Below are 51,747 nucleotides of genomic sequence, written 5' to 3'. Positions count from 1 at the left end.
CACGTACAAATGTCCGTTCTTCGAGGTCGAGGACTGGCAGCCCCTGCCGAAGACCATTCAGGAACCGCGGCCCTCGCTGTGGATCGGTGGCTGGGGTCCCAAGCAGATCCGCCGCTCGGTGCAGTTCTCCGACGCGTGGGTTCCCGGCGTCGTCGCCGACCTCGGCATCGTCGAGGACCGCAAGAACCAGCAGCGCGAGCACGTCGAGGAGACCGACCAGGACTGGGAGTCGATGGATCACCCGCTCATGCGCGAGGCAGTCATCGCCGAAACCGAGGAAGAAGTCATGGAGCGCAAAGAGTACCTCCACACCACCTACGTCGACGAATATGGTGGGGAGTTCTCCCACCCGCTGATGAACGCCGACAGCGTCGAGGACTTCGAAGAACTCGCCGACGACCGCTTCATCTACGGCACCCCTGAACAGATCGTCGAACAGATCGAAGCCATGCAGGACCGCTTCGAGCTCAACCAGCTCGCCCTGCGCTTCCACCACTCCGGCATGCCCAAAGACCTCGTCGAAGACCAGATCCGCCTCTTCGGCGAAGAGGTCATCCCCGAGTTCAACTGAACGCTGGTGGCTCGACCACGGTGGCCACCGCACCGTGCCACCACTTCCAGCGGTTCGTTCCGATCGTTCACTTATTATCTAAATATGTCAGTATTTGATTTAGATTACTATAGTGGTATTAAACCAGATACATGAATCGAGATCTCAGGAAGCGGCCTACACAACTCCGAAAAACCAGTTTTGGGGCAATATAACCGATAATACGCTAATTTTGATTCGTACTACGCTCTGTGAACAGGACTCGAAACCCAGTAGCGATCACAAAGCGGTTCGTGGATTAATACCGTATTAAATGGGCTAAAACGCCCGTATTCCGTTTTGGGCGGTGGCGGTGGTAGGAATAGTCGAACGAAGATATGTAAAATCTCATTCTATACGGTAATATTGTTATTTTCACGATGCGGCCTGTCAAATCGTGGTGAGGGTCGTCGGATTTTTTGCTTGCCCACGGGTTGTCCCTGACGTGAGCGACGAACGCGACCCCGAAGCGGCCCTGAACGAGTGGAAAGACGCGATGCAGGCCGAACACGAGGACGCCATCGCCAATCCGGACCCCGACGAGGACCACCGGATCGAGGGCGTAGTGCAGGTCAACCACCGAGTCTACTTCGAGTACGACCCCGAGGCCGGCCAGCTCGAACGCGACCGCGTCGAACAGGTCGACGAACTGTCGGACCCCGAGTTGCGGTCGTGCGCGTGCGGCGTCCGTGGCATGACACCCGAAGAGGCCCGCGACCACGTGCGAGCGGCCCGCGAGCGATCGAGCGAGTGACCGCGGCAGTCGCCCCGCAGTGTACGTACTGTCAGTTACCCAGCCATTCAGGCGAGTCGTACTCCCGGTAGATGACGTGACCGCAGGCTTTGCAGTGGGAAGCGTCCGGATCGTGACCGGTGAGCCCGCATTGAGGACAGGTGACCGGTACTTCGTCGTCGCTGGTCCATGCCCACACGATCTTCCCGGCCTGCCAGGGAATGACGACGATCGCCCCGTCGTGACGATCGCAATCGCTCGAGGTCGATGCGTCGGTAGAAACGGGTGCGTTCGGTCGCCGTCAGGCGACTGGACGAACCGGAATTACGTGCGGACGACGTTCGTCGCGCGCGGGCCCTTGGGGGCGTCTTCGATGTCGAATTCGATCTCGGTCCCTTCCGTCAGATCCTCGCCGCCAACGTCCTCCATGTGGAAGAATACGTCGTCGTCAGCATCCTCAGTCTCGATGAAACCGTAACCGCCTGTGTCGTTGAAGAAATCAACTGAACCGTTTGCCATTACAGATAAACGGACGCTTCACCAGTAGTTAAGCATTCCGCATTTGTAGTTTGAAGGCTGGAACCAGTGGACGAATACTCAAATACGATAGTTTTAGATATAGTTATTTAACTCTACGCCATCACCAGTGGACGAGTGACCGAACCAGCGGATCGAACGGCGATCCTGTCGGTATCGACAGTTTCGTGCCGGACCGTTGGCGAGCGGCGCAGTCCCTCGCGGCACCGTCCGACGGGACTATACGTCCTCCACGCGTTCGTTCACTGTGGATTCTAACGACGTTCGGGATCAATGGGAAGACCGATCGGGCGAGTACTCCCCGGAGTACTACGCCTACTACGGCCCCGACGAGACGAGCGAGTCGGTTCGGGAGCTTCTGGATCGACACGTCCCGCGCGACGCGTCGGTCCTCGAACTCGGCTGTAGCTCCGGACGTCACCTCGCGCACCTCCTGGACGCTGGATTCGACGACCTGACCGGGATCGAACTCAACGACGACGCCTTCGAGGTGATGGCCGAGCAGTACCCGGACCTGTGGGAGGCCGGCGACTTCTACGCCGAGGCGATCGAAGACGTCGTCGGCGACTTCGCGGACGATCAGTTCGACGTCGTCTACTCCGTCCAGACGCTCCAGCACATCCATCCCGACGCGGAGTGGGTCTTCGAGGAGATCGCGCGAGTCACCGACGAACTGCTCGTCACCGTCGAGATCGAGGAGGATGCGGAGGACGCCGAGCGCATCGAAAACGAGGACGACCCCGACGTGAACTACGTCCGCGACGAGTTCCCGCTCTACTACCGGGACTGGGAAGCCGTGTTCACCGAACTCGGATTCGAACAGGTCGACCGGCGCGACGGAAAGCGGGACGTTCTCCGGGGGTTTCGCGCCCGCTGAAGGGTAGGCGTCGAGCGAACGAGTTTCTCAGTCGTCGGTCGCCGTGTCCGCGGCGTCCGCGCTGGATGCGTCGGAGGCGTCCATGTCGACCGAGCCGTCGACGTCGCCGCGGGGGAAGTGGTCGATGGTGTCGGCGCGGAAGGCCGACTCGTCGAACTCGTAGTCGCCGTCGAGGAAGTCGATCAGCGTCCGCGTGTCCCGCATCGCGTTCTTTAGACACGTCGAGGCGCCGGGCGACGGCGTGATGTTGAAGATGATATCGTCGCCGACGATCTTGGCCTCGCCCATGTCGAGGGACTTGTTCTTCGTGTCGACGATCTGCGGGCGGACGCCGCCGTAGCCCTTCGCGCGCTCGATGTCCTCGAGTTCGACGCTCGGGACGACCTTCTGGACGTGCGGGAGGAACTGCTTCCGACCGATATCGGGCACGTCGTAAACGAGGTTCCGGAGGACGTACGGCAGCAGGACCTTGTCCGAGAGGATGTTGGCGTAGCTCAGGAACGCCGCCGCGTTCAGGCCGAACACGTCGAGGAAGTCGCCGACCGTCGAGATGCGGCCGCGTTCGAGCGTCGGGACGAGCTTCGCCGTCGGCCCGAACCGCGTGATAGACTGGTCGTGGACGTCCGCGTCGCCGTGGACCGCCGCGAACGGCAGCTTCTTCATCTGGAGGGTGTAGACCTTCCCGTTCAGCAGGTCGTCGGCGAGGAAGAAGCTCCCCGCGACCGGAAGCAAGACCTTGTCCTGGCCGTAGCCCAGTTCCTTCGCCATCTGGAGGCTGTGCGACCCCGCGGCCACGACGGTGGCGTCGCAGTCGAAGCGACCGTCGGTCGTCTCGATGGTGTGGCCGTCGAGCGTCGGCGTAACGTCGACGACCTCCGTCCCGGTGTAGACGTCGACGGTCGCCTCCTCGGCCGCCTGCTCGACGAACGACTTGGCCGTCTGCCCGTAGTCGACGACGTAGCCGTCCGGCGTCTGGAGCGCGAGCATGTCGACGTGGGGGTCGCGGCCCTCCACCACCTTGGGCTCGACCTCCGCGATCTCCTCGCGGTCGATCGGGCGAAGCTTGGGGAAGAGGTCGCCGAACCCTTCCTCGTCGTAGCGGCGTTCGAGCTGCTCGACTTCCTCGTCCCCGACGCCGAGGACCATCTTGCTCCGCTTGGAGTGCATCTCCCGGTCCCCGTCGTAGTGTTCGAGATATCCCGCGAGCAGTTCGGCGCCTTCTTTCACCTCCTCGGCCTTCTCGAGCGTGTAGTTCGTCTCGATGTCCCCGAAGTGCAGGGTCTGGGAGTTGTTCGTCCGATGAGAGTTGATGGCCGCGATCTCCGACTCCTTCTCGATCAGCGCGATCGACTCGATGTCGGTGAACTTCGCGGTCGTGTACAGGAGCGATGCGCCACTGATCCCGCCGCCGACGATAACCAGATCGTATTTGCCAGACATTGTTATGCGTTGGAGGTCGCTATGTTGCGGCGTGCGCTCCAGACTCATAACTCATATTCTTCGTCCTCGATTTCGACGGGCAGCGAACCACTCATCGACGATCTGGCAGCACGAGTGACGCGGAGACCGAGAACCGACGCGTAGAGTTGTCGAGAGGGGGATCGAGGCGGACCAGTAACGGCAGGTGTGGTACCGAAATCGTGGCCTCGGAACTCATAGGGTTCCTCACGGCCGGGTCGTCAGGCCGGCTCGGGACAGCGAGTCGTCATCGGCCGGGTGGAGATACGCCGTCCCCCCGCAAGTCGGTTTCCACCTCGGGACGCGGGCGTCGGCTGGAAGCGACATGCTCGCGGCCGAACGCATTCGAGTAACCTCGCGCTTCCGTTAGTAAGGTCGGCGTGTTTGGCCCCGATCTGGAATAACCCGCAGTTGTTTCGCCTACCGAGCGGCTAACTATACCGGTTCCGTCCGAAGGGCGGACGCATGGAATCACAAGGTCAACAGCAAGAAGCGATGCAAGCGGCGGAGGAAACAGGTACGGATCCCGCGGTGATCCTCGCGGCGGGGTCGGTCGCCCTGTCGTGGTTTTTCTTCTACGCACGGGGCGACAAAGAGCAGGGGATATTCGTGGGACTGTGGCCGCCGACGATCCTCGCGTTCGCCAGCTACTTCGAGCAGACGAAGATGAGCGACATGGTCGAGCGCGCGACCGGCCGCGACACGCTCGTCGGCCGCGTCGAGCGAATGGTCCAGAGCCGGTCGGAGTGACGACGGCCGTCGCCTGACGCTCCCGCAACCGTTCAGTAGCGCGTCGGGTCCCGGGGGAGTTGCTTTCTGGGGACCCGGCACCGCGATTTGCGAACTTCTCGGCGTACGCGCTGGCCGTGAGCGACAGGTCAGCGATGGCAGCACCCGAACCGGGGTCGCGTCACGTTCGTCCGGTTCGACGGCCTCACCGGGAAACATTTATCGGATCGCGAGTAAGTCCAGCGCATGCGAGAGGTGGACGGGGGTGAGGGTGGGGGACAGTTGGTTCGGACTGCGCTCGCGCTCTCGATGGTCGACGGGGAACCGGTAGCGATCACCGACGTCCGTGGAAACCGCTCGACGCCGGGACTCAAGCCGCAGCACCTCGCGGCAGTCGAGACGGCAGCGGCCGTCTGCGATGCCGACGTCGAGGGTGCCGAACAGGGGTCGGAAACCGTCCGGTTCGACCCGGGGACTCCATCGGGCGGCCACTACGAGGCGTCGATCGGAACTGCAGGGAGTCTCACGCTCCTGTTCGACACCTTCCTGCCGCTGGCGACGCGCATCGACGAACCGCTCTCGATCACCGCGACCGGCGGGACCGACGTGAAGTGGTCGCCACCGATGGCGTACTACCGACAGGTAAAACTCCCGTTACTTCGCCGGTTCGGCATCGGCGCCGCCGTCGAGCGGAGCCGGACGGGGTTCTATCCGGCGGGCGGCGGTCGCGCGACGCTCCACCTCTGGCCGTCGCGGGTCTCGGCGATCGAACTGGTAGACCCCGGTCGGGCGACGACAGCTCACGTCTACTCGAAGGCCGCTGCCGATCTGGTGGACGCCGAAGTGGCCGAACGGCAGGCGGACGCCGCCACTGATTCGCTCGCCGGACTCGGCCTGGAGGTCGTCCATCACCGCGGGACGTACGCCACGACGGAGAGCCCCGGCTCGGTCGTGACGATCCGCGTCGACGCCGACGGCACCGTCGCCGGGTTCGACGCGTACGGCGCGCCCGGGAAAGCCGCCGAAGACGTCGCGTACGAGGCCGTCGACGCCGCTCGTCGCTGGCGCGAGTCGGGCGCCGCCGTCGACGCGCACCTCGCCGACCAGTTGCTCGTTTTCCTCGCGGAGGCGGGCGGGCGAGTCGCGATCCCGGAGGTCACCGACCACGTCTCGTCGAGCCGCGACCTGCTCGCGACGTTCGGACGTGAGGTGTCGATCGACGACGCTGGCCGGACGACGGCGCTCGTCGCCGACCAGTAACCGAGGGGCCCACCCACTCGGTCACGGGGAATCGTTCGCTGTGCGGTCAGTCTCGGAACATCTCTCCGGTATCTGACCTATCGCTGGCGGAGAATGCAAACGCTTTTGCTGGAGAATCGATTGGCCGGAGACGATCGAATGTCCGAAGATTCGACAGTCGCCGTGACGGACCGCGTCGACGAAGTGGGGGCTCCGCTCCGCCGGGTCTTCCGGGAGTACGGGCTGCCGCGGATCCACTGGTTCGCCGTCGCCGTCGCGATGAATCTCGTCGCTCGCCTCTCCAGTCTCGTTCCGCCGCTCGTGCTCGGGACGGCCATCGACGCCGTCTTCGTCGGGTCGAGCGACTACTCGCTGCCGCTGCTCCCGGGCGCGTGGCTCCCGGACGGGCAGGAAGCGCAGTTCTGGTTCTCCGTGGGGCTCATCGTCGCCGCGTTCGTGCTCACGGCCGCCTGTACGTGGGCACAGGGGATCGCGAGCGACGTCTTCGCTCATCGCTCGCTGCACGCCGTCCGGATCGACACGTTCCGGCGGATGCAGGAACTCGACATGGCCTTCTTCGACGAGCAGCAGACCGGCGAGGCGATGTCCATCCTCAACCAGGACGCGACCAACCTGGAGCGATTCCTGGACCAGGCGCTGAAAAACGGCGCGCGGCTGATCATCATGGTGTTGGCGATCGGCGCGCTGCTCATCTCGATAAACTGGCAACTCGCGCTGGTGACGCTCGTCGGCGTGCCGCTGATGGCGCTGTTTACGGTCTGGTTCAGCCGGACGGTCGCGCCCCGCTACGACGCCGTCCGCTCCAGCGTCGGCGACCTGAACACCCGGCTGGAGAACTCCATCGGCGGGATGCAACTCGTCAAGACCTCCAACACCGAGGACTTCGAGACCGAGCGGGTCGAGGAGGCGTCGTGGAACTTCTACACGACGAACATGGACGTGCTGAAGATCGCCTTCGTCTATCGACCGGGGATGCGGCTGCTCGCCGGCCTCTCGTTCGTGACGACGTTCGTCATCGGCGGGCTGTGGCTGTTCTCCGGGCCGCCGCTTTTCTTCTCGGGTGAGCTGACAGTCGGGAACTTCGTCGTCTTCATCTTCATGACCCAGCGCTTTATCGACCCGCTGGCGCAGATCTCCAACATCATCGACTGGACGGAGAACGCCCGCGCCAGCGGCAAGCGCATCTTCGGCCTGATGGACACGCCCGTCCGCATTCAGGACGATCCCGACGCGGTCGAACTCGACGCGGTCGACGGGAGCGTCGAGTACGACGACGTGACTTTCGGCTACGACGAGGAGACCATCATTGAGGACGTGAGCTTCGAGGCCGACGCGGGGGACACGGTTGCCTACGTCGGTCCGACCGGCGCCGGGAAGTCGACGGCGGTCAAACTCTTGATGCGCCTCTACGACGTCGACGAGGGGGCGATCCGCGTCGACGGCCACGATATCCGCGACGTGACCGTCGGCAGCCTTCGGGAGTCCATCGGCTACGTCAGCCAGGAGACGTACCTCTTCGACGGCACTGTCGCAGAGAACATCCGCTACGGGGAGTTCGACGCGAGCCGCGAGGAGATAATCGAGGCCGCCAAAGCGGCCGAGGCCCACGAGTTCATCACCGACCTCGCCGACGGCTACGACACGCAGGTCGGCGAGCGCGGCGCCCGCCTCTCGGGCGGCCAGCGCCAGCGCATCTCCATCGCCCGCACCGTCCTTCAGGACCCCGACATCCTCATCCTCGACGAGGCCACCTCGGCCGTCGACACGGAGACCGAGGTACTGATCCAGCGTTCGCTCGACCGGCTGGCGGCCGACCGCACCACGTTCGTCATCGCCCACCGCCTCTCGACGATGACCGACGCCGAGCGGATTCTGGTGATGGAAGAAGGGCGGATCGTCGAGCGCGGCACGCATCAGGAACTGCTGGAGGAAGACGGCCTCTACGCGAATCTCTGGGCCGTTCAGGCCGGCGAAATCGACGACTTGCCGGACGAGTTCGTCGACCGGGCCCGTGGGGACGTGTGAACCACCCCATCTCGAACGGGACCCTGTAAGGGGTTTTTGACGTCGTTATCGGCTCACCCAGCTCGACACAGACACGGACGGATCTGTTGTCCTGCGTGGACAGACGAGCGTCCCGGTCCGGGTCGACGCCGCGGGGACGTACGAGAACCCGATCTCGGGCGGCGGCGACGAGCAGTTCGCTTCCACCGTCGCCGAGACGAGACCGACATCGCTCGGATTCCGCAGTCGGACCGTGACCGCGACGCTCCCGTTCTCGAGCGGATCCGTCCCCTCGACCGACACCTGCGGCGTCTCCCCGGTCGGGGTGCCGACCATCTGCCAGCCCGCGTACGCGAACAGGAGGACCGTGAACGCGACGCTGACGACCATCACGCCCTTCTCAGCCCACGAAGGTCCCTGTTGGTCACCGGAACCGCCGTTCTGCCCGGGTCCGTTCTCGGAGCCGCCGTTTTGCCCGTTTCCGTTTCCAGATCCGCCGTTTTGTCCGCTCCCGTTTCCAGAGTTTCCATCGCTGTCGTTGCCGCCTCTGTCTCCGCTTCCTCCGCTGCTGTCGGTCCCCTTCTGGTCGGCAGGTTCCGGGTCCCCACTCATCAGATGATCACCTCGGCTGCGGCGGCGCCGAGCGACGCGGGAAACGCCAGCACCACCGTCTCCTGGTAGACGAGCGCGAGGGTCGCGTCGACGAAGTGGCCGAACCCGAGCAAGAGGAGAAACGAGACGACGGTGCCGACGAGATACGCGATGAAGGCGGTCCCGGCCTGAACGTGCCTCGATCCGGAGGTTCGCGCATTCTGGCCCTTGAACTCGAGTTCGAACAGGACGAGGTAGATCAGCACGAGCGTCAGGGCGATCAGCAGCGGGTACCGCGGCCAGTCCATGTGCGCCGCGATGAGTTCCATCTCCTGGGTCGGTGCGATGGTCGTGGCGACGAAGACGGCACCGACCGCGAAGATGGGGACGTTTTCGGGGAACTCGCCCTCCCTGGAGCCGCCGTCTTCCCCGCCGAAGAGGCGGTTCGCCAGCGCCGCGCCGAACCCGAGCGGGACGACCTCGACGAGGCCGAGCCGCATCGCGACGTTCGGCGACGAGGAGAAGTCGAGGATGCCGACGAGGAGGAGTATCGCGTACGACGCGACGAAGCTCTGCAGGAGTATCTCTGCGAAGTCGAAGCCGACTGACCACCAGGGTTCCGACTCGCCCGACCGGTCTTTGTCGCCCCGGCGGAATCCGATGACGCGGGCGAGCGCGACGACGACGGCGAGGCCGGCGAGCGCGAACCCGACCAGGTACGGGAGCGGGAGTGTCCACCCCAGCCACCACGTCTCCATCGTGTAGTGGAACGTGAGACCGAGGACGAGGAGGGCGCCGGTGACGCCGCGGATCTGGTTCCGAAGCTCCCCCATCAGCTGATCGGCCATGCGGGCAGTACGCCGTCGAAACTGAAAAGAAAGGTCCGAGTATCGTCCGTAGTGACCCGTTACCTCGCGGTGTTACTGGCCGACAGGGCCGATCCCGCTATCGATCCGGGACCACCGACAGTCGGGGTCGGCTGCGGCGCCGCGGACGGACAAGCTGTCGGTGACCGGTCAGTAGACGGCCGAGCGGATGGACTCGTCGAGGTCGTCGAACTCGTCGAGGTACTCACGGCGCTCCTCGCGCAGGTTGGCGATCTGGCCGTCGGCATCGTCGAGGGCGTCCGCGACGTCGAACCGGGATGCGTCGAGGTCGGGGACGGAGCCGGGAACGGTCAGTCCCGTCGTCGGGTCGTCGGCCCACTCGATCCGGCCGCGGCTGACTTCGCGGAGCAGCGTGACGGTGTCGTCAACGCCGACGTCGCGGTCGCCGACGCTCCCGGTGTTGAGGAGGTACGCCTCGACGTCGAGGTCGCTGATGAGGTCGCGGAAGCGGTTGCCCTCCTCGCCCTCGGAGCCGATGATGAAGGGGTTCGTGCCGACGACGCGGATGGCCTCGCCCGCCTTGTCGGGGTCGCCCGCGCTCGTCTGGACGGATTCGCCGAGCATGAACGTGACCGCGGCCTCCTCGGGGGAGAGCTTCGCGATGGGCGGCATCGCGGGATTGCGCGTGATGAAGAACACCTGATCGATCGAGTCGAGGTCGATGTCCTCGTCGGCGGAGGGAAGTTCGTCGCGCTGGACGATGCCCCGGGCGTTGGCCGTGTGAGCGTCGCTATCGAAGTCGACGGTGCCGTCGTCGGCCACGTCGACGTTTTCGAGGACTGCCGACTCCTGGGTCGCCGCCTCGTAGAGGTCTGGCTGTTCCCCGGGGTCGAGGCCGATAGTCTTGATGTAGAGGCCCTCGCCCTCGCTGCCGGCGACCGTGCCGTCCTGCCGGAGCGCGCAGACGTCGTCCTGGAGCATCGTCGCGTCCTCCGGGTCTTCGAGGCCGAGGCCGTGTGCGGTCAGCGTGGACTTGCCGGTGCCGGAGAGGCCGAGGAAGACCTGGCCGACCGTCTCCAGATCGGTTTCGTCGGTCTCGCCGTCCCCGGTTTCATCGTCCGATTCGAGGCGGACGCGCTTGGTACCCGCGTGGAGGCCGAGCCCGCCCTGGCGCTTGGCGTCGAGCATGAACAGTCGCAGGAACGACTTCTTGGCCTCCCCGCTGTAGTCGGTGCCGAGGACGGCCGTGAAGCCCTCCTCGGGGAGCACGCGGATGGCCACCTCGTCGGCGTCGGGGACCTGGACCGTCGTGAAGTCCGGCTCGGCGTCCTCGGGCGCGGGTTCGAGGAGCTTGGCCCACGACAGGGCGATGCGGCTGAACTCCTTCGGGACGTAGTACCGACAGATGTAGCTGTTGTCGGGATGGCGGCCGAGCTGCCGGTCGAGACAGACCATCTCGCGGCTTTCGGCGGCGTCGAGCGCCGTCTCGACGTGTTCGTAGTCGGCTGCGCCGAAGTCGGCGTCGAGCGCGTTCTCCGTCAGGTCGGCGTTGCGCGACTGGTGTTCGCTCACGTACGACGGGGATCCGTACTCCGTCGTCGTCTCGCGATCGCTGGCGAACTCCCGCAGCGTCGACAGCGCGGGGTCGTAGACGACGTTGTCCGCCGCGCGCGGATCTGCGAGCGCCTCGGCCGGGGACTCGACCGCTGTCCCGTATTGTGACATCGTACCCATTCGTTCACATCCGACCGTGATAAAGGTAGTTTGATAACCGATCGTTTGATAATCGCTGCCATAGAATTAATTTTTAAAACGCGAGTAAATCCTTCGCCGGATCGCAAGTTTGGCCGGTGGGATCGATCAGTCGTCGGATTCGACCCGTTCCCGGGCGGCGGCGACGACGAGCGGGAGCGTGATCGTCGCGTCGGCGTAGACCGAGGCGTTCCGGGCCGCTTTCTCCAGTTTGCCCCACGAGCGCGCCTCGTCCAGCGTCGCGCCGGAGAGCCCGCCGGTCTGGGGCGTGTCCATCGTCAGCTGGACGGCGTAGTCGTAGGCGTCGGGCGCCACGAGCATCGTCTGGAGCGTGTAGTTCTTCGGAACGCCGCCGCCGACGACCATCGCGCCCGCCTCCTCGGCCTCGAACGCCTGGTCGGTGATCGTCGTCATGTCCGCCAGCGCGTCCAGCGTGAACTCGCTCGTCTGGGAGTACATCCACGCCTGCAGACCCAGCACGGAATCCTGCACCGCCGGACAGTAGATCGGCACGTCGTTCTCGTAGGCTGCTGCAGCTACGCCCGGCCCCTCGTCGATATCCTCCGAGTCGTTGACTTCGGCGTTGGCGCGGCCGAGTTCCTCGGTGAACCGCTGGATGCTGACGGCCCCTTCCTCCTCGCACTCGGCTTCCAGCGTCGGGAACACCTCGTCGCGGAGGTGACCCTCGAACAGCGCGAAGTGCTCCTGGGGGAGGTAGACGTTGTAGATGCGGTCGACGCCCTCGTCGCGGAGCCGCTCGTCGTGTTCGCGCTCGGTCTTGCCCTCTTCGTGGACCTGCCCGTGGTGGTGTTTCCCCCCGATGGCCTCGATGGCGTCGTGAGTGAGGTTCGCGCCGGTCGTCACCAGCGCGTCGATGTGACCGTCACGAATGAGGTCCGCGACGATGCGGCGCATCCCGGTCGGGACCATCGCGCCCGCGAGACCGAAGAAGTTCGTCACGTCGTCGTCGAGCATCTCGGCGTAGATGTCGACCGCCTCGTGAAGTGCACTCGCGCCGATGCCGGCGTTCCCGTACTCGTCGGCGAGTTCGCCGACGGTCATGCCCGCCCGCGCCTCCGCGTGGCCGATGGGGTCGTGCTCAAACGTCTCGCGTGGGGTCTCGTCGCTCATTGTCCGCCCGTCGGCCGCCCGCGCGCTTCAAGTCCGCGGTTCTTCGCCGGTGGCAGCGTGGAGTGGTTCGTGAACGACAGCGACCGCAGGGAACACGAGGTGGTGAAAGCTATCGACGCGCTCGCTAGCTGGAGAAGCAGCCGCAGGACACAGCAAGCGACGAAAGCCCTCGGCGCGCTCGCGGTCGCTGACCGGGATATCCGCGCTCTCCGCACCACCCGCGCGGATAGTGCCCACTCAGACGACTAGATGAACGCGAGCCCGCCTCGCCCTTTCAGTCCACCAGGACTACCCCCGCCTCGCACAGCACCGCAGACAGCCACACCCTCCCCAGCCGATTCCGTCGTTCACTCCGCTCACTCGGTCATCCCTCGCACGGCTACGTCGAGCGGCCCGCCACGAGGCGGGCACGCTCGACAGCGCGCGCCACGGCGGTTGGTCCGCTGAGCCCACTGCACTGATCGATGGCACGCTCGCAGAAACGGAACGAGGGATCCGATTTCGGAAACCCCGGTTACTCCACGACGAGCGGGGATTCGCAACACGACGACCGATACTCGTCGGCGCGGCGGACGAGTTTGCACTCGCGGTAGCGGTGGGCGACCAGCGCGTCACAGGACTGGCAGCGGAGGACGTACTTCGGGTCGGAGAACGTCTCGCAGTGGACCTCGGTGTCGAGTTCCTCGGCGCGAGCCTTGAACTCGGGGCCGTGGTCGGTGGTCCCGCAGCGCTGGTACTGTTCGAGGTGGATCAGTTCGTGCCGAAGCGTCGACTCCCACTCGGCCCGCTCGAACGCCTCGAATGCGTCCCACGTCAACGACAGCGTGGCGGGGAACGGCCGGCCATCGGCGTGGCGACCGCCCACTGCTTCGACGGTCTCCCAGTCGATGGGCGTGCCGACCTCGGCCGCTGGGATCTTCGGGCGTTTGACTGCGGCGGCGCGGCGCTTGGCGCGGGTCGAGACTTCCCACTCAACGAGGTCGAAGCGCACGTCGACGAACCACTCGCGGCGGACGTACTTGCAGTACTCCCGGGACCACCCGACGAGGTCGTCGTGCGTCTCGATGTCGTCGTACGCCGGCGCCGTCACGATGGCAGTTCGAAGAACGCGCGATGTCTTGAATCGCTCGCTCGCGGAGGTCGGGGCTGCCGATAGCCCGCCCTCAGTTCGTCGTTGTGATCTCGACCACGTCGCGGTGGTCGAGTTTCGTATCGGCGCCGACCTGCCGGCCCGAACGGATGTCCATCGCGTGCAGGAACCCCTCGCCGATGTCGGTGTGCAGGAAGTACGCGAACTCCTCGGCCGTGGACCCGCCCGGCAGGACGAAACAGTCCTGCAGGAAGGTGCCGTCCTCCTGCGGTTTCTCGGCACCGGGGAAGACGGCGATGGCGTCGAGCACGTCGAACAGTGCGGTTTCGAGCGCCTGCTGGACGCCAGTGCCCTCGTACTCCGTGACGAACTCGCGGATCTGTTCGAGCCCCGCTTCCTGCTCTCCGCTCACGTCGTCGACGATCTCGAACTCGGGGTCGCCGGGCCGGTAGTCGACGACGCCCTGCTCGTCGGCCGATTTGAGCGCTTTCTCGGCGTGGGCGGAGACCGGGACGAACGTGAGGTGGTCGTACTCGTCTTCCTCGGTGATCTCGGCGAAGTTCTCCTGAGCGACCGGCTTGTCCATCTTGTTCGCCGCGACGACCATCGGCTTCGTTCGCAGTCGGATCTCGCGGGCGAGCGCCTCCTTGTCCGCCTCGTCCCACTCGTCGGGGTCGAGTTCGAGGCCCAGCGAGAGGAGCACCTGCTTGATCTCGTCCTCGTTGGTCCCGAACGCGCTCATCTGCTCGGCGAGGTCGACCTCGATGTCCCGTTCCTGCCCGTGGTAGCCCGAGCGGTAGCGCTCGATGCCCTTCTCCAGGATGTCGAGGTACCACATGTCCAGTTCCTCCTCGAGGAAGTCGATGTCCTCGCGGGGGTCGTGGTCCTCGGTCGCCTCGCCCTCGATGTCGGTCTCGCCGGAGAAGTCGACGACGTGGACGAGCACGTCGGTCTCGTTGAGGTCCGAGAGGAACTGGTTGCCGAGGCCGCGACCCTCGTGGGCGCCCGGGACCAGCCCCGCGACGTCGACGAGTTTCGTCGGGACGAAGCGGACGCCGTCCTCGCAGTAGCCCGTGTTGGGAGTGCAGGAGTGGTCGAACTCCGGGGCGGCGCAGTCGACGCGGACGTAGGCCTCGCCGACGCTCGGATCGATCGTCGTGAACGGGTAGGCCCCCTCGGGCACGTCGTTCATCGTCGCGGCGTTGAACAGCGTCGACTTGCCCACCGAGGGCTTGCCGACGAGTCCGATGCGGTAACTCATTGCCCTCCGTACCCGATCGGTCGGCTAAAGGGTTTCCGATCGGATACGTCCGATCGTCCGTAATCGGGCGCCTCCGAACCCGTGAGACGCCTTCACAATCGATACGTCGGTTGCGAGACAGTGTCACGGCGAACACTCGGTCAGGGATCGAACCGCTCGTGATCCGCCGCCGCGGTTTCACCGGAGCGGGAACCGCGCGAGCCCGGCGGCAGCACTGATCCGGGACGAAGGTATAAATACCGAAACGCTGGAATCGAACACCACATGGCGAAGCAACCGGTGCTGGTCCGGAGCGCCGACGACGAAGTCCGCGTCGACGCGTCGTTTCCCAACGGGCGATACACGTTCTCGCTCCGTTCGGGAGCGGCGGACCTGTTGGGCCACCTCGGCTATCGCCCCGACGACGCCGTCCCCTGGGATCTCTTCGAGGTGCTCGCCATCGTCGGCGACGTCTGGCTGCCGAACACGAACGGCGACATCGCCGACGACCTGGCTGTTCCAGACACGCCGACGTGGATGGACGACGAGGAGGCGGCGACGGTTTCGGAGTACCTCGCGGGCCGCCGCGTGAGTGGCGAAGACCGCGAGCGGTTGGCAGCCGTGCTCGATTCGTCGGCGCTCGGCGACCACTTCTCGGTCGCCGACTTCGATTCGAAATCCGAGTGGGTCGAGCAGACAGCCTCGCTGGTATCGGACGCCGGAAAACCGGACGCAGCCGAGCGTAGCGGCGGAGAATCGACGGCCGACGGCAAGTCTGCAGACGCGTCGCTGCTACACATCGGGAAGGCCACGCTCGGCCGCCGGAACATGGGGCGGGCAGCGCGGGTGGACGATTACCTCGACGCGTTCGCTCAGGCCATCGACGTCGCCAAAGAACAGCGAGTCGACGCCGTCGTCCAGACCGGGCGGCTGTTCCAGCGCCAGTCTCCGGACCGCGAGACGGTATCCGGACTGCAAACGCAACTCAAGCGACTGCAAGAGGAGTCGATCCCGTTCTATCTCGTCTGCGGGCCGAAGGAACGCGAACTCCGATCGACCGTACTGAAGAGCATGGAAACCAGCGGGTTGCTCACACCGATCGGCGGCCAGGCCGTCGAGGTCGGCGACGGCGTCACGCTGGTGGGAATCGACGCCGACTCGGGACCGGAAGTAGCCGGGGAAGCCCTCGGAGACCCCGATAGCGAACCACTGGTGGTCGCGTGCGGTGACGCCGACCTGACCGAATCCGACGACCCGGCGGATACACTCGTCGACCGCCTGCCGACGCGGCCGGCAGCGATCGTGGCGGGCAAGCACACCGATCCGGTTCGGAACGGGCGAGCGGGGGTGCCGCTCCTCGACCCCGGCAGCACCGAGCACGTCCTCTCGAAGTCCACGATAGACGAGGAGCCGCCCGCCCGGGGAGTCGACGAATACTCGTTCTCCGACGGTGATCTGGCGGTGACGCGGCACGAACTCGACGTTCGACCGTTCAGCACGTTCGAGTTCGAGATCACCGACTCGACGACGGTCGAGTCGATCGCGGAGACGCTCTCGGAGTACGATCTGGACGGACAGGCCGTGCTGGCCCGACTGGTCGGATCCGGTTCGGACGCGATCCGCCCGTCTCGCGAGTCAGTGCAGTCGCTCCTGACAGAGAAAGCCCACTGTGCGCGCGTCTACGATGACAGGTCCGTCTCGGACGACGCGGCCGGAGCCGATCCAGACGAAGCTATCGACGGGGACGCCGACCGCCTCGCCGCGGCCGTAGGGGACCTCGCCGACCTCGTCGCGGCGCTGGAAGCGGCGGACGCCGCCGATGCCTCCGAGATGGAGACGGACGAACTCGCCGACAGCTACGCCGTGCTCTCGAAGGCGAAATCGGAGATCGAGGACCTCCGGAAGGCCGCCCGCGACGAACTAACCGCCCGCGTCGAGCCGAACGAGACAATCACCGGCGAGATGGGGGCCGTCGCGTCGACCAGACGCCAGCGGCGCTCGTTGCGCGATACCGAGGAGGTCCAGTCGGTGCTCGGCGAACACGGGGTCCCGATCGATCGCGTCACCTCCGTGGAGATCGACTCGGAGAAGGTCGAGGACGTCGTCGAAACGGCCGACGATATCGCCGAGGACGACGTCTTCGAGGTCACCGAAAGCGAGTACGTTCGCCGACAGGAATTCGATCCGGAGGGTGGGATCGAACCGAAGGGGGCGAACGAGGACGAAGGATCTTCGAGCGAAGGCGCCGAGGGGCCCCACAAGGTCTATCTCGGTGACGGCGCGTCGATCGGCGGCTGGACGCCGGTCGACGGCTCGGTAGTCGAAGAGCAGATCGTCCCGCTGGTGAACGCCCACAGCGGCGGGAACGACGACGAAACGATCTCGGTCAACTTCGGCAGCGACGTCTCGATAAGCGGGTGGAACCAGGTCGACGCGAGCGTGGTGAGAGAGCGGATCGTCCCACTCGTCGAACGGCACCGCGTGACGTGAGTCAGCCGGCGCGGCCTGTTGGCGCGTCCGGATAGTCGGGAACTGTCGAAAACGAGGAGGGCTAGACCGGATTACTCTGCCGCGTGTTTCAGGATCTGCGGCGTGACGAGCACGTCGAGCGCTGCGACCCCGTAGGCGACGAGCTGGGTCGTCCCTTCGAGATAGAGGTAGGCGACGACGGCGACCACGGCCGCGCCGCTCGCGGCCATTCCATACCTGAACAGCGGGTTCATCAGGAGGTTGGGCTGGGACATTTCGTCCGGTCAGAGATCCGACTCGAAGATATACGTTGCGGACCTGTCTCTGAATGAGACGTATAATATTTCGGCCACACCGCGACGGAGACTCACAGTCCGGTCGGGTGGTCGACGTAGGTCGTCTCCAGACCCCACTCGTCGGCCAGTTCCTGCAGGGACTGCACGCCGAAGGTCTCGGTGGCGTAGTGGCCGCCGAGGAAGACGTTCACGCCGGCGTCGCGGGCCTGGTGGTACACCTTTTGCTTCCCCTCGCCGGTGACGAACGCGTCGACGTCCGCGTCGATGGCCTCCTCCAGCCAGTCGGCGCCGCCGCCCGTCACGACGGCAACGTCCTCGATCTCGTCCGGACCGTAGTCGAAGTACTGGATCCCTTCGCCGCCGGTGTCGAGATTCGAGTCCAGCAACTCGGCCAGTTCGTCCGGGGAGAACGAGTCCGACGCTCGTCCGCGCTGACCGATAGTAATCGGGCCGACCTCGCCGAACGGCTCACGGTCTCGGAGGTCGAGCAGGTCGGCGACGCCGGCGGCGTTCCCCAGTTCGTCGTGGCCGTCGAGCGGCAGGTGCATGGCGTACAGCGCGAGGTCGTCCTCGACGAGCGGTGCGATGCGGTCGTAGGCGAGGCCGGTCACGCGGTCGATGCCGCCCCACGAGAGCCCGTGGTGGACGACGAGGAGGTCCGCGCCGCGGTCGACGGCCGTCTCGATGGTCGCGCCGGCCGCGTCGACGGCGAAAGCGACCGTCTCGACGGAGGCCGATTCGGGGCCGACCTGAAGGCCGTTGGCGCTGGCGTCCACGTCGGCGTACTCCGCGGGGGCGAGCCGGTCGTCGTACCGCTGGCAGATGGTCGCGAGGTCCATACCGGCGCGTTCGACGGTCGGGGTTCTATCGCTTGTGGCTCGCGACGGTCTGCGTCCGCGGCCAGCGATCGACGGTCAGGCGTCGCCGCCGTAGAGCTGGCCGTTCTCCTCGCGCAGGAGGTCGTGTTCGACGGCGAGGTCGATCACCTTGTCGCAGTCGTCCCGGGAGACCTGATAGGCGTTCGCCGCGACGGTGACGAACTCGTCCCTGTCGACGGGGAACTCCCTGTTCTCCAGCAGCCGCATCACCTTCGTGTTCTCCAGGCGCGTCATCGAGACGTCGCGCTGGCTGCTGGCCTCGCCGGACGGGCTGCTGTCGCTTCCGCCGGACGAACCGCTTCCGGAGTCGGCAGCCGACCGGCCGCCGCTGGCTCCGGACTGGCCGGCGGACGCGGAGCGGTTTCCGCTGTCGCTCGACTCGTCTGAGTCCTCGTCGAACGCGTCGCCGGTCAGCGATCCGGCGTCCGAATCGTCCTCATCGTCGTCGTCCGAGAACGCGCCGCCGGTGAGCGACCCCGTCTCGACGGGGCCGTCCTCCTCGCGGCGGAAGCCGGCGCCGCGAGACCGGGTGTACTTGGACTCTTTCGGCCCGTCTTCGGCGTCCTCGTCGTCCGAATCGTCGGATTCGGCGGCGACGTCGGATGCTTCTGTTCCGGTACCGGCCGTGGACCCGGTGTCGGACGCGTCTACCGCCTCGCCCGCGTCGTCGTTACCGACCGACGTTAGGATGTCCTCGTCGTCCCCGAGGGCGGATTCGAGGTCGTCGTCGGCCGCCAGCGGATCGCCCGACTGGCTCTCGCTGCCGGGGCCAGGGTCGACGTTAGCGGCTTCGACGGCGTCGAGAACCGTATCGAGGACGGCGTCGAGCTTCCGCTGGCAAGTGCCACAGAGGACGATGGTCTTCTGGGAATCGGTGCTGGGGTGGAGCGGGGATGGGACCACGGGGCGTTCTTCGAGCGTGGCGTCGAGCGCCGCGCCACAGAAGTAACACGACGAGAGTCGGTCCATGTCTGGACCGTGCACCCCGCCGGACGTAAAAGAGTCGGTGACGGGCCGGCCGTCTCGCGACCGATCCCGTGACCGACTCGCCTATCGATTCGCCGCGTGCGCGTAGACGAACGCACGGAGGAGTTTCGCCGCGAGCACCGCCGACTGGCCGTCGTCGCGGTCGTTCACCTCGACCACGTCGAACCCCTCGACCGAGGGGGCGAGTTCGCGGACGACTCGCCGGCCCTCCCGCGGTGAGATCCCGAACGGCTCCATCGTTCCGGTCCCGGGGGCGTAGCCGGGGTCGAAGCCGTCGATGTCGACGCTCAGATACGCCGATTCGTCGTCGCCGAGGTCTGGTTGCCACTCGGACACCTCCGCGGGCGGGACGACCGTCACGTCGGAGTCGTCGGCGCGTTCCCACTCGCTCTCGCTGCCGGTGCGGGCGCCGAGAATCACGGCGCGGTCGGCCACGTCCAGGGCGTGGCGGGTTACCGTCGCGTGGCTGAGGGGATCGCCGGCGTAGGACTTCCGGAGGTCGAGATGCGCGTCGACGCAGACGAACACGTCGGGCTCGACGGCGCGGACGCCCGCGACGGTCACAGTGTGTTCGCCGCCGACGAGCAGGGGAAGGGCACCCTCCCCTCGGAAGTCCGAAAGCGCTCCCCGTAAGAAGGTGAGATATTCGGAGACGTCGGCGGTCGGGCCGATATCCCCGTGGTCGTAGACCGAGAGCGCGGAGAACCGCTGGTCGGTGTGGTGGTCGTAGTCGTCGAAGTGTTCCGCGTAGTGGCGGACGCGCCGGGGGCCGAAGCGGGCGCCGGGCTCGAACGACGTGGAGGCGTCGAGCGGGGCGCCGACGAGCGCGTACTCGGCTTCCTCGCGCCGGGCGTCCGCGCCGGGGAACATCCTAGACGATCTTGCGCTGCTCTTCCATCTCGAGGTACTCGATCTCGTCGTCGGGGTCCATCGAGACGCCGTCGGGGAGCGCGAGCGTGAACGTGTCGTAGGTCTCGAGATCCATGACCTGCGCCTCGTCGCCGGAGGTCGAGACGACCTGTCCCTGTTTGCGGTTGATGATCGGGACGCGGATCTTCGCGTCGACCGGCTGGGAGAGGCTGCGCTTCTTGCCGTCGAAGACGCCCTCGGCCTCGACGCGGGCCTTCGCGCTGCCGTGTTTGCCCGGCTTGGCCGTACTGTAGGCGTTGATCTTACAGGGTGCGTCGTCGATCATGACGTAGCTCCCTTCGTCCAGATCGCGGACCTCGACCTGCTTCGTTGCCATACCGCGCCGTAAACGAGCGACCGGTATAAACGGTTTGGAACGCGCCTCCGGGCCGGAAACCCCGACAGGTCGCCCCAGCGCCGCGCGACCGGATCACACACCGAGCGGGGGATAAGCCGGACGAGAGAAGCGGCGAATCGCGACGGGCGTGACCGCACGCGTTCGCTCTCAGCGGGACCGCCGTCCCTCGACGACCCGACCCATCCGGTCGAGGCCATCGCGGAGCGTCTCCCGGTCGGCCCCGAACCCGACGCGCACGTAGCCGGCCCGGTCGAACGCCTCGCCCGGCGCGACGACCACTCCTTCGTCCACGAGCGCGCGGCAGAACGACTCGCCGGACTCGAATTCGTCGGGGACGGTCAGAAAGCCCGTCGCGCCGGCGGGGAGATGCCAGTCGAGGTCGTACTCGGCGACGAACTCGGCGAGCAGGTCGCGGTTCCCGCGGACGTGCTCGCGGTTCTCGGCCAGCAGTTCGTCCTCGCGCTCGATCGCCTGCCGGCCGACGTGCTGGCCGAAGGCGGAGGGGGAGATTGTCGTGTAATCCTTCCACCCCCACGCCGCGTCGACCAGATCCGCGGGACCGGCGAGCCACCCGAATCGCAGCCCCGGCAGTCCCCACCCCTTCGAGAGCCCGCAGGTGCTGATGCCGTGGTCGCCCATGCTGGCGACCGGTTCGACCCGCTCCTCGGGAGCGGCGAGCGGGCGGTACACCTCGTCGGACAGCAGGTAGGCGTCGGCGGCCTCCGCGAGGTCGTAGACGGCCTTGACCGTCTCCTGCGGGTGGACCTTCCCGGTCGGGTTGTTCGGGTTGTTGAGGACGATCAGGTCAGTGTTGGGCCGGACGGCGTCAGCGATGTCGTCTGGATCGAGCGTCCAGTCCGGCGCCGAGAGTTCCACACGAGTCACCTCGCCCACCGCGGCCGGCAGCGAGTGCAGCGACTGGTAGGTCGGGGTCACGCAGACGGCGTGGCCGTCCCGGTCGAGCGCGGCGAGGACTGCGAGCAGGTTCGCCTCCTGCGTCCCGCAGGTGAACAGCAGTTCGTCGGCCGCCCGGTCGTATCTCGCGGCGACCGTCTCTCGCAGGGCCGGGTCGCCGTTGGTCGGGATCACGTACCCGAGTCGGCCGGGATCGGTGTCGAATCGGTCGGCCGCGAGCGGGCGGACGCCGCTGTCCCCGAGGTTCACCGCCGCGCCGTGTTCGTGTTCGGCGAGCCACCGTTCGAGCGCGAACGACTCGATGTCCATGCCGACTACTGCGGCCCTTCGACGGTTAAGCGCCCGGTCCGAGCGGAACTACCACCACGACGTCCAAAACGAGATCCGCTCACCCACAGAAACCTTAGATATTTTATCATTTCGTGGGACTACTTAAGTAGTTGCCATGTATGTCTAGAATGGAAACATGTCATCCGGCACTGGCGGAGGAATGCTGTACAGCGTGTACCGCGACCGGGTCGGCGAACCGACGACCCACGACGAAGTGCGCGGCTACTGGGTGTTCCTGACGGGACTGGTCCTCGGGACACTCGGGATCGTCCTGTTCCTGCCGAGCACCTCGGCGGAGGGCGCCTCGGCGTTCACCGTCCGCGAGGCGAGCATCTTCGTCGCCGCGATCGGGCTGGCGATGCTCGTCGCGGGGCCGGTCATCAGACTGCCACTCCAGCCGTGGGCCAACTACGCGGCCTACCTGGGACAGGTCGTCTGCTTCGCGGCCGCGGTCTGGTTCGTGCTGGTGTTCCCCGGTGGGTGGAGCGTCGAGACCGGCAACCAGCCGGTCATCGTCCTCTACGCCGTCGGGCTGGCGATAATCACGGTCGTCGGCCTCGTCGCGCCGCTGCTCAGCAGCGGGACGCACGACGAACTCGCGGCCAGTGAAGGTCGGGCCGACGAACTCGAATCCGAACTGGCGGAGGTTCGCCAGGAGCGCAACCGACTCGAGGACGAACTCGAGCAGGCGCGCGAGGAGAGCGAGGCCGGCGCGGCCGCCCAGTCGGACCTGCAGGAGACGCTCGACTCGCTGCGGGCGAGTCAGGCGCGGTTCGAACTCTACGAGGACGCGGCCGAGCAGTGGCGCTGGCGGCTCCGCCACCGCAACGGCAACGTCGTCGCCGACAGCGGCGAGGGCTACACCCGCAAGCACAACGCCCAGAAGGGCATGGCGAGCGTCCGCCGGAACGCCCTCGGCGCCGAGACCCTGCTCTTCGAGCGCGAGGCCGAACTCCCCGACGAGGAGGCGGACTTCGAGCCCGTCGAAGAACAGGAGAGTCAGGCCACCTTCGAGGTCGAGGAGGACAGCGCCGGCGAGTACCGCTGGCGGCTCCGCCACGACAACGGCAACATCGTCGGCGACGGCGGCGAGGGGTACTCCTCGCGCAGCAACGCGAAGCGAGCGGTCGACCGCGTGCGCGAGTACGCGCCCGAGGCCGACTACCTCTGGTTCGACCCGGCCGGGTTCGAGGTCTACTGCGACGAGGCCGACGAGTGGCGCTGGCGGCTCGTCCATCGCAACGGCAACATCCTCGCCGACGGCGGCGAGGGATACACCCGCCGCAACGACGCCAACCGGGCCGTCGAGCGCATCCGCGAGAACGTCGACGACTTCGAGTTCGAGGTCTACGACGACAACCGCGGGGAGACCCGCTGGCGCCTCCACGGCGCTAACGGCCAGATCGTCGCCGACAGCGGCGAGGGCTACAGCTCACGCGACGAAGCCGAAGTGGCCGTCGACCGCGTGCGCGAGTACGCGCCCGAAGCGGACGTACTCGAAGTCGGCCGCGCGGCCTTCGAGATCTACGAGGACAGCGCCGGCGAGCATCGCTGGCGGCTCCGCCACCGCAACGGCAACATCCTGATGGACAGCGGCCAGGGCTACGCCGACCGCTCCGGCGCTCGCGACGGCATCGAGAGCGTCAAGCGCAACGCGCCCAACGCGTAACTCGACGCGGAACTCGCCCGGCGACCCCCGTCAGTTCGTCCGGGCGCCCTGCGATTCGACCCAGTTTTCGACGGCTACTGACGGGTCGTCGACCCCGGCCGGACAGACGAACGTCCCCGACAGCCGGGCCGCGGTCGGGACGTGCCGGAACGTGATCGGCGCGTCGGCGCAGTCCGCGCCGACCGTGACCGTGTCCAGCCCAGTGGCTGCTGGGTTGTACAGTTCGACCGCCACGCGCACGCGCCCGTCATCCATCGTTTCCGTGCCCGTCACGGACACTTCCGGCGGCACGTCCGAGGGCGTGGTCACGGCGTGCCAGCCGACGTACCCGAACAGGCCGAGCGTGACCGCCACGCTGACGGTGACCACCGCCAGTTCGGCCGCCGACGGGCCGTCCTCGCCCGTGGAGAACGAACTCACAGTATCACCCGGGCGGCGGCGCCGCCCACGGTAGTGGGGAACGACAGGACGACGGCCTTCTGCACGTCCGTCGCCGGCGTGAACGACAGGTAGCCGAATCCCCAGAGGAGGACGATCGAGACGGCGAGGCCGACCGCGTACACGAGGCAGACTTGCCCCGCGTGGAGCAGGGCCGCTCGCTCGTGGTCGACGGTGCGTCTGGCCTGCCCCCGGAACTCCAGTTCGTAGAGGATGAGGTACGCGGTAGCGAGCGAGACGGCGACGATCGCGCCGAGGCGAACCCAGTCGGTCGAGGCCGCGAGGACGTTCATCTCGATGCTCGCGCCCAGCGGCAGCGAGAAGAAGATGGCTCCCGCCGCGAAGACCGCCACGTTCGTCGGCAGGCTCCGCCGTTCGGCCGTCTGTTCCCCTTCGTCTTCCATCTCGTGGAGCAGCTGGTTTGCCAGCGACGCCCCGAACCCCAGCGGCACGACCTGTAGCAGCCCCATGCGCGCTAGCAGGTGCGGCGGCGACGACCCGTCGACGATGCCGTACGTCCAGAGGACCACGAGCGCCGCGACGAGACTCTGTAACACCAGCTGCGCGAAGTCGACGGCGAGCCGCAGCGGGTGGTACTGCGCCGTGGTCTCGTCCTCTTCTTCGACACGGAATCCGCTGGTCCGGGTGATCAGCAACACGACGCCGAGGCCCACGACCGAGTAGACGATCAGGTGCGCCGCGGGCCGCTCCCACGCGAGCCACCACGTTTCGGCCGTGAGCAAGATTGTGACGCCAGCGACGACCAGCGCGCCCGTGATCCCCCGGGTCTGGTTCCGGACGACTCGACCGACTTCCGTCACCGTGCTCCCCTCTCGACGCGCCGCTCGTCGGTAAGATGAGACGGACGGAGATCGGCGCGCGAGTTTCGACGGCGGAGCGGTCGAGAACTGTTCCGGAATTGCGAGGGTATCGCCGTGCTATCGGACATCCCGATGGACTCAGCCTCCGCCTTCGGTACGGTCGCGACGGACAAGTATCCCCCGTCGCGACGGCCGAGAAGCGCCACGCGTGCGTCTGCGGCGCTCGGCGATCAGTTGCAGAGAAATGCTCCGTCTGGGATTTGAACCCAGGTCATCGGCTCGAAAGGCCGAAATGATTGGCCGGACTACACCAACGGAGCTCACGACGCGTCGACGTCGTGTTTTGGAGATTGGACCGGTGGTATAAAAACTCGTCTCTCTCCGGTCGGTGTGGTGGTCACTGACGTGCGGTGGGACGTCCGGGCAGTCCCAAGCCCCGACCCGAAGATGTTCGCTGCTGTTCCGGCCGTCCGGGAACGCGCTCGACGGTATATGGGTGTGAAGTGCCCAGCCTGAGGTGTAGATGACCAGCATCGATCCATCCAGGCGGCAGTTGTTGCGGGTCACGGGCGTGGCGCTCGCCGGAGGTGCGGTCGCCGGTTGTTCGGCGGCCCCCGGCGAGTCCTCCGACGCCGAAGGCGACGGCGGATCGGGGGGCGACGACGCCACGCCGGAGCCGACGTCTTCCGGCGACGAGAGTTCCGGCGACGGCGGGTCGGACGGCGAGTGGACGGAGACGGACACGGTCGAGATGACCGACGGGCTCGCGTTCGAACCGAAGCAGATCAAAGTGGAGGCCGGGACGACGGTGACCTTCGAGAACGTCGGCAACATCGGGCACACCGTCACCGCCTACGAGGACAAGATCCCGGACGGCGCGACGTACTTCGCGTCCGGCGATTTCGACTCCGAGAGCGCCGCTTCGGAGGGATACAAGAGCGACCAGAAGGGGAACATTCCAGCCGGAGAATCCTACGAGCACACGTTCGAGACGACGGGCACGTACGAGTACTACTGCATCCCTCACAAGTTGAACAATATGGTCGGCAAAATCAAGGTGGTCTGATATGACTGACGACACTACCGACGCCGAGAAACTGGTCGCGGAACACGAGCGACAGATCAACGACCTCCTGGAGGACGTCAACGACCCCGCGGAGGCGGCCGACGACGACGGCTTCTCGATGGAGCTGGCGGGGCTGGAACTCGATCGCCGCGACTTCATGAAAGCGGGCGCGGCGACGGGTCTCGCGGGCGCGGCTGGCGCGTTGGCCGGCTGTCAGACGGCCTTGCCCGAGAGCGCAACCCCCAGCGACAGCGGCGGGGGCGGCTCGCAGGGGTCGTCGGGCGGCCACAGCCACGTGGTTGAGCCGGGCGAGAAAGACGAGTACTACGGCTTCTGGTCGGGCGGCCACTCCGGGGAGATCCGCGTCCTCGGCATCCCGTCGATGCGGGAACTCGCGCGGATCCCGGTGTTCAACACCGAGGCCGCGCGCGGGTACGGCTACGACGACCAGTCGTCGGAGATCCTCGAAGAGGGGGGCGGCTACACCTGGGGTGACAACCACCACCCGAACCTCTCGGAGACGGACGGCGACTACGACGGCGAATACCTGTTCGTCAACGACAAGGCCAACGGCCGGATCGCCCGTGTCAACCTGAAGTACTTCGAGACGGACGCCATCGTGGACGTGCCGAACACGCAGGCAGTCCACGGCTGTACCGTGCTCTCGCCGGACACGAAGTACGTCCTCGGCAACGGCGAGTTCCGGACGCCGCTGCCCAACGACGGCCGCGACGTCCACGACCCCGAGAAGTACACGGCCCTGTTCTCGGCGGTCGACCCCGAGTCGATGGAGACGGCCTGGCAGGTGAAAGTCGACGGCAACCTCGACATCGTCGACACCGGCAAGGAAGGCCGGTGGGCCATCGCCTCCTGTTACAACAGCGAGGAGGCCACCGAGATTCAGGGGATGACCCACGACGACCGCGACTACGCGAAGGTCTTCGACATCCCCGCCATCGAGGAGGCCGTCGAGAACGGTGACTACGAGGAGGTCAACGGCGTGCCGATCGTCGACGGCACGCGCGACAGCGACCTCAATCAGGGCGACGACCCGCTCGTCCGCTACGTCTCGACGCCGAAGTCGCCCCACTGCGTCGAGGTCGGCCCCGACGGCAAGTACGCGTTCATCGCCGGGAAGCTCTCGCCGACGGTGACGATGCTCGACCTCGACAAGATCGGCGAAGTCGACGACCCAACCGACGCCGTGGCGGGCCGCCCGAAGGTCGGGCTGGGACCGCTACACACGACCTTCGACGGCAACGGTCACGCCTACACGAGCCTGTTCATCGACTCGCAGGTCGTCAAGTGGGACATCGAGGAGGCCGCCAACGCCGAACTCGGCTCTTCGGACCCGGTCATCGAGAAGCAGGACGTCCACTACAACCCCGGGCACATCCAGGCGCTGGAGGCGATGACGACCGACCCGGACGGCGAGTGGCTCGTCTCGCTGAACAAGCTCTCGAAGGACCGGTTCCTCCCGGTCGGGCCGATCCACCCCGACAACGACCAGCTCATCCACATCGGCGACGGCGAGAAGGAGATGGAACTGGTCGCGGACCACCCGGCCTACCCCGAGCCCCACGACTGCATCTTCGCCCACAAGGACAAGATCAACCCGGCGACGACGTGGGACCGCGAGGACTACGAGGGCGAGAAGCCCTTCATCGCCGAGGAGGACTCGGGCGTCGAGCGCATCGACGACTCGACGGTCCACGTCAAGGCCTCCTCGAAGCGCTCGGAGTACGGGATGTTCGACTTCACGGTCAAGGAGGGCGACGAGGTGCGCCTGACGATGACCAACGTCGAGGGCGTGCGCGACATCATTCACGGCGTCGCCATCCCCGAACACGACGTGAACCTCGCAATCGCCCCGCAGGACACCCGCGAGGTGACGTTCACCGCCGACGACCCCGGCGTCTACTGGATCTACTGTACGTACTTCTGCAGCGCGCTCCACCTGGAGATGCGCTCGCGGATGATCGTCGAACCGCGCGAGTGACCGACCGGCGACCGGCCGCTCCCTGAGCCGCGCGGGTTTCACCGCCTCGCGGCTTTTCGCGACAGCCGAATCGTGCGCTGACCGCCTCGACGGACCGTTCGCGAACCGCCTCGTCCCGGCCGTTCGAGAGCCGAACCCGACACGCGGACAAAACGACCCACAGCATCGCGGTGATACCCATGAATTACGAACCACCCGACCTCGGCGAGTTCACGCAGCTCCGGCGCGCCCTGCCCGTCGTCGCGGCAGTGATGCTCGTCGTCGCGCCGATCCTGCCGATGTGGCACATCGTCGTCGACGCCGTGCAGTACCCGGACACGACGCTCCAGTTGCACCTGCACGCCTACCCGTTCATCGGCGGCGACTACGAAGAGATGCACTCGCTCAACAAGTACATCGGATTCTACTACCCGGACCCGGTGTTCTGGCAGCCGAACTACCAGCCACACCCGGCGGCGATCGACGTCCCCGAGTGGTCGTTCGGCCCGTTCGCGTTCGCCGCGCTCGCCCTCGCCGGTCTGTTCGTCGCGCTCGCGCCGGACACCGACCGGCTGAAGCGCGGGCTCACGTACCAGCTCGGCGGTTCGATCACCGTGCTGACGGTGATGCTGGTCGACATCCAGTACCGCCTCTACCAGGCCGGCCACACCCTCGACCCCGAGGCGCCGGTGATGGGCGTCGAGGGCTTCACCCCGCCGCTGTGGGGGAAATACGAGGTCGCCAACATCACCAGCTACTCGCGGCTCGGGATCGGCGCCTACGTCACCGGCGCCGCCATCGGGCTGCTCGTCGTGGCCTTCTACTACCGCGACTCGGCGGCGACGCTCGGCGACCTGCCCGACCGGGTCGGCGGCCGGATCACGAGCGCCCGCGAGTGGTTCGAGGACAACACCGTCGGCGACGACGAGTGGACCGAGAAGGGGTCACTCGGCGACGACGACGACGATCGACCGAACCGCGACGGTCCCTCCGGTCCCGGCCACAGCGGAGGTGACTGACACGTGCGACGACCGCCCGTCGACGAGGGGTTCGCCGCGCTCGCAGCGGTGATCCTCGTCGTGTCCGCCGGGACGGTCGTCGCGGTGCCGACCGAGGCGACGCCGACCGGCGACGACATCTCCTTCGACGCCGGCGTCCCCGACTCCTTCGACTTCGAGGCGACCGAAGCGTCCGGCGTCGCCACCGTCGACGGCGAGCGCTTCGACTCGCTCGACGCGGCGCTGGCGGCCGCCGACCGCGGCGACAGCGTCGCCCTCCGCGGCCGCTTCGATACCGAACAGGCCGTCGTCGTCGAGACGCCGAACGTGACGCTCGAACGCGCGGACCGAGCGGCCAGCCTGCCGATTATCGACGGCCCGGGCGAGGGCGATGTGCTACTGCTCAACGCGACCGGGATCACCGTCGACGGACTGTGGGTCCGCAACTCCGGATACGAGACCGAGGGCAACGACGCCGCGGTCTGGGTCGCCGGCGAGGGAGCCACGGTGCGCAACAGCCGCGTCACCGACGCCACGTTCGGTATCTGGGTCGACGGCGCTGCGGACGTCCGCCTCGTCGGGAACACGGTCGTCGGTCGCGAGGAGGTCCACCCGCGGACCGACCGCGGCAACGGCATCCAGCTCTACGAGGCGGTCGACGCCTACGTCGCCGACAACCGGATCACCGACGCACGCGACGGCATCTACTACTCGTGGGCCGAGGGCGTCGAGGCGCGCAACAACACGCTGTGGGACCTGCGCTACGGCGTCCACTACATGTACTCCAACGACTGCCGGCTCGCGAACAACACCGCTGTCGGCAACGACGCCGGCTACGCGCTGATGCTCTCGGAGGGCCTCGAGATCCTGAACAACACGGCCGTCAACAACACCGGCCAGAGCGGCCACGGCATCATGGTCAAGGGTATCGACCACTCGACGATCCGGGGGAACCACGTCGTCGGCAACGGGAACGGCCTGTTCGTCTACAACGCGGTCGACAACGAGATCGCCCGCAACCTCGTCGCGGGCAACGCGGTCGGCGTCCACGTCTCCGCGGGGAGCGTCCGCGCGGAGGTCCACCACAACACGTTCGCGCGCAACCGCCTGCAGGTCCGCGCCGACCTCGGCCAGCAGGTGGTCTGGAACGAGTCGGCCGGCAACTACTGGGCAGGCGCCGACGCCCGCGACGTGGACGACGACGGCGTCAGCGAGACGCGCTACCGACCGGCCGGGATGGTCCAGCACCTCACCGGCGAACACCCGAAGGCGAGCGTCTTCACCGGCAGCCCGGCCTTCGAGGTGGTGCGACTCGCCGAGCGGACCCTGCCGGTGATCGAAGCCCCCGGCGTCGTCGACCATCGACCGCTCGTCGACCCGCCCCACGACTGGAGAGAGTACTATGATCGAAGTCACTGACGTCACGAAACGGTACGGCGACGTCGCCGCATTAGACGGCGTCTCGCTGTCCGTCCCGTCGGGCGCATCGCTCGGCCTCGTCGGCACGAACGGCGCGGGCAAGACGACGCTGTTCCGCCTGCTCGTCGGCCACGAGACGCCCGGTTCAGGAACTGTGCGCGTCGCCGGCGTCGACCCCACTGGCGGTACTCGCGTCCGCAAGCGGGTCGGCTACCTGCCCGAACACGCCGGCTTCCAGCCCGCGCTGACCGGCGACGAGATACTCGGCTACTACGCCGACATGCGCGGCGTCGAGGCCGCAGACGTCGACACGCTGCTGTCGGTCGTCGGGCTGTCGGACGCGGGCGACCGCCGCGTCGGCGGCTACTCCAACGGGATGAACCGCCGACTCGGCCTCGCGGTCGCGCTGCTGGGCGACCCCGACGTGCTGTTGCTCGACGAACCGACGGCGGGGCTCGACCCCGCCGGCGTCGACGCGTTCAACCGCGTCGTCGAGCGCGTCCGCGACGAGCAGGACGTGACGGTCGTCCTCAGCACGCACGTCCTCAGCGAGGTCGAGGCGCTCTGTGACCGGGTCGCCGTCCTCGACGACGGGACGCTCCGAACGGTCGGCACGGTCGACGAGGTCGTCCGGAATGCCGGCGAGACGGTCACGATCACCGCCGACTACGCCGACGACGCCGCCCTCGCCGCCGCGACCGAGGCGCTCCGGACGGAACTTCCGGAGGCGAAACTGACCGTCGGCGCGACCGATCTGGAACTGGTGGTTTCCCAGTCTTCGAACACCGAGGCGCTGTCGGCGGTCGTCGACACCGACCCGGAGTCGGTACGCGTCGACGAACCCGACCTGGAAACGGCTGTCCGTGAGGCCATCGCGCCCGGAGGTGAGCGCGCATGACGGACACCGGGTCCGACCGAGGTGAGAGCCGTAGTGAGGAACAGCCCACCCGTCCCGACGGCGGCGCGGCCGCACACGCGACCGCCGAGCCGGACGTGACGTTCTCGGTGGAGACCGGTCGGCAGGTGTTCGGCGTCGCCCGCCGGGAGTACCGCGTTCTCTCGCGCGCTCGCTGGACTCACGGGCTGGCACTGCTGTTCGGCGCGTTCTCGCTGGCCGTCGTCGGCCTGACGGGGACCGCGACCGGCCCCACCGGAGCCGGGGCGCTGCTCGTGACGCTCGCGGAGCTGTCGGTCTACCTCGTGCCGCTGGCGGCGCTCGCGCTCGGCTACGGTACCGTCGTCGGTGCCGAGGAGCGCGGGACGCTCGAACTGCTGCTGTCGGTCCCGCTCGGGCGGACCGCGCTGCTGGCCGGGAAGTTCCTCGGGCGCGCCGCGACGTTCGCGGTCGGCACGGCGCTGGGACTCGGCACCGGTGCGGTGGTCGTCGCACTCCGGTTCGGACCGGCTGTCCTGCCCGCCTACCTCCACTACCTGCTGACCGCGGTGGCCGTCGGCGTTGCGTTCCTCGCGCTCGGCGTGTGCATCTCCGCCGCGGCCGCAGAGAAGGCCCGTGCCCTCGGTGGCGCGCTGCTCGCGTGGGTCTGGTTCGTCCTCGTCTACGACCTGGCCGCGCTGGGGTTCGTCGTCGCCGTCGACCCGCCCGGCTGGCTCCTGAGCACGCTCGTCGTCGCCAACCCGGCCGACGTGCTCAGGCTGATCGTCCTCTCGCTGGTGCCGACGAGCGGCGGCGGTGCGGGCGCGGTCCTCGCGACCACGGCCGTCTCGACGCCAGCGCTGCTGGCGGGGCTGGCGCTCTGGGTCGTCGTGCCGATCGCCGTCGGTGGGCGGCTGCTGACGCGGCGGGCCTGAGACGTCCCTTCGATTTCGCGTGCAAACCTAACAACAACACGAAATGTTTGCTCGCTTTCCAGAATAGCGTACTCGTGAGCAGATTCAGCCCGGCGGTCTGGGGAAGTGTCCTTCTCGCACTCGCTATTTTCGTCCTGTCTTTCTACTGGTTGTATACGAATAACTAACTGTAGGGTTGAGTTGCCGGATTACTTCCTCTCCGACACTGAACAGTCGTGCGAGCGGAGCGAAGAAAGGCAGCGGTGAAACGGATAGGTTGGGTACTAGGCTCGAACGGCCGGGGTGCGGTCCTCGGAGAGGTCGACGTCGTCGGTGAACTCCTTGACGATCTTCTCTTCGGCGCGGTGGAGCGTCTCGCTACAGGTCGACTTGGCGATGTCGGCCTCCTCGGCGAGTTCGGTCAGGGTGCACTCCCGGGGCGTGTCGTAGTAGCCTTGTTCGACTGCGGTGCGGACGAGGCGTAGCTGTTTCGGCGTGAGCAGCTGTTCGGTCTCCATCTCCTGGCGGACCGCCAGCACCTCGAAGTCGATGCCGAACTGCCGGAGCTGGTCACCCAGTGAGGAGAGCCGGTCACGGGGCGCCGTGACCTCCCACGTGACCGAGCCGTCGACGACGGTGAAGGGGAGTTCGAGCGGCGTCCCGGCGTTGCGGACCGGGAGGAGGAGTACCGGGTTGGAGGTTTCGAACTGGACCAGCGCGGTGTCGTCGGTCCGCTGGAGGTAGTCAGTGCTGGTCACCTCGTCGTAGCCGTCCATCTCGACGACGATCTCCTCGACACCGTCGCCCGTGATCTCCGTCAGCGCGACGCCCCCCTCGTCTTTCGGGAAGACGGTCAGGATCTCGAACTGTGCCTCCGGATGGTTGCGCGAAAGCTCACCGATCCACACCGAGTCCGGAACGGTGATCTCCAGTTTGGCCCGCGGCATACCTAGACGTTCGGCGCCCGAGGACTATCAGTGTTCCCGAACATGTTCGTGACTCCGCGGCGTCGAGAGCGATGGAAGCCGAACAATGTTCGGCGATGGTGCCGCGAGGCCGTTAGATATTCTCTTAGCCCATTCGATCGGTCAGCGGGTCATCGTCGCCCACTGCCCTCGCGGAATCCGGTATTCGAGCGGCTCGTCGTTCTGGTACCGCTCGACGTCGTCCAGTACGGCGGCGGTCAGCGGCGGACGGATCTCTGAACCACCGACGTGAGGCGTCACGAGAACGCTGTCCAGCGACCGGAGTTCGTGGTCGGCGGGCAGCGGTTCCTCGTGATAGACGTCGAACGCCGCGGAGATGCGACCCGAACGCAGGGTTTCGAGCAACGGTGTTTCCTCGATGAGTTCGGCTCGCGCGGTGTTGAGCAACAGCGCTCCGTCGGGAATCTGTGCCAGCCGATCGGCGTCGATCATTCCGATCGTCTCCTCGGTGCGGGCGGCGTGGAGCGAGACGACCTCCGAGTCCAGCGCGTCGTCGAGGTCGCCCAGCGACGCGAACGGCCACTGCTCTAGATCCTCCGAATCGACGTACGGGTCGTAGACCGCGACCGACGGCTCGAACGCAGCGAAGTGGTCGAGGAGCTTCCGTCCGATGGTCCCGAGACCGACCAGTCCGACCTCGGCCTCGTGGAGCGTCCGAATGTCGACGTCGGGGTCCCACGCGCCGTCGGCCATCGCCCGGTCGAGTTGCGGGACCGCTCGCAACTGTGCGAGCAGCAGGGTGAGCGCGTGTTCGGCGGTGTGGTCTGCCATCACGTCGTTGGCGCTGACGACCGGAACCCCGGCGTCGTAGACCGCCTCAGAGACGAGCGACGCGACGCTGCCGCCGGTGTGTGCGACGAGGTCGAGGTCGTCGGCCGCCGACAGCACGTCAGCGGTGACGCACGGGCTCCCCCAGCCCGTCACGAGGACGTCGACGCCACCGATCCGCTCGCGGAGTTCGGCTTCCGTGAAATCGTCCGACTCGGGGTTCCAGTCGACGGTTCCCAGCGACCCGATTCGCTCGCGCAGCGACGGCGGGAAGAACGACTCCCGGAGTTCCCCGTCCGGAAGGGTGACGAGAACGTTCATACCGATCGATCCCGGTGCGTGGGTCTATAAAAGCGTACAAACGCACCGACCGTCACCGATCGGCCGGCTGGAACTCCCGCTCGGCGGCGTCGTTGAGCAGTTCCCAGTAGCGGAGCAGCGTCGCCGCGTGACCTTCGTGGCCTGCTCGGCGAACGGTCGCCTTGTACGCCTCGTGGACGGCGGCGTTGATCGGGAGTGCCGTGTTCCCCTCCCGTGCCAACTCGCGAGCGTAGCCGACGTCCTTGTGCCAGATAGCGAGGCCGACGAGTCCGACTGTAGGCATGGGCGATCCGTCGAGTCGCCGGTCAATAAACGTTCGAACCGACCGTCACTGGCCGGTCGACCGGCCACTGGTGGACAGCCGAGCTTTCCCTCGGATCCCTGCGCGTCGATGGTTGCGACGGCGGCGAGGTTGACGATGTCGTTACCACCTTTTTCTCGTCGCCCTTCCTCGCGCAGCCATACGGCTGCGCTGCGGGGAGGGGTCCTCGAAAAACGTGGGCGAAAAAGCCGCATCTCGGCCCTTGGCCTCGGTGCGGTGAACCGTGCGCCTTCGGCGCACGGACGCTCCTTCACTCGGATCCCTGCGCGTCGATGGTCGCGACGGCGGCGAGGTTGACGATGTCTTTCACCTCGTCGTCGCGCTGGAGGACGTGGACCGGCTCGGCCATCCCGGTCAGCATCGGGCCGACGGCGTCCGCGCCGCCGAGGCGCTGAAGCAGCTTGTACACGATGTTGCCGGCTTCGAGGTTCGGGAGGACGAGCACGTTCGCCGGCTCGTCAACCTCGGCGAACTCGTAGTCGCCGACCAGCAGGTCCTCGACGACAGCCGTGTCGGCCTGCATCTCCCCGTCGACAGGGAAGTCGATGTCCGGGTCCTCGCGAAGCCGCTCGGCCGCGCGTCGGGGCTTGCGCGTCCCCTCGTTGTCGACGCTCCCGAAGTTCGAATACGAAAGCAGGGCGGCCCGCGGCTCGACGTCGAACCTCCGGGCGACGCCGGCCGCGTGGCGCGTCACCTCGGCGAGCGTCTCCTCGTCCGGGTCCTGGTTGACCGTCGCGTCGGCGATGAACACCACCCGGTTCTCGAAGGAGAGCATGTACACGCCGGCGGCGTGGTCGACGCCCTCCGCGGTGCCAATGACTTCCAGCGGCGGGCGAAGCGCCGACGGGTAGTGATGGGTCAGCCCCGTCAGCATCGCGTCGGCGTCGCCGCGTTCGACCATCACCGACGCGAAGTAGTCGCCGTCGCGGACGATCTCCTCGGCCTCGTTCCGGGTGATCCCCTTGCGCTGCCTGAGTTCGTACAGCCGGTCGGCGTACGCCTCGTCGTCGGCTCCGGCTGGATCGACGACCTCGGGTTCGAACTCCAGCCCGAGCCCGTCTACCTTCCGCTCGATTGTCGTCCGGTTGCCGATCAGGACCGGGTCGGCGATGCCCTCCTCGGTGAGGTGGTGGGCCGCCCGGATGATCTTCTCGTTGGCCCCCTCGGCGAGGGCCAGTCGCTTCGGGTCGGTCTGGGCCTTGTTCAGGACGATCCGCATCATCTCGCGGGACTTGCCCAGCCGGGCTTCGAGGCGCTCGACGTAGGTATCGGGGTCGATCTCCTCCCGCGCCGCGCCGCTCTCCATCGCGGCCTCGGCCACTGCGGGCGCGACCTCGAAGAGGACGCGCGTGTCCAGCGGCTTCGGGATGATGTACTCGGGCCCGAACTGCAGCGGCTGGTCGCCGTAGGCCTTGCGGACCGCGTCGGGCACGTCCCGTTTCGCCAGGTCCGCCAGCGCCTCAGCGGCTGCGACCTTCATCGCCTCGTTGATCTCGGTGGCGCGCACGTCCAGCGCCCCGCGGAACAGGAACGGGAATCCGAGGACGTTGTTCACCTGGTTAGGGTTGTCTGAGCGCCCTGTCGCCATGATGAGCGTGTCGTCGCGGGCCGCTTTGGCCTCCTCGTAGCCGATCTCCGGGTTCGGGTTGGCCATCGCGAAGATGATCGGATCGTTGTTCATCGAGCGGACCATCTCCTGGTCGACGATGCCGCCCGCGGAGAGCCCGACGAGCATGTCCGCCCCCTCCATCGCGTCGGCAAGGGCGCCCTCGGGCACGTCGCGGGCGAACTCGCGGTTGTACTCGTTGAGGTCGCCGGCCTCGGCGCGCTCGGTCGTCAGGATGCCGTCGATGTCGACCATCGTCACGTTCTCGCGGCGGATCCCAAGCGAGACGTAGAACTTCGCGGTCGCGATGGCCGCGGCACCGGCGCCGGCGAAGGTGACCTCCATTTCGCCGAGGCCCTTCCCACTGATCTCGGCGGCGTTCAGTAACGCCGCTCCGGAGATGATGGCCGTCCCGTGCTGGTCGTCGTGGAAGACGGGGATGTCCATCCGCTCGCGCAGGCGCTCCTCGATGACGAAGCACTTCGGCGCCGCGATGTCCTCGAGGTTGATCCCGCCGAAGGTCGACTCCATCCCCGCGACGGCGTCGACGAACTCCTCGGGCTCGGTATGATCGACCTCGATGTCGAAGACGTCGATGTCCGCGAAGCGCTTGAACAGGACGCCCTTCCCCTCCATGACCGGTTTCGAAGCCTGCGGGCCGATGTCGCCCAGTCCGAGGACCGCGCTCCCGTCGGAAACGACGCCGACGAGGTTCCCCTTCGCCGTGTACTGGTATGCGTTCTCCGGGTCCTCGTCGATCTCCCGGCACGGACCGGCGACGCCCGGCGAGTACGCCAGACTCAGGTCCCGTTGCGTGCTCGTCGACTTCGTCGTCCGTATCTCGATCTTCCCGGGCGGGTCTTCCCGGTGATATTCCAGCGAATCCTCTTCGAGAGTCATAGTCCGTGTTCACGAGCGAACCGGTAAAGCTGTGGGATACGGGCAGGTCTTCCAGCGCGGCGTATGGGCCGTCTCGTTCCGTTTTTCGATCGAATAGGCCGTCGGCCGCCGTTCAGTTCTCGCGGAATCGCGACTCCGTCCGAAGCGGCTCCCGCAGCGCCCACGAGTTGGACTCGGGGTCGAGTCGGTGCGGCTCTGCCCCGCGGTCGGCGAGAATGCCTGCGTGGTAGAGCATCGCTTTCAGCTGAAACACCGTCGGCGAGTGATAGACGTTTCCGTCGGTGAGTTCGTCGACTCGCAGGTCCCCCTCGCCGTCGAGCGCTCGCCCCCGAGCGTCGTCGGTCCCACGGAGGAACAGTTCGACGGTGAACGTGGGATGGTTGACGTGCATCCACTCCACGAGGTCGACCAGCGCCGGGTCAGCGATTCCGTCGTCGTGCATCGTCTGCAGTTCTTCCACGAGGAGTTGCGTCGCCGGGTACGACCACACGACCCGCCGCGTGAGCAGTCCCCACTGCGGAGCCAGATCACAGAACCGCTTCCGCGATCCCCGCCACTCGTCGAAGGCGTCCAGCGCGGCGTCGGCAGAGCCGTACCGGTCCAGTGCGAATCGTACCACTTCTTCGCCGAGTTGCGTCAACTGCATCTGGTTCGGCTCCTCGCTCACGAGCCCGAGAAACGCCGCTCCCGCCCGGGCGCTGTCGACCGCGCCGACGACGCGTTCTTCGAGGATAGCCCCCGTCCCGTCCGGATGGTACAGCGCGAGCGGGAACGCGAGGTAGTTCTTCGGGTGGTTCAACCCGAAGGACTTGTCGGCGACGCCCTGCGCGGTCGCCTGAAATCGGATCGCCGTCGCCTCGTCGGAGGTCCGATTCCCGACGACGCGCGGGATCTCGAGCGGGTCGACCGCCCCCGCGGTATCGACGCCGAGCACCCCGACGTTGAGTTCGCGGGCGAGGGTGCGGTCAGACTGGGAGATGGCTTCCGTCGGCGCCGCGACGTAGGCGGCGTTCGCCTCGTGGAGACGATCGTACGCCTGGACGATGCCGCGCTCGACGTCGACGCCGCCCGCGCCAGTGTATCCCTTCGCCTCGATGGCGACCAGCGGCGGCTGGTCACCGAATCGCTCGACCGCGAGGAACTCCGAATCGAGCGCCCGGACGCCGACCAGATCCGGATACCCCGAACCCACCCGGACGTGATTGAACGGAGCGAGCCGGTTCCGGATCTCCACGGGGATCGGACGGTCGTGGAGCCACTCGTCCATCGCGAACTGGGTATCAGCGACGGCGTACGCGTTCGGTTCGTCGTCGTCGGGAAAGAGGCGCTCTTTCGCGTGAGCGAGGACCTGCGGTTCCGAGAGCGACGCCGTGCTGGCCATGGGCGGGGATCCGCGGCTTCCCTCATGAAGTTTCGGTGTCTGGAAGGGGTCGAGCGTCGGAGGGACCTCATTCAGGGCAGACGATGTGGCTCACGGACAAGAACTGCCGGCGAGAAGGCAATTGGATGCTCCGTCAGGGATTCGAACCCTGGTCCTTGCCGTGAGAGGGCAAGATGATTGGCCGGACTACACCAACGGAGCGCACACGCCCTCTGTGTGTACCAATACGTTGCGAGGAGACGGGTTTAACGGTTGCGCTTTGGATCTGTTTCGTCACGCCGTCGCACGGTTACTCCTCGTCGAACGGCGACCCCGCGGCCTCCGGTTCGTTCCCGCTCAGGCTGATGATGTTCTCGCGGCCCACGCGGAGCTTGCTGATGTCGCCGTCGTCCTCCATCTCCGAGAGGAGCATACTCACCTTCGATTTCGACCAGCCGGTCTCGTCGACGATCATCGCCTGTTTCATCCGCCCTTCGTTCGATTCGAGGATGTCGACGATGAGTTCCTGATCGGTTCGCTGTGCGGGCGCCTCCTCTTCGACTGCGTCCACTCGGTCGGGTTCAGACGGGCTCGGTTCCTGTGGGCTCTCGGTCGTCTGGGGGCTTTCCGTACCGGAACCGCTGGTCCCGGCGTCGGAACTGGACTCACGGGAGCTGGCTCCCGAGAGGAACCCGGGGAGGTTCGAGTGCCAGATAGCGACGCCTCCGAGACCGAGAACGAGCAGGACGACGGCGGCCATGATCATCCCACCGACGTCTCCGGACGCGGGCGTCGCGAGGAGGGCGTGCAGTTGCTCAACCGCGGTCGAGAGCAGGAACCACGGGTCGCTCTCCGTCACGCGTTCGATCCCGGCCCCGAGCGCCTGCGTGCCCCCGACCGCGTCGGCGACCAGCCACTGCTGCATCTATCGTAACATGCCGAGGTCGGTATAAAAACGCTGTGAATATCCGCGTTTCGAACCCGCTGATCGCCGGACGCGAACGGGCCGGATCAGGCGATACCGACGGTCGGAACGGCGGTCTGCTGGAACAGGCCGACGACGTCGAGGACCGCGATGAGCAGCGTCGTGACGAGGATGGACGCCGAGGGGGGATCGAAGTGCGTGTCGCCATGGGCGTAGAAGATCCGCTGGGCCAATTCGCCCACGAGTCCGCCGACGACGCCGAAGGCGCCACCGACGAGCACGGCGACTACCGGACTCGCCTCCGGGAGCGCGAGCGCCGCGATCCCCGCGGGCAGGGCCATGTGATGGGTAACGGGGAACCGTTCGACGCCGGCAGCGAGAAACAGCATGCCGGTCGCGGCGATGCCGAACGCGAGGAAGTAGCTCCCGGTGGCAACGGCGACGAAGCCTCCGAAGATGCCGACGAGGAGGCCGAGCACCGTGACGGTCCACCACTCGGACTGGTAGGGGAGCCACGGTTCGACGACGAAGCGCCCGACCAGCGACTGGGCGCCGTCGCCGTCGCCGTCGGTCGCCATTCGACGGTCGCCCTCCTCGTAAGGAGTCATGTCGAGCACGTCCGTGCCGAGCCGACCAACGAGCGGGTAGCCGAAGACGGCCCGGTGGAGTAACGCCGACGCGACGACGCTCGCGGCGACGGGGTCCCACGGGAGCGAGAGCTGCAGTGACAGCTGTGCGAGCCAGTACCCCAGCAACCCGAACGCGCCCCCCACCGCGAGTGCGGCGGGCCACGGCCCGAGCGGCGTGGAGAGGTGCTTCGCCTCGTGGTAGGGGAAGTCGGTGTCGAGATGGCCCTTTCGACCTGCGTAGGCCGCTGCTGCCGCGGCCCCCGCGAACGCGACGTGCGGCCCGAACGCGGGGCCGTACCCGACGAGCCCGGTGACGCCAGCCGTCCCGAGATCCGCCGAATCGGCCACGAGCGGCGCTCCGCCGATGTCGGAGGTGACGCGAGCGATTTCGCCGAGCGTGACGGTCAGCCCCGCGAGGCCGTAGGCGGCATACCCGCCCACCGCGGCGCCGATCGCGCCGCCGGCGACCGAGACCAACAGTAGTTCGACAGCGAGCAGTCCGCCGTCAACGGCCATCGACACCACTCCTCGGCGATGCCGCCCTGCCGCGGCGGTCGGCGTGGTCGCTCCGACGTGTCATACGCGACGAGAGTCAGAGACACCAGTTAGTACTGACGGATAGTTGTGGGTGGACCTGCCGGGGTATCGTCTCCGAGTTCGGCAGTCGGGAAGCGGGTTAGTCAGGAAGAATACGGAGAAAACCGCTATCGGCGCTCAGTCTCGCGTCGATATCGCGAGAAGCGAGACGAGTCCGGCGCCGAACAGCGCGGCGAGCGTCGGCGGTGCCGCGGCCGCCGGCGAGATGCTGGCCGTGTCGTCGGTGCCAGCGGTGGTAGCCGTGTCCGAACCGTCCGACGGCGTCGCGGTCGGCGAGTCCGTCGCGTCGCCGCTGCCGCCCGCGGGCGCGTCGGTCCCGGTCGATTCGTCAGTGGTCGTCTCGTCGCCGGACCCGGCGGTCGTCTCGTTACCGGCGTCGCCGGCCGTCTCGTTACCTGCCGTCTCGTTACCGACGTCCGTGTTGACCTCGATCGGCTGGCCTGCGCTCTTCTGCAGGGTCACCGTCGCGGCGTTCTCGTCCTCGCCGATGACCTGCCCTTCGGTCACGTTGACTGTCCCGCCGTAGCGGAACGTGTGGGTCTCGTTGGCCTTGGTGTCCGTCCGGAGCTGGTAGGGGCCGTCCGCGCGGACGCTGGTGTTCGTGTACCCCTCTTCGGTTCCCCACTCGTCGTAGCCCGTCGTCGAGTAGGGGACCGTCATGGTGAACGTCCCGTCTTCGCCGGTCTGGGCCTGCTGGCGGTAGACGAACGAGGAGTTCGTGGACTCGACGTTCATCCGGACGGCCGCGGTGACCGTCGCGTTCGTCGGGCCCTCACCTTCGATGGTCGCACCGGGGACCTTCTCGAAGGCCTTCACCCAGTTGGACGAACTCGGCTGGAGCGCGTTCACCACGCCCGGCGTCTGAAGCCGGGTCTGCAGCGCGCCCTGTGCCTCTTTCCGGAGTCCGAGCTGGTAACGGGCCGAGTCCGTCGAACGGGACTCGCTGCCGCCGACCATCCGGTAGTGTTCGAGCGCGGGCACGCGCTCCTCCGGGAACTGGCCGACGCCGCCGATCTGCGAGGTGGGGTCGCTCGCGACGTACTCCCGGGCTTGCTCCATCGTGTCGAACTGGCGGGTCCCGTTGCTCATCCGAACCCGCTGGTTCTGACTCCCGACTTCCTCGATCGTCCAGTCGACGACGACCGGCTCCGGTTCGACGGCGCTGCCGTGGAAGTTGTACAGCCGGACGGCCGTGGAGTTGTAGTAGGGCTGGTGTTGCAGTCGGAACTGGTTGTATTGACGGTTGTTACCCTGCCCCGATTGGTAGTAGATCCACTGACCTCGGGGAGTAAAGTACTCGCTCTGGTTGATGTTCCGGTCGGTGAACTGGAAGGGAGCGAAGTACTTCCCGCCGATCCGGATCGAACGACCGCCCGACTGGTAGGCCTGCGCCGTCTCGGTCATCTTCCAGTCGACCATGACGTAGCGCGTCTCCGCGTCGGGCTCGCTGACGTCCTGGATGACCTCGTTGGCCTGGGACTCGTTTTGCGCCAGCAGGAAGTTCGCCGCCTCGGTGGCGCCCTGCTGGAACGGGTTGGCGACCGGTATCCGCTCGCCCATCACGGTGATGAAGTGCCCGTAGTCCCACCACGACAGGACTCCGTAGAACCCTTCGGGGAAGTCGAAGTCGTCGGTCCGCTCGAAGGTGCCGTAGTAGGGGACCTGGTCGGCGTTCCCGGCGCCAGCGTAATTCCCTTCCTCGGGCGTATTGCCCTGCATCCAGCCGAGGCTCTGGTTCCAGGCCATCGCAGACGGTCCCGCACCGCCCTGGGCGCTAGTCGTCTGCATTGCGACCGCCGACGGGTACAGGAGCGGCGCGAAGACGACGAGCACGACGGCGACGATCGTCAGTACCTGGTAGGTCTCGATGTCCGTGTCGGGCTTCGAGAGGCCTGCGAAGTTCGCCAGCTGACCGATGACGAGCGCCGTCATCACGGCGACGGTGACGCCGAAGTAGTAGTCGAACCGGCGCTGGGTCAGCGTCGCGAGCAGCATGAAGACCGTCCAGACCGCGAGCAGCGTCAGCTCAGAGCGCGGCCGGTCGAAGAAGTGTCGACCGACGACGTACGCGACGCCGAGCAGCGCGATGAAGAGCGTGAACCCGTAGCGCGGGAACAGGTTCTCGAAGGGCATCGGCTGGGCCTCGCCGACGGTGCCGGCCGTCTCCGTCACCGAGAGACCGACGACACGCGTAATCTGGGTGACGAGGAAGTCCCAGAAGTCGGGGAGCAACAGCGCGATGGCCCCGGCGATCAAGACAAGGATGCCGGCGACCGCCACTGGGTACTGGACGTTCGGAAGGTCGCGGGACTCCCACTCGCGGGCGAACCACGCGAGGAAGACACAGCCCGCGGCGACGCCGAAGGCCAGTAGCGGCTGGACGAGGTTGTAGCTCGTCGCACTGAGACCGACTTCTTCCATCACCGCGAGGCTCAGGACGCCGGCCGTCGAGAGCGTGATGACGCCGGCGATGGCGACGTGTTCGGGGCTCTCGCCGTGGGCGTACTCCGAGGCGAGTTCGACGAGGAAGTAGACGCCGAGAATACCGATGAGGAACACACCCGGCGCCCACGTCCAGAGGTACAGACCGACGGTGATCCCCGCGACGAGCGACCAGCCGACGGGTCGACGGAGTGCGTCGAGGTCACGTGCCTTGAACAGCTCCCAGACCGGCTTCTCCTCTTCGGCGACGGAGACGGCGACCATCGTCGCGAGGACGGCGATCGACTGGAAGAGCACTTCGGCGATGTGGTGGTCGTAGAACCCGACCGTGCCGCGCTGTGCGAACGTGCTCCCCACGAGCGCCAGCGTGGCGACGCCGACGACTCCGGCGAAGCGGCCGGCCGCGCGCTTGCCGATGTAATAGACCGGGATCGCGGCGAGGGCGCCGAACACCGCCGGCGCGAACAGCACGACCAGTCGGACGGTGTGGTCGCTCGGGTTCCCGAGGCCCACGATGAGCGCCGCCGTCGCGACGAGCTGGTCCATGATAGTCCCGAACTGGCTGGAGTGTGTCCCGTAGGGGAACTGCGTCCACGGGTCGAACGGACTCGTCGCGGGCCAGTTCTGAATGGTGAACTTCACCATCCGGTAGTGGTACCACGGGTCGTACCCGCTGAAGTAGACGGTTCCATCGACCAGGAATTCCTTCCAGTGCCTGGTCCGACTCCACAGCATGAACCCGAGGAGGGCGATGAGCGTCGGGATATGGTAGAATTCGCCTACCACGTCGACGACATCTTCGGGTTCGTCGATGTCTTTTATTCGGCCACGCCACTGACTCATTGGTCGGAACCAAACCCATCGCGCGCATAAGCCTTTTGAATAGCGTCCAGATCGGCCCGTCGAACCTATTGTTGGACGAGCGCGTTGGACGAGTTTTGGGTAGTAATTCGGGCGTATTCGTTTCGTAGCTATCTTCCAGCGATCGTCTAGTAGACTGGATCGACACGTGCCCCGGCAAGCACTTGATCCCATCGGCGTATCCTCGTGGCTGTAGCCTGTGGATCTATCACCCCCGAGACTCGGACATTGTAGGGAGTATCACTGTGAATTGCAGTTTATTCAACGACACGTTTATTGTATTTGAGATTTGAATATCATTTATTCATGCATCGCCCTACCACGGTTTCGGAGTCCCGAATGGCCGCCTTCGAACGGGAGTTCGCGTCGTTTCGCTCTCGGCTCGACAGGCACGTCACCGAACTACTGGGCGAGATCGAGACTCCGGAGATAACGGATCGCCTCCAGAGGATCGTGTTCACACCGAACGAGGCGCTCCCGAAGCGGTCGGTACGGCCGACGTACCGGATAGAGTACGTCGCAGAACAGGTGTATCGGTCGGGTGTAGCTGGCGAACCGTCGAGGTCCGACCTGCGACCACTACTGCAATTTACCGTTCTCGTGCAGGAGTACTACGATATCGCTGACGATATTCTCGACGGTGACGTAGCCGAGGGGAGCGAGCCTACAGTGTTCGTGACGAACGAATACCTGTTCCCGCTCGCGGTGAAGCGCCTCGGGGCTCTCGGCACCAAGGAGACCCGGTACTGGACGGATCGAGCCGTCGAGATGGTCGACTGGTTCCGCCTGGAGGTAGAAGAGGATCCCACGGCCGAGACGTATCTAAACATACTCGACAAGCAGTCGCGCCTCTACGGGGCTATTACGGGTCTCAGTGCGCTGGCCGCCGGCGGGAACGACCCCGATGTCGAAGCGGCCGCTGCTTTTGGCCGTTCCTACTTCTGGGTCGAACAGCTACTGTTGGACGGCGAGCAATACGCCGATGGGGACCCCGATCCGTGGAATGCGTGGGACCTGATGGCCCACGAGGACGTTCTGGGCCGCCTACGCTCGACTGCGGACGAGCTGGACCGGTTCCTCGCAGAGTCGGTCAATCCCGATCAGCGTCGTTCCCTCCAACCGCTTGTCGCCGTCGATCTGAACACATGGGCCAGCGAATACGGCTTCCCGAAAGACCCCTGAGATTGATCGCCGAGACAGGGCCTCCGACGGCTCGGTCAACGTGAGACAGGTCGGACCTCGGCAATCGTGATGGTTAGTTGGGGATGACGTCGGTTCCATTTCGACCGGGGGAGGACGATTTATTGCCCAAATATATAAATCAGTAAAGAATAAGTGACTGTCATATCAACTGATGATTGCAGTTACACCATGTCCGAGAGTACATCCGAGGACGGATTCAATCGGCGTAACGTGCTCAAATCCGTCGCGGCAGGGACTGCGGCTACGGTCGGCGCCAGCGGGGTCGCGAGCGCGTCGGCCTCCGGTAGCTCGATCAGTCTCGCGACGAAGCGCGATATCACGGCCGAGTACAGAGACATCGACACCATCCGCCAGCAGTTCAGGGCCCACCGAGACCTCCTGGAAGCAGCGGTCGAGGCCGAACACGTCGACGAACCGTCGTTCGATATCTTCGACGTCGAGGTCGACGGGATGACCTCGGAGCGGGGTGACGGTCTCGGCTTCAACGCGCGCGAAGTCGACGGAGAAGTGATCCCCGAGATCCGGGTGCTCCACCGTACCGACGAGGGCGAAGTGATGTTCGGTATCCGACCGACGGAGGACGCCGGATACGTGAACTTCTTCCCCGCCGAGGAGGACACTGTCGAGCAAGTTTACGAGAAGAACTGGAGTTACAATACGGCCGACTGTTGTTCGGGCTGCCAATTCTGCGGCGGCAACTGCGACGACAACCAGTCGTGCGAGACACTGACGTCCTCGTGTTGCTGCTGGGCGACCTGTAAGAACATGACGTGTGCGGGCTACCGGTGCGTCTGTGAGAGCGACTGCGGCTGGCTTTAGGCGATAGTTCGCCGCGAGCGGGGCCGAGTGAGTGGCTGCCGTGCGCTACGGCGGACACCACTCCGGGGGTCTCCCGCGTTCGTCGGGCCCGCAGTACCGAGCGACGACGCGAGCGTCGCATCTCCTGCTCGAAGAGTCAATCTCCCAATGGTATAGAAAAATTAATAATTCATTACTGTCCATTTCGTGATGATGCTTGAACAATTCAAACAGGAGGAGTATACTGGGTCAAACAGGTGTCTCCCCTGCACCGTGGTCAACTCTGTCATCGCGCTCGTCGTCGGCGCGGTGATCGGGAGGTTTTCGAGACGAGCGGGCGCGGTGGCCGTCGTCGTCTCAGGTGTGATCATCTATCTACGCGGATATCTGGTCCCGGGGACGCCGACGCTGACGAAGGAGTACATGCCCGAGTGGGCACTCAGATTGTTCGGCAAGGAACCACCAACGACGGGCGGGATCGAAGTCGACAGGGGGGAGGAGACGGAGTTCGAACTGGACGTGGAGCAGTTCCTTCACGATGTCGACGCCATCGAACCGTGCCCGGACGCGGACGACGACTGCCTCGTCGACGAGTTCGGCAGCCTCTGGCACAGTGAGATAGAGTCGTTGCAGGGCCGAGAAGACCTGAAACCGGTCGTGAGCGACCGGTTCGGCCTGAACGAGTCGGAGTTCGAGGTAGAACCCCACGACGACGCTCGGTTGCTGATCGTCGACGGCGAACACGTCGCGAAGTGGCCGTCAGAAGCGGCACTGATCGCGGATGTCGCCGGTGCGGGTATCATCGCGGAGCGGTCGACGCGCTGGGCCGACCTCGGGACCGTACAGCGCGGTCAGGTCCTGCGAGGACTGCGGATCTTCCTCGAGACGTGTCCCACCTCCGACGGTTCGGTTAGTATGGGCGAGGAGACGGTCGAGTCATGCTGTAGTACGCAGGAGGTCGTCGCAGTCACCTGTTCCGACAGCGGCGCGCGCCTGTTCGAACAGCCCCTCGCCGATTGATTTGTCTCGGTCCCCCCGCCGCGCTGTCGAGCGGCGGTCGTTCCTGTAACGGAACGGAAACCCATTTTTCCCCCGTCGTCGTTTGCAGGAGCATGCGCGTCTCCGTCGTCCTCTGCGAGCACACGCTCGACCGCTACGACGCGGTCGCCGAGGCCGCCCGGAGCGTCCTCGACCAGACCCACGAGGACGTCGAACTCGTCTTCGTCAGCGACGGCAACCCCGAAGTCCTCGACCGGTTCGAAGTCGACTTCGGGGACCGAAAGGACGTCGTCACCCACTGCAACGACGAGAACCGCGGCCTCCTCGTCAGCCGGAACAACGGCGCGGAACTCGCCAGCGGCGACGTCGTCGCGTTCATCGACGACGACGCCGTCGCTCACCCGGAGTGGATCGAGCGCCTCGTCGACGCCTACGAGGAGCACGACGCCATCGCCGCCGGCGGCCGGATGGACCCCATCTGGGTCGACGGCGAACCCCGGTATCTCCCCGAAGAACACTGGTACCTGATCGGCGCGACGTACAGGGGATTCGGCGACGGGCGGGACACCCCCACCGAGGTCCGCAATACCAACGGGTCGAACATCTCCTTCCGCCGGGAGGTCTTCCTCGATCTCGGCGGGTTCGACGACGAGATCGGCGGCCGCAAGGGCGACAAGAACCTCCAGGGCGGCGAGACGGAACTGTGCGCCCGGATGCAGGCCGAATACGGCCGCGGCGTCCGGTACGTCCCCGACGCCGAGGTCGGCCACAAGGTGTTCGCCTACCGCACCGACCCGAAGTGGCTCCTCGATCGGGCGTTCTGGCAGGGCTACTCCAAGCGCGGCATGCAGCAGTTCGTCCCCGGCTCGGCCGAGGAAGAGGGCGACTTCCTCGGAAAGATCCTCGGCGAGTACATCCCCGGCCGACTGTGGGGGCTCGTTCGCGACCCAGACCTGACCGCCGCGAAACAGCTCGTCTGGCTCGTCCTCCTGACGGGCGTCGTCGGCCTCGGCTACCTCTACGGCATCCTCAAGTGGGGGTAACGGCGGCCAACGGACGTGGAACGCCAGAGCCGCCGAAGGCCAGAGTTAATGCGTCCGGGCGGTCACCGAGCGGATAATGGCGGACCTGCCCGACGTCTGCGTCGTCACCCACCCGCTGGCGGCCGCCGGCGAGAACGCCACCCGGAGCCTGCTGGATATTCTCTCGGCGGTCACCGGCGTCGCGCTCGTCACGGCCGACCTGCCAGCCGATTCGGAGATCCGCGACCGTCACGAACTCGTCGAACTCACCCGCAAGGGCGCGGGCGATTCGGTCCCCGTGGCGGCGGCCCGGTTCCTGCTGAACCAGCTTCGCATGTGCCGCGTGATCGCGGGCCGCGACGAGGAGGTCGTCCTGTTCTACGGCGCCACCTCGTACCTGCTCCCGATCCTGTTCGCCCGAGCCATCGGGAAGACGGTCCTCGTCGAGCCGCGCGGCGACGTGCCGCTCACGCTCCGCATCGCCTGGGAAGAGACGCTCCCGAGCTCCGTCGCGCGGACGCTCGCGGGCCTCGTCCGGGCGCTCGAACGAGCGGGCTTCGCGGCCGCGCACGGCGTCGTCACCTACACGCCGGCGATGGCGACCCAGCTGGACCTCGACCCGGACGACGCCGACGTGTACCCGACTGGCGCGCGCTACGTCCGTACCGACGAGTTCGACGTCGGGATGCCCCTCGAAGACCGCGAGCGCCGCGTCGGCTTCCTCGGTCGGCTCGACGAGGAGAAGAACGTCCGCGAGCTGGCCGCGGTCGCTCGTCGGCTTCCCAATGACGTGACGTTCACCTTCATCGGCGACGGCGGCCTCCGCGAGTGGCTGGAGACGGAACTCGCCACTGAGATCGAGTCGGGGAGCGTCGAGATGCGCGGGTGGGTCGACCACGACGACGTGCCCGCGGAACTCGACCGCCTGCGACTCGTCATCCTCCCCTCGGAGCCCACCGAGGGACTTCCGACCTCCATCCTCGAAGCGCTCGCCTGCGGAACGCCGGTCTACGCGACGCCGGTCTCCGGCGTGCCCGACGTCGTCCGCGACGGCGAAACGGGCTTCCTGATGGACAGCACCGACCCCGCCGACATCCGGGGAGAACTGCTCTCGATCCTCGACCGCGAGGACCTGCCCGAGATCAGCGAAAAGGGCCGAGCGCTGATCGAAGAGGAATACAGCTTCGAGGCCGCACAGCGACGGTATCGTGAGATCCTGCAGCGCGTAACTCGAGATCGAAGCCGGTAGCGACGGGGAGCGGAATCCTGGAACGCCCGGTCGCGGCCGATACGGTCGTCACTCGTTTTCGAGCAGGATCTTCCCGACGAAGTCGCCGTCCTCGCCGAGGCGATGTGCGTCGGCGACCTCGTCGAAGGCGAAGCGTTCGTCGATGTGGGGTTCGACGGCGCCGTCGTCGACGAGCGCCGCGATGTCGGCCAGTTCCGCGCCGATCCGCTCCTGTCGGTCGCCCAGCAGGACCGGCAGGATGACGAGCACGACCCCCAGTTCCAGCGAGTTGGCGTGCATCGCGGAGACGTCCTGCGTCGAACTCGACTCGGTGGTCACGACGGTCCCGAACGGCCGGACCGCCTCGAAGGCCGTCTGGAGGTGGTCGTCGCCGACCGGGTCGAAGACGACGTCGAAGCCGGCGCCGTCGACGCGCTCGTCGACGTAGGACTCGACGTCGGTCGCGGTGTAGTCGACGGTCGCGTCGGCGCCGAGGTCGGCCGCGAACGCCCGCTTCGCTTCCGTCGAGCCGGTCGCGGTCACGTCGGCACCGAACCAGCGGGCGAGCTGGACCCCGATGTGCCCGACGCCGCCGCTGGCCCCGTAGACGAGGACGTCGTCGCGCACGTGGACCGTCGTCTTGTCGGCGAGCATCTCCCAGGCCGTCAGCGCGACGACGGGGAGCGCGGCCGCGTCGGCCAGCGGGAGCGTCTCGGGCGCGTGGGCGAAGGTCCCGGCGTGACCGACGACGTAGTCGGCGAGGGCGCCGTCCCGCCCTGCACCGCCGGGCATCCCGTACACCTCGTCGCCCACGTCGAAGCGGTCGACGTCAGCGCCGACCGCGTCGACGACGCCCGCCACGTCGCAGTGGAGGACGGCGGGGAAGTCGGGAGCGAAGTCGGGGATGTGTCCCCCGCGGATCTTGTAGTCGACCGGGTTGAGGCTGGTCGCACGGACCTCGACGCGCACCTCGTCCGGTCCGGGATCGGGCACCTCGACCGTCCGTTCGGTGAACACGTCTGGATCGCCGAACTCGTCGATAACGTAGGCAGTCATCTCAGAAGGCATGTCGCCCGGTGGTTCGGTTCCGAGCGGGGAATGGGCAACGGTCCCGGCAGGGGACCGGGGGTGTCACTCCGCCCGTCGGCTCCCCGAGGCGGTCACGTCGACGCCGGGGCTGTAGCGGAAGACGGGGTCGCTCTCGGGCGTCGCGAAGCCGTTCGTCTCGAACACCTGGTTCGTCGCGATGTCGACCGACGCCTCGTACAGCGGCCACGGGTCGTGACTGATCTGGGCGTAGCGTCCCTCCCCGCCGGGCGTCTGCGTGTAGTATCGGTACCGCTCGGTGAGGAACTCGTCGAGCGTTCCCTGCTCGGCCCGGTAGCGGTCGCCGACGGGACCGTACCGTGCGTCGAAATCGCAGGGGCGCGCGCCGGGATGCCAGCGTTCGCTCTCGAAGGCGATCCGTGAACCGTCGTCCCGCATCGTCATGCTCGCGAAGTAGTAGGGCAGGTGATGGAAGACGCGCGCACCGGCGACGCCGAGGACGCCGTCGGCGTCGAGGTTGAAGAAGTAGACGCCGCGGTCGGCCGCGGGACCGTCGTCGGCCGGGCCCGTGACGTCCGCCGCTCCGGCGCTCTCCTCTGCCCTTCGGCGCTCGCTCTCGTGGCTGACGTATGTCCGCAGGTTCAACTCGGGGAGGCGGAAGCCGGTCCATTCGGGGAACCCGTGCGGGCGGACGGCGACGTTGGTGAACGGGACGACAGAGAGCCACGCCTGCCCGTCGTAGGTGTCGACGGTCAGCGACTCCGGCAGGTGCGCCTGAACGAGATCGGGGTCGACCGGCCAGTTAGCGAACAGGACGTGGCGCCAGCCCATGTCGACCGGGAGGTCGAGCAGCGAACGGAGGGACATCGTCGGATCTACGGCCCCGGTGCCCATTACTCCGGGGATCCCCGGGTCGTTCGCTACTCCATGTAGCCGAGTTCGGTGAGGCGGTCGGCGACCTCGTCGGAGGGGCCGCCCGCACGGGCTTCCTCGTGGTCGATCGGCTCTTGCGTCCCGACGTCGGGGTCGTCGACGAAGACGTCGAGCACCTCGCCGTCCATGTCCGTCGGCACGTCGACGCCGTGGTTGGCGAGGACGGTCGGCGCGATGTCGCGGATGTCGATCTCCGGGATCTCCTCGCGGTTCCGGAAGTCGGGGCCGTTCGCGACGAAGATTCCCGTTGGCGTGTTCTCGGCGGCCCAGCGGTCGGGTTTCGTCTGGACGGCGTCGCCGCCCATGCCGTCGTTGACGTGGACGCCGGGGCGCTGGTCGACCACGACGTCCGGGCCGATGTCGACGTACGGGCCGTCGTAGACCTCCTCGGCGCGGTAGACGCCGGTGAAGAGGGGGTCGCCGTTCTCGTCGGTGACTTCTTTCAGGTCGGCGATCAACCGCTCGCGGACCGACTCCACGTCGAAACGCGGGTTGACGTAGATCGGTCCCTGGCCGCTGGCGAGCGCCTTCGTCTCCCCGGGGACGATCAGTTCCATCTTCCGCTCGCGCTTGGCGCCGGCGCTCTGGGGGACCAGTTCCTGGATGCGCTGGGGGACGGTGTCGGCGAGGAAGTCCACGAGGCCGAACCGCTTGGCGACGGCG

General features: G+C 66.6%; 47 protein-coding genes, 2 tRNA genes and 1 pseudogene (1 of these 50 only partly in view). 20 read left to right on the top strand and 30 right to left on the bottom strand.

The window, feature by feature from the left end:
* Positions 1-571: LLM class flavin-dependent oxidoreductase (locus AB2U09_RS18835; protein ID WP_459194270.1), on the top strand; the 571-nt coding region annotated here is incomplete at its 5' end.
* A 463-nt stretch (positions 572-1,034) separates the two neighbouring features.
* Entirely contained in the window at positions 1,035-1,343 is a 309-nt protein-coding gene (locus AB2U09_RS18830; RefSeq protein ID WP_459194269.1) for a hypothetical protein, read from the top strand.
* A 31-nt stretch (positions 1,344-1,374) separates the two neighbouring features.
* Here AB2U09_RS18830 and AB2U09_RS18825 read toward each other — a convergent pair.
* Together AB2U09_RS18825 and AB2U09_RS18820 are read right to left on the bottom strand one after the other, a co-directional pair.
* Positions 1,375-1,554: pseudogene (locus AB2U09_RS18825) on the bottom strand (ion transporter); the annotation flags it as partial.
* 92 nt (positions 1,555-1,646) lie between these two features.
* Complete coding sequence (locus AB2U09_RS18820) at positions 1,647-1,841, bottom strand: cold-shock protein (RefSeq protein WP_459194268.1); 195 nt, start codon at positions 1,839-1,841, stop codon at positions 1,647-1,649.
* A 265-nt stretch (positions 1,842-2,106) separates the two neighbouring features.
* On the opposite strand from AB2U09_RS18820, the gene AB2U09_RS18815 reads away from it, so the two are divergent.
* Entirely contained in the window at positions 2,107-2,736 is a 630-nt protein-coding gene (locus AB2U09_RS18815; protein WP_459194267.1) for a class I SAM-dependent methyltransferase, read from the top strand.
* A gap of 27 nt (positions 2,737-2,763) precedes the next feature.
* Here AB2U09_RS18815 and AB2U09_RS18810 read toward each other — a convergent pair whose 3' ends face one another.
* Complete coding sequence (locus AB2U09_RS18810; RefSeq protein WP_459194266.1) at positions 2,764-4,176, bottom strand: FAD-dependent oxidoreductase; 1,413 nt, start codon at positions 4,174-4,176, stop codon at positions 2,764-2,766.
* Positions 4,177-4,659: 483 nt separating this feature from the next.
* Between AB2U09_RS18810 and AB2U09_RS18805 the strand changes: the two genes are divergently transcribed.
* From AB2U09_RS18805 to AB2U09_RS18795, 3 genes are all read left to right on the top strand, one after another.
* Entirely contained in the window at positions 4,660-4,944 is a 285-nt protein-coding gene (locus AB2U09_RS18805; RefSeq protein ID WP_459194265.1) for a hypothetical protein, read from the top strand.
* A gap of 225 nt (positions 4,945-5,169) precedes the next feature.
* Entirely contained in the window at positions 5,170-6,183 is a 1,014-nt protein-coding gene (gene rtcA / locus AB2U09_RS18800) for an RNA 3'-terminal phosphate cyclase (protein WP_459194264.1), read from the top strand.
* Positions 6,184-6,321: 138 nt separating this feature from the next.
* Positions 6,322-8,208, top strand: a complete 1,887-nt coding sequence (locus AB2U09_RS18795) for an ABC transporter ATP-binding protein (protein WP_459194263.1) — start codon at positions 6,322-6,324, stop codon at positions 8,206-8,208.
* Positions 8,209-8,253: 45 nt separating this feature from the next.
* Here AB2U09_RS18795 and AB2U09_RS18790 read toward each other — a convergent pair whose 3' ends face one another.
* The 4 genes from AB2U09_RS18790 to AB2U09_RS18775 all read right to left on the bottom strand — a co-directional run bounded on the left by AB2U09_RS18790 (position 8,254) and on the right by AB2U09_RS18775 (position 12,488).
* Entirely contained in the window at positions 8,254-8,799 is a 546-nt protein-coding gene (locus tag AB2U09_RS18790; protein ID WP_459194262.1) for a hypothetical protein, read from the bottom strand.
* Positions 8,799-9,626, bottom strand: coding sequence for a DUF2391 family protein (locus tag AB2U09_RS18785; RefSeq protein WP_459194261.1), 828 nt, complete (start codon positions 9,624-9,626; stop codon positions 8,799-8,801). Before AB2U09_RS18785 ends, AB2U09_RS18790 begins: the two co-directional genes overlap by 1 nt.
* 168 nt (positions 9,627-9,794) lie before the next feature.
* Positions 9,795-11,330, bottom strand: a complete 1,536-nt coding sequence (locus tag AB2U09_RS18780) for a phosphoenolpyruvate carboxykinase (ATP) (RefSeq protein WP_459194260.1) — start codon at positions 11,328-11,330, stop codon at positions 9,795-9,797.
* A 135-nt stretch (positions 11,331-11,465) separates the two neighbouring features.
* Positions 11,466-12,488 carry a deoxyhypusine synthase gene (locus AB2U09_RS18775; protein ID WP_459194259.1) on the bottom strand — a complete coding sequence of 341 codons (1,023 nt, stop codon included), beginning with the start codon at positions 12,486-12,488 and terminating at the stop codon, positions 11,466-11,468.
* 69 nt (positions 12,489-12,557) lie between these two features.
* On the opposite strand from AB2U09_RS18775, the gene AB2U09_RS18770 reads away from it, so the two are divergent.
* Positions 12,558-12,737 (top strand): hypothetical protein, encoded by a 180-nt coding sequence (locus tag AB2U09_RS18770; RefSeq protein ID WP_459194258.1) that lies wholly within the window; start codon positions 12,558-12,560, stop codon positions 12,735-12,737.
* Between the two features lie 265 nt (positions 12,738-13,002).
* Here AB2U09_RS18770 and AB2U09_RS18765 read toward each other — a convergent pair whose 3' ends face one another.
* Complete coding sequence (locus tag AB2U09_RS18765) at positions 13,003-13,578, bottom strand: SprT-like domain-containing protein (protein WP_459194257.1); 576 nt, start codon at positions 13,576-13,578, stop codon at positions 13,003-13,005.
* A gap of 73 nt (positions 13,579-13,651) precedes the next feature.
* Positions 13,652-14,839 (bottom strand): redox-regulated ATPase YchF, encoded by a 1,188-nt coding sequence (locus tag AB2U09_RS18760; RefSeq protein WP_459194256.1) that lies wholly within the window; start codon positions 14,837-14,839, stop codon positions 13,652-13,654.
* A gap of 264 nt (positions 14,840-15,103) precedes the next feature.
* Here AB2U09_RS18760 and AB2U09_RS18755 point away from each other — a divergent pair, with 264 nt between their 5' ends.
* Complete coding sequence (locus tag AB2U09_RS18755) at positions 15,104-17,308, top strand: metallophosphoesterase family protein (protein ID WP_459194255.1); 2,205 nt, start codon at positions 15,104-15,106, stop codon at positions 17,306-17,308.
* A 71-nt stretch (positions 17,309-17,379) separates the two neighbouring features.
* Here AB2U09_RS18755 and AB2U09_RS18750 read toward each other — a convergent pair whose 3' ends face one another.
* From AB2U09_RS18750 to AB2U09_RS18725, 6 genes are all read right to left on the bottom strand, one after another.
* Complete coding sequence (locus AB2U09_RS18750; RefSeq protein ID WP_459194254.1) at positions 17,380-17,562, bottom strand: hypothetical protein; 183 nt, start codon at positions 17,560-17,562, stop codon at positions 17,380-17,382.
* A gap of 92 nt (positions 17,563-17,654) precedes the next feature.
* A complete protein-coding gene (locus AB2U09_RS18745; RefSeq protein WP_459194253.1) occupies positions 17,655-18,422 on the bottom strand; it encodes a Nif3-like dinuclear metal center hexameric protein in 768 nt (255 codons plus the stop codon).
* A gap of 75 nt (positions 18,423-18,497) precedes the next feature.
* Complete coding sequence (locus tag AB2U09_RS18740) at positions 18,498-19,430, bottom strand: DUF8528 domain-containing protein (protein WP_459194252.1); 933 nt, start codon at positions 19,428-19,430, stop codon at positions 18,498-18,500.
* Between the two features lie 81 nt (positions 19,431-19,511).
* Positions 19,512-20,318, bottom strand: a complete 807-nt coding sequence (gene speB / locus AB2U09_RS18735; RefSeq protein WP_459194251.1) for an agmatinase — start codon at positions 20,316-20,318, stop codon at positions 19,512-19,514.
* 1 nt (position 20,319) lies between these two features.
* Entirely contained in the window at positions 20,320-20,694 is a 375-nt protein-coding gene (locus AB2U09_RS18730) for a translation initiation factor IF-5A (protein WP_459194250.1), read from the bottom strand.
* Between the two features lie 168 nt (positions 20,695-20,862).
* Positions 20,863-21,939, bottom strand: coding sequence for an aminotransferase class I/II-fold pyridoxal phosphate-dependent enzyme (locus tag AB2U09_RS18725; RefSeq protein WP_459194249.1), 1,077 nt, complete (start codon positions 21,937-21,939; stop codon positions 20,863-20,865).
* Positions 21,940-22,096: 157 nt separating this feature from the next.
* On the opposite strand from AB2U09_RS18725, the gene AB2U09_RS18720 reads away from it, so the two are divergent.
* A complete protein-coding gene (locus tag AB2U09_RS18720; protein WP_459194248.1) occupies positions 22,097-23,629 on the top strand; it encodes an HVO_2922 family protein in 1,533 nt (510 codons plus the stop codon).
* A 30-nt stretch (positions 23,630-23,659) separates the two neighbouring features.
* On the opposite strand, the gene AB2U09_RS18715 is transcribed toward AB2U09_RS18720, so the two are convergent.
* From AB2U09_RS18715 to AB2U09_RS18705, 3 genes are all read right to left on the bottom strand, one after another.
* Positions 23,660-24,049 carry a hypothetical protein gene (locus tag AB2U09_RS18715; RefSeq protein WP_459194247.1) on the bottom strand — a complete coding sequence of 130 codons (390 nt, stop codon included), beginning with the start codon at positions 24,047-24,049 and terminating at the stop codon, positions 23,660-23,662.
* Complete coding sequence (locus AB2U09_RS18710) at positions 24,046-24,888, bottom strand: DUF2391 family protein (RefSeq protein WP_459194246.1); 843 nt, start codon at positions 24,886-24,888, stop codon at positions 24,046-24,048. The genes AB2U09_RS18715 and AB2U09_RS18710 overlap by 4 nt, the downstream gene beginning before the upstream one ends.
* A 245-nt stretch (positions 24,889-25,133) precedes the next feature.
* Positions 25,134-25,208: transfer RNA gene (locus AB2U09_RS18705), tRNA-Glu, on the bottom strand.
* 203 nt (positions 25,209-25,411) lie between these two features.
* Between AB2U09_RS18705 and AB2U09_RS18700 the strand changes: the two genes are divergently transcribed.
* The 6 genes from AB2U09_RS18700 (at position 25,412) to AB2U09_RS18675 (ending at position 32,158) form a co-directional block, all read left to right on the top strand.
* On the top strand, positions 25,412-25,954 hold the full coding sequence (locus AB2U09_RS18700) for a plastocyanin/azurin family copper-binding protein (RefSeq protein ID WP_459194245.1): 543 nt from the start codon (positions 25,412-25,414) through the stop codon (positions 25,952-25,954).
* Between the two features lies 1 nt (position 25,955).
* Entirely contained in the window at positions 25,956-27,953 is a 1,998-nt protein-coding gene (gene nosZ, locus AB2U09_RS18695) for a TAT-dependent nitrous-oxide reductase (RefSeq protein WP_459194244.1), read from the top strand.
* A 179-nt stretch (positions 27,954-28,132) separates the two neighbouring features.
* A complete protein-coding gene (locus AB2U09_RS18690; RefSeq protein WP_459194243.1) occupies positions 28,133-28,951 on the top strand; it encodes a hypothetical protein in 819 nt (272 codons plus the stop codon).
* A 3-nt stretch (positions 28,952-28,954) separates the two neighbouring features.
* Complete coding sequence (gene nosD, locus AB2U09_RS18685; RefSeq protein ID WP_459194242.1) at positions 28,955-30,349, top strand: nitrous oxide reductase family maturation protein NosD; 1,395 nt, start codon at positions 28,955-28,957, stop codon at positions 30,347-30,349.
* Positions 30,333-31,247, top strand: coding sequence for an ABC transporter ATP-binding protein (locus tag AB2U09_RS18680; protein WP_459194241.1), 915 nt, complete (start codon positions 30,333-30,335; stop codon positions 31,245-31,247). The genes nosD and AB2U09_RS18680 overlap by 17 nt, the downstream gene beginning before the upstream one ends.
* On the top strand, positions 31,244-32,158 hold the full coding sequence (locus AB2U09_RS18675) for an ABC transporter permease (RefSeq protein ID WP_459194240.1): 915 nt from the start codon (positions 31,244-31,246) through the stop codon (positions 32,156-32,158). Before AB2U09_RS18680 ends, AB2U09_RS18675 begins: the two co-directional genes overlap by 4 nt.
* Before the next feature lie 263 nt (positions 32,159-32,421).
* On the opposite strand, the gene AB2U09_RS18670 is transcribed toward AB2U09_RS18675, so the two are convergent.
* The 9 genes from AB2U09_RS18670 to AB2U09_RS18630 all read right to left on the bottom strand — a co-directional run bounded on the left by AB2U09_RS18670 (position 32,422) and on the right by AB2U09_RS18630 (position 43,836).
* Entirely contained in the window at positions 32,422-33,084 is a 663-nt protein-coding gene (locus tag AB2U09_RS18670) for a helix-turn-helix domain-containing protein (protein WP_459194239.1), read from the bottom strand.
* A 141-nt stretch (positions 33,085-33,225) separates the two neighbouring features.
* The gene (locus tag AB2U09_RS18665) at positions 33,226-34,212 is read right to left on the bottom strand and encodes a hydroxyacid dehydrogenase (protein WP_459194238.1); all 987 of its coding nucleotides are present in this window, start codon (positions 34,210-34,212) and stop codon (positions 33,226-33,228) included.
* 52 nt (positions 34,213-34,264) lie between these two features.
* Positions 34,265-34,495, bottom strand: a complete 231-nt coding sequence (locus AB2U09_RS18660; RefSeq protein ID WP_459194237.1) for a hypothetical protein — start codon at positions 34,493-34,495, stop codon at positions 34,265-34,267.
* A gap of 289 nt (positions 34,496-34,784) precedes the next feature.
* Positions 34,785-37,040 (bottom strand): NADP-dependent malic enzyme, encoded by a 2,256-nt coding sequence (locus AB2U09_RS18655; RefSeq protein WP_459194236.1) that lies wholly within the window; start codon positions 37,038-37,040, stop codon positions 34,785-34,787.
* Between the two features lie 112 nt (positions 37,041-37,152).
* Positions 37,153-38,421, bottom strand: a complete 1,269-nt coding sequence (locus AB2U09_RS18650; RefSeq protein WP_459194235.1) for a hypothetical protein — start codon at positions 38,419-38,421, stop codon at positions 37,153-37,155.
* Between the two features lie 126 nt (positions 38,422-38,547).
* Positions 38,548-38,622 (bottom strand) — tRNA-Glu (locus AB2U09_RS18645).
* A gap of 88 nt (positions 38,623-38,710) precedes the next feature.
* Positions 38,711-39,160: a helix-turn-helix transcriptional regulator gene (locus AB2U09_RS18640; protein WP_459194283.1), complete on the bottom strand. Its 450-nt coding sequence runs from the start codon at positions 39,158-39,160 to the stop codon at positions 38,711-38,713.
* Positions 39,161-39,411: 251 nt separating this feature from the next.
* On the bottom strand, positions 39,412-40,470 hold the full coding sequence (locus AB2U09_RS18635; RefSeq protein WP_459194234.1) for a DUF7973 family transport facilitator: 1,059 nt from the start codon (positions 40,468-40,470) through the stop codon (positions 39,412-39,414).
* Between the two features lie 198 nt (positions 40,471-40,668).
* Positions 40,669-43,836: an oligosaccharyl transferase, archaeosortase A system-associated gene (locus tag AB2U09_RS18630; RefSeq protein ID WP_459194233.1), complete on the bottom strand. Its 3,168-nt coding sequence runs from the start codon at positions 43,834-43,836 to the stop codon at positions 40,669-40,671.
* A gap of 357 nt (positions 43,837-44,193) precedes the next feature.
* On the opposite strand from AB2U09_RS18630, the gene AB2U09_RS18625 reads away from it, so the two are divergent.
* The 5 genes from AB2U09_RS18625 (at position 44,194) to AB2U09_RS18605 (ending at position 49,125) form a co-directional block, all read left to right on the top strand.
* Positions 44,194-45,036, top strand: coding sequence for a hypothetical protein (locus AB2U09_RS18625; RefSeq protein ID WP_459194232.1), 843 nt, complete (start codon positions 44,194-44,196; stop codon positions 45,034-45,036).
* Positions 45,037-45,225: 189 nt separating this feature from the next.
* Entirely contained in the window at positions 45,226-45,876 is a 651-nt protein-coding gene (locus AB2U09_RS18620; protein ID WP_459194231.1) for a hypothetical protein, read from the top strand.
* Between the two features lie 189 nt (positions 45,877-46,065).
* A complete protein-coding gene (locus tag AB2U09_RS18615) occupies positions 46,066-46,875 on the top strand; it encodes a DUF8054 domain-containing protein (protein WP_459194230.1) in 810 nt (269 codons plus the stop codon).
* Between the two features lie 92 nt (positions 46,876-46,967).
* On the top strand, positions 46,968-47,897 hold the full coding sequence (gene aglG, locus AB2U09_RS18610) for a glucosyl-dolichyl phosphate glucuronosyltransferase (RefSeq protein WP_459194229.1): 930 nt from the start codon (positions 46,968-46,970) through the stop codon (positions 47,895-47,897).
* Between the two features lie 76 nt (positions 47,898-47,973).
* Positions 47,974-49,125, top strand: coding sequence for a glycosyltransferase family 4 protein (locus tag AB2U09_RS18605; RefSeq protein WP_459194228.1), 1,152 nt, complete (start codon positions 47,974-47,976; stop codon positions 49,123-49,125).
* Positions 49,126-49,173: 48 nt separating this feature from the next.
* On the opposite strand, the gene AB2U09_RS18600 is transcribed toward AB2U09_RS18605, so the two are convergent.
* The 3 genes from AB2U09_RS18600 to AB2U09_RS18590 form a co-directional block, all read right to left on the bottom strand.
* A complete protein-coding gene (locus AB2U09_RS18600) occupies positions 49,174-50,172 on the bottom strand; it encodes a zinc-binding dehydrogenase (protein ID WP_459194227.1) in 999 nt (332 codons plus the stop codon).
* A 63-nt stretch (positions 50,173-50,235) separates the two neighbouring features.
* Entirely contained in the window at positions 50,236-51,018 is a 783-nt protein-coding gene (locus AB2U09_RS18595; RefSeq protein ID WP_459194226.1) for a YqjF family protein, read from the bottom strand.
* 53 nt (positions 51,019-51,071) lie between these two features.
* Positions 51,072-51,747: the 3' end of an alkaline phosphatase family protein gene (locus tag AB2U09_RS18590; protein ID WP_459194225.1), read on the bottom strand. The gene runs 872 nt beyond the window's last position; only the last 676 of its 1,548 coding nucleotides appear in the window; the start codon falls outside the window, past its right edge; it ends in the stop codon at positions 51,072-51,074.

It is taken from the genome of Halosimplex yunnanense (assembly GCF_054504345.1).
Note: the sequence above shows the minus strand (reverse complement) of the source record. Positions and strands in the feature narration are given on the sequence as shown.

Coding starts and splice junctions, on each gene's coding strand:
- aglG (WP_459194229.1), top strand. CDS start 46,968: ATGCGCGTCTCCGTCGTCCTCTGCGAGCACACGCTCGACCGCTACGAC.
- AB2U09_RS18655 (WP_459194236.1), bottom strand. CDS start 37,040: ATGACTCTCGAAGAGGATTCGCTGGAATATCACCGGGAAGACCCGCCC.
- rtcA (WP_459194264.1), top strand. CDS start 5,170: ATGCGAGAGGTGGACGGGGGTGAGGGTGGGGGACAGTTGGTTCGGACT.
- AB2U09_RS18680 (WP_459194241.1), top strand. CDS start 30,333: ATGATCGAAGTCACTGACGTCACGAAACGGTACGGCGACGTCGCCGCA.
- AB2U09_RS18630 (WP_459194233.1), bottom strand. CDS start 43,836: ATGAGTCAGTGGCGTGGCCGAATAAAAGACATCGACGAACCCGAAGAT.
- AB2U09_RS18730 (WP_459194250.1), bottom strand. CDS start 20,694: ATGGCAACGAAGCAGGTCGAGGTCCGCGATCTGGACGAAGGGAGCTAC.
- speB (WP_459194251.1), bottom strand. CDS start 20,318: ATGTTCCCCGGCGCGGACGCCCGGCGCGAGGAAGCCGAGTACGCGCTC.
- AB2U09_RS18795 (WP_459194263.1), top strand. CDS start 6,322: ATGTCCGAAGATTCGACAGTCGCCGTGACGGACCGCGTCGACGAAGTG.
- AB2U09_RS18595 (WP_459194226.1), bottom strand. CDS start 51,018: ATGTCCCTCCGTTCGCTGCTCGACCTCCCGGTCGACATGGGCTGGCGC.
- AB2U09_RS18690 (WP_459194243.1), top strand. CDS start 28,133: ATGAATTACGAACCACCCGACCTCGGCGAGTTCACGCAGCTCCGGCGC.
- AB2U09_RS18810 (WP_459194266.1), bottom strand. CDS start 4,176: ATGTCTGGCAAATACGATCTGGTTATCGTCGGCGGCGGGATCAGTGGC.
- AB2U09_RS18745 (WP_459194253.1), bottom strand. CDS start 18,422: ATGGACCTCGCGACCATCTGCCAGCGGTACGACGACCGGCTCGCCCCC.
- AB2U09_RS18785 (WP_459194261.1), bottom strand. CDS start 9,626: ATGGCCGATCAGCTGATGGGGGAGCTTCGGAACCAGATCCGCGGCGTC.
- AB2U09_RS18720 (WP_459194248.1), top strand. CDS start 22,097: ATGTCATCCGGCACTGGCGGAGGAATGCTGTACAGCGTGTACCGCGAC.
- AB2U09_RS18675 (WP_459194240.1), top strand. CDS start 31,244: ATGACGGACACCGGGTCCGACCGAGGTGAGAGCCGTAGTGAGGAACAG.
- AB2U09_RS18725 (WP_459194249.1), bottom strand. CDS start 21,939: ATGGACATCGAGTCGTTCGCGCTCGAACGGTGGCTCGCCGAACACGAA.
- AB2U09_RS18625 (WP_459194232.1), top strand. CDS start 44,194: ATGGCCGCCTTCGAACGGGAGTTCGCGTCGTTTCGCTCTCGGCTCGAC.
- AB2U09_RS18740 (WP_459194252.1), bottom strand. CDS start 19,430: ATGGACCGACTCTCGTCGTGTTACTTCTGTGGCGCGGCGCTCGACGCC.
- AB2U09_RS18640 (WP_459194283.1), bottom strand. CDS start 39,160: ATGGCCGCCGTCGTCCTGCTCGTTCTCGGTCTCGGAGGCGTCGCTATC.
- AB2U09_RS18670 (WP_459194239.1), bottom strand. CDS start 33,084: ATGCCGCGGGCCAAACTGGAGATCACCGTTCCGGACTCGGTGTGGATC.
- nosZ (WP_459194244.1), top strand. CDS start 25,956: ATGACTGACGACACTACCGACGCCGAGAAACTGGTCGCGGAACACGAG.
- AB2U09_RS18820 (WP_459194268.1), bottom strand. CDS start 1,841: ATGGCAAACGGTTCAGTTGATTTCTTCAACGACACAGGCGGTTACGGT.
- AB2U09_RS18620 (WP_459194231.1), top strand. CDS start 45,226: ATGTCCGAGAGTACATCCGAGGACGGATTCAATCGGCGTAACGTGCTC.
- AB2U09_RS18750 (WP_459194254.1), bottom strand. CDS start 17,562: ATGTCCCAGCCCAACCTCCTGATGAACCCGCTGTTCAGGTATGGAATG.
- AB2U09_RS18775 (WP_459194259.1), bottom strand. CDS start 12,488: ATGAGCGACGAGACCCCACGCGAGACGTTTGAGCACGACCCCATCGGC.
- AB2U09_RS18760 (WP_459194256.1), bottom strand. CDS start 14,839: ATGAGTTACCGCATCGGACTCGTCGGCAAGCCCTCGGTGGGCAAGTCG.
- AB2U09_RS18790 (WP_459194262.1), bottom strand. CDS start 8,799: ATGAGTGGGGACCCGGAACCTGCCGACCAGAAGGGGACCGACAGCAGC.
- AB2U09_RS18635 (WP_459194234.1), bottom strand. CDS start 40,470: ATGGCCGTTGACGGCGGACTGCTCGCTGTCGAACTACTGTTGGTCTCG.
- AB2U09_RS18660 (WP_459194237.1), bottom strand. CDS start 34,495: ATGCCTACAGTCGGACTCGTCGGCCTCGCTATCTGGCACAAGGACGTC.
- AB2U09_RS18755 (WP_459194255.1), top strand. CDS start 15,104: ATGGCGAAGCAACCGGTGCTGGTCCGGAGCGCCGACGACGAAGTCCGC.
- AB2U09_RS18615 (WP_459194230.1), top strand. CDS start 46,066: ATGATGCTTGAACAATTCAAACAGGAGGAGTATACTGGGTCAAACAGG.
- AB2U09_RS18605 (WP_459194228.1), top strand. CDS start 47,974: ATGGCGGACCTGCCCGACGTCTGCGTCGTCACCCACCCGCTGGCGGCC.
- AB2U09_RS18665 (WP_459194238.1), bottom strand. CDS start 34,212: ATGAACGTTCTCGTCACCCTTCCGGACGGGGAACTCCGGGAGTCGTTC.
- AB2U09_RS18805 (WP_459194265.1), top strand. CDS start 4,660: ATGGAATCACAAGGTCAACAGCAAGAAGCGATGCAAGCGGCGGAGGAA.
- AB2U09_RS18600 (WP_459194227.1), bottom strand. CDS start 50,172: ATGCCTTCTGAGATGACTGCCTACGTTATCGACGAGTTCGGCGATCCA.
- AB2U09_RS18780 (WP_459194260.1), bottom strand. CDS start 11,330: ATGTCACAATACGGGACAGCGGTCGAGTCCCCGGCCGAGGCGCTCGCA.
- AB2U09_RS18700 (WP_459194245.1), top strand. CDS start 25,412: ATGACCAGCATCGATCCATCCAGGCGGCAGTTGTTGCGGGTCACGGGC.
- AB2U09_RS18650 (WP_459194235.1), bottom strand. CDS start 38,421: ATGGCCAGCACGGCGTCGCTCTCGGAACCGCAGGTCCTCGCTCACGCG.